Source organism: Duganella hordei (assembly GCF_040369125.1).
GTDB classification, from domain to species: Bacteria; Pseudomonadota; Gammaproteobacteria; order Burkholderiales; family Burkholderiaceae_D; genus Rugamonas; species Rugamonas hordei.
In genome coordinates, this window is record NZ_BPWI01000003.1 from 225,967 (window position 1) to 282,550 (window position 56,584).

At 65.3% G+C, this 56,584-nt stretch carries 53 protein-coding genes (2 of these 53 running past the window's edge); 24 read left to right on the top strand and 29 right to left on the bottom strand.

Annotated features, from left to right (window positions below; translation table 11 throughout):
• The 8 genes from bufB to ABWW33_RS09160 form a co-directional block, all read right to left on the bottom strand.
• A protein-coding gene (gene bufB / locus ABWW33_RS09125; RefSeq protein WP_353400973.1) for an MNIO family bufferin maturase crosses the window boundary here: on the bottom strand, window positions 1–712 show its 5' portion. The gene continues 134 nt to the left of window position 1, outside the view; 712 of the gene's 846 nt are visible here — the first part of the coding sequence; it begins with the start codon at window positions 710–712; the stop codon falls past the left edge of the window.
• Window positions 713–714: 2 nt separating this feature from the next.
• The gene (gene bufA2, locus ABWW33_RS09130) at window positions 715–996 is read right to left on the bottom strand and encodes a BufA2 family periplasmic bufferin-type metallophore (RefSeq protein ID WP_353400974.1); all 282 of its coding nucleotides are present in this window, start codon (window positions 994–996) and stop codon (window positions 715–717) included.
• A 30-nt stretch (window positions 997–1,026) separates the two neighbouring features.
• A complete protein-coding gene (locus ABWW33_RS09135; RefSeq protein ID WP_353400976.1) occupies window positions 1,027–1,788 on the bottom strand; it encodes an alpha/beta hydrolase in 762 nt (253 codons plus the stop codon).
• Window positions 1,785–2,066 (bottom strand): BufA1 family periplasmic bufferin-type metallophore, encoded by a 282-nt coding sequence (locus tag ABWW33_RS09140; protein WP_353400978.1) that lies wholly within the window; start codon window positions 2,064–2,066, stop codon window positions 1,785–1,787. The genes ABWW33_RS09135 and ABWW33_RS09140 overlap by 4 nt, the downstream gene beginning before the upstream one ends.
• Before the next feature lie 67 nt (window positions 2,067–2,133).
• Window positions 2,134–2,562, bottom strand: coding sequence for a DoxX family protein (locus ABWW33_RS09145; RefSeq protein WP_353400980.1), 429 nt, complete (start codon window positions 2,560–2,562; stop codon window positions 2,134–2,136).
• Window positions 2,563–2,723: 161 nt separating this feature from the next.
• The gene (locus ABWW33_RS09150) at window positions 2,724–3,977 is read right to left on the bottom strand and encodes a cyanophycinase (RefSeq protein WP_353401423.1); all 1,254 of its coding nucleotides are present in this window, start codon (window positions 3,975–3,977) and stop codon (window positions 2,724–2,726) included.
• A 75-nt stretch (window positions 3,978–4,052) separates the two neighbouring features.
• Window positions 4,053–5,387 (bottom strand): cyanophycinase, encoded by a 1,335-nt coding sequence (locus ABWW33_RS09155; RefSeq protein ID WP_176652424.1) that lies wholly within the window; start codon window positions 5,385–5,387, stop codon window positions 4,053–4,055.
• Window positions 5,388–5,494: 107 nt separating this feature from the next.
• Window positions 5,495–8,257 carry a TonB-dependent receptor gene (locus tag ABWW33_RS09160; RefSeq protein ID WP_353400982.1) on the bottom strand — a complete coding sequence of 921 codons (2,763 nt, stop codon included), beginning with the start codon at window positions 8,255–8,257 and terminating at the stop codon, window positions 5,495–5,497.
• Between the two features lie 164 nt (window positions 8,258–8,421).
• Between ABWW33_RS09160 and ABWW33_RS09165 the strand changes: the two genes are divergently transcribed.
• Entirely contained in the window at window positions 8,422–9,561 is a 1,140-nt protein-coding gene (locus ABWW33_RS09165; RefSeq protein ID WP_353400984.1) for a succinylglutamate desuccinylase/aspartoacylase family protein, read from the top strand.
• 11 nt (window positions 9,562–9,572) lie between these two features.
• Window positions 9,573–10,967, top strand: coding sequence for a YfcC family protein (locus ABWW33_RS09170; protein WP_176652421.1), 1,395 nt, complete (start codon window positions 9,573–9,575; stop codon window positions 10,965–10,967).
• A gap of 6 nt (window positions 10,968–10,973) precedes the next feature.
• Here the strand turns inward: ABWW33_RS09170 and ABWW33_RS09175 are convergent, their stop codons facing one another.
• Together ABWW33_RS09175 and ABWW33_RS09180 are read right to left on the bottom strand one after the other, a co-directional pair.
• On the bottom strand, window positions 10,974–11,450 hold the full coding sequence (locus tag ABWW33_RS09175; RefSeq protein WP_353400986.1) for a hypothetical protein: 477 nt from the start codon (window positions 11,448–11,450) through the stop codon (window positions 10,974–10,976).
• Window positions 11,451–11,769: 319 nt separating this feature from the next.
• Window positions 11,770–12,195 carry a GNAT family N-acetyltransferase gene (locus ABWW33_RS09180; RefSeq protein WP_176652420.1) on the bottom strand — a complete coding sequence of 142 codons (426 nt, stop codon included), beginning with the start codon at window positions 12,193–12,195 and terminating at the stop codon, window positions 11,770–11,772.
• A 95-nt stretch (window positions 12,196–12,290) separates the two neighbouring features.
• Here ABWW33_RS09180 and argH point away from each other — a divergent pair, with 95 nt between their 5' ends.
• The 4 genes from argH (at window position 12,291) to ABWW33_RS09200 (ending at window position 16,708) form a co-directional block, all read left to right on the top strand.
• Entirely contained in the window at window positions 12,291–13,688 is a 1,398-nt protein-coding gene (gene argH, locus ABWW33_RS09185; protein WP_176652419.1) for an argininosuccinate lyase, read from the top strand.
• Between the two features lie 136 nt (window positions 13,689–13,824).
• Window positions 13,825–14,397, top strand: a complete 573-nt coding sequence (locus tag ABWW33_RS09190) for a TRAP transporter small permease subunit (protein WP_176652859.1) — start codon at window positions 13,825–13,827, stop codon at window positions 14,395–14,397.
• Window positions 14,398–14,408: 11 nt separating this feature from the next.
• The gene (locus ABWW33_RS09195) at window positions 14,409–16,055 is read left to right on the top strand and encodes a TRAP transporter large permease (protein WP_176652418.1); all 1,647 of its coding nucleotides are present in this window, start codon (window positions 14,409–14,411) and stop codon (window positions 16,053–16,055) included.
• Window positions 16,052–16,708, top strand: a complete 657-nt coding sequence (locus ABWW33_RS09200) for a DUF6445 family protein (RefSeq protein ID WP_176652417.1) — start codon at window positions 16,052–16,054, stop codon at window positions 16,706–16,708. The genes ABWW33_RS09195 and ABWW33_RS09200 overlap by 4 nt, the downstream gene beginning before the upstream one ends.
• Window positions 16,709–16,717: 9 nt before the next feature.
• On the opposite strand, the gene ABWW33_RS09205 is transcribed toward ABWW33_RS09200, so the two are convergent.
• Entirely contained in the window at window positions 16,718–17,374 is a 657-nt protein-coding gene (locus ABWW33_RS09205; RefSeq protein ID WP_176652416.1) for a hypothetical protein, read from the bottom strand.
• 767 nt (window positions 17,375–18,141) lie between these two features.
• On the opposite strand from ABWW33_RS09205, the gene ABWW33_RS09210 reads away from it, so the two are divergent.
• The 13 genes from ABWW33_RS09210 to ABWW33_RS09270 all read left to right on the top strand — a co-directional run bounded on the left by ABWW33_RS09210 (window position 18,142) and on the right by ABWW33_RS09270 (window position 31,855).
• The gene (locus ABWW33_RS09210) at window positions 18,142–20,679 is read left to right on the top strand and encodes a M4 family metallopeptidase (protein WP_176652415.1); all 2,538 of its coding nucleotides are present in this window, start codon (window positions 18,142–18,144) and stop codon (window positions 20,677–20,679) included.
• A gap of 111 nt (window positions 20,680–20,790) precedes the next feature.
• A complete protein-coding gene (locus tag ABWW33_RS09215; RefSeq protein ID WP_353400990.1) occupies window positions 20,791–21,660 on the top strand; it encodes a type II secretion system F family protein in 870 nt (289 codons plus the stop codon).
• On the top strand, window positions 21,558–21,992 hold the full coding sequence (locus ABWW33_RS09220; protein WP_353400992.1) for a type II secretion system F family protein: 435 nt from the start codon (window positions 21,558–21,560) through the stop codon (window positions 21,990–21,992). Before ABWW33_RS09215 ends, ABWW33_RS09220 begins: the two co-directional genes overlap by 103 nt.
• Window positions 21,989–23,674 carry a GspE/PulE family protein gene (locus tag ABWW33_RS09225; RefSeq protein WP_353400994.1) on the top strand — a complete coding sequence of 562 codons (1,686 nt, stop codon included), beginning with the start codon at window positions 21,989–21,991 and terminating at the stop codon, window positions 23,672–23,674. The genes ABWW33_RS09220 and ABWW33_RS09225 overlap by 4 nt, the downstream gene beginning before the upstream one ends.
• Window positions 23,661–24,518, top strand: a complete 858-nt coding sequence (locus ABWW33_RS09230; RefSeq protein ID WP_353400996.1) for a hypothetical protein — start codon at window positions 23,661–23,663, stop codon at window positions 24,516–24,518. The genes ABWW33_RS09225 and ABWW33_RS09230 overlap by 14 nt, the downstream gene beginning before the upstream one ends.
• Entirely contained in the window at window positions 24,515–25,075 is a 561-nt protein-coding gene (locus ABWW33_RS09235; RefSeq protein WP_353400998.1) for a PilN family protein, read from the top strand. The genes ABWW33_RS09230 and ABWW33_RS09235 overlap by 4 nt, the downstream gene beginning before the upstream one ends.
• On the top strand, window positions 25,063–25,668 hold the full coding sequence (locus ABWW33_RS09240; RefSeq protein WP_353401000.1) for a hypothetical protein: 606 nt from the start codon (window positions 25,063–25,065) through the stop codon (window positions 25,666–25,668). The genes ABWW33_RS09235 and ABWW33_RS09240 overlap by 13 nt, the downstream gene beginning before the upstream one ends.
• Window positions 25,665–26,180 carry a hypothetical protein gene (locus ABWW33_RS09245; RefSeq protein WP_176652410.1) on the top strand — a complete coding sequence of 172 codons (516 nt, stop codon included), beginning with the start codon at window positions 25,665–25,667 and terminating at the stop codon, window positions 26,178–26,180. The genes ABWW33_RS09240 and ABWW33_RS09245 overlap by 4 nt, the downstream gene beginning before the upstream one ends.
• On the top strand, window positions 26,177–28,132 hold the full coding sequence (locus tag ABWW33_RS09250) for a secretin GspD/PilQ domain-containing protein (RefSeq protein ID WP_176652409.1): 1,956 nt from the start codon (window positions 26,177–26,179) through the stop codon (window positions 28,130–28,132). Before ABWW33_RS09245 ends, ABWW33_RS09250 begins: the two co-directional genes overlap by 4 nt.
• A gap of 2 nt (window positions 28,133–28,134) precedes the next feature.
• On the top strand, window positions 28,135–28,608 hold the full coding sequence (locus ABWW33_RS09255; protein WP_353401002.1) for a type II secretion system protein: 474 nt from the start codon (window positions 28,135–28,137) through the stop codon (window positions 28,606–28,608).
• A gap of 4 nt (window positions 28,609–28,612) precedes the next feature.
• Entirely contained in the window at window positions 28,613–28,987 is a 375-nt protein-coding gene (locus ABWW33_RS09260; RefSeq protein WP_176652407.1) for a type II secretion system protein, read from the top strand.
• Window positions 28,962–29,471, top strand: a complete 510-nt coding sequence (locus ABWW33_RS09265) for a type II secretion system protein (protein ID WP_353401005.1) — start codon at window positions 28,962–28,964, stop codon at window positions 29,469–29,471. The genes ABWW33_RS09260 and ABWW33_RS09265 overlap by 26 nt, the downstream gene beginning before the upstream one ends.
• Before the next feature lie 116 nt (window positions 29,472–29,587).
• Window positions 29,588–31,855, top strand: a complete 2,268-nt coding sequence (locus ABWW33_RS09270; protein WP_353401007.1) for a M4 family metallopeptidase — start codon at window positions 29,588–29,590, stop codon at window positions 31,853–31,855.
• A gap of 15 nt (window positions 31,856–31,870) precedes the next feature.
• Here the strand turns inward: ABWW33_RS09270 and ABWW33_RS09275 are convergent, their stop codons facing one another.
• Complete coding sequence (locus tag ABWW33_RS09275) at window positions 31,871–33,499, bottom strand: CehA/McbA family metallohydrolase domain-containing protein (protein ID WP_353401009.1); 1,629 nt, start codon at window positions 33,497–33,499, stop codon at window positions 31,871–31,873.
• 155 nt (window positions 33,500–33,654) lie between these two features.
• On the opposite strand from ABWW33_RS09275, the gene ABWW33_RS09280 reads away from it, so the two are divergent.
• A complete protein-coding gene (locus tag ABWW33_RS09280; protein ID WP_353401010.1) occupies window positions 33,655–34,884 on the top strand; it encodes a M24 family metallopeptidase in 1,230 nt (409 codons plus the stop codon).
• A gap of 51 nt (window positions 34,885–34,935) precedes the next feature.
• Here the strand turns inward: ABWW33_RS09280 and paaZ are convergent, their stop codons facing one another.
• Genes paaZ through paaA form a run of 12 tightly spaced genes read right to left on the bottom strand, consistent with a single transcriptional unit; the run spans window position 34,936 to window position 46,803 of the window.
• Window positions 34,936–36,981, bottom strand: coding sequence for a phenylacetic acid degradation bifunctional protein PaaZ (paaZ, locus tag ABWW33_RS09285; protein ID WP_353401012.1), 2,046 nt, complete (start codon window positions 36,979–36,981; stop codon window positions 34,936–34,938).
• Between the two features lie 27 nt (window positions 36,982–37,008).
• On the bottom strand, window positions 37,009–37,620 hold the full coding sequence (gene paaY, locus ABWW33_RS09290) for a phenylacetic acid degradation protein PaaY (RefSeq protein WP_176652402.1): 612 nt from the start codon (window positions 37,618–37,620) through the stop codon (window positions 37,009–37,011).
• 16 nt (window positions 37,621–37,636) lie between these two features.
• Window positions 37,637–38,842 carry a 3-oxoadipyl-CoA thiolase gene (gene pcaF, locus ABWW33_RS09295; RefSeq protein WP_353401014.1) on the bottom strand — a complete coding sequence of 402 codons (1,206 nt, stop codon included), beginning with the start codon at window positions 38,840–38,842 and terminating at the stop codon, window positions 37,637–37,639.
• 9 nt (window positions 38,843–38,851) lie between these two features.
• Entirely contained in the window at window positions 38,852–40,162 is a 1,311-nt protein-coding gene (gene paaK / locus ABWW33_RS09300; RefSeq protein WP_353401016.1) for a phenylacetate--CoA ligase PaaK, read from the bottom strand.
• A 13-nt stretch (window positions 40,163–40,175) separates the two neighbouring features.
• The gene (gene paaI, locus ABWW33_RS09305) at window positions 40,176–40,655 is read right to left on the bottom strand and encodes a hydroxyphenylacetyl-CoA thioesterase PaaI (protein WP_353401018.1); all 480 of its coding nucleotides are present in this window, start codon (window positions 40,653–40,655) and stop codon (window positions 40,176–40,178) included.
• Window positions 40,648–42,258, bottom strand: a complete 1,611-nt coding sequence (paaH, locus tag ABWW33_RS09310) for a 3-hydroxyacyl-CoA dehydrogenase PaaH (protein WP_353401020.1) — start codon at window positions 42,256–42,258, stop codon at window positions 40,648–40,650. Before paaH ends, paaI begins: the two co-directional genes overlap by 8 nt.
• A gap of 1 nt (window position 42,259) precedes the next feature.
• Window positions 42,260–43,051 carry a 2-(1,2-epoxy-1,2-dihydrophenyl)acetyl-CoA isomerase PaaG gene (gene paaG / locus ABWW33_RS09315; protein WP_353401022.1) on the bottom strand — a complete coding sequence of 264 codons (792 nt, stop codon included), beginning with the start codon at window positions 43,049–43,051 and terminating at the stop codon, window positions 42,260–42,262.
• 36 nt (window positions 43,052–43,087) lie between these two features.
• Window positions 43,088–44,167 carry a 1,2-phenylacetyl-CoA epoxidase subunit PaaE gene (gene paaE / locus ABWW33_RS09320; protein WP_353401023.1) on the bottom strand — a complete coding sequence of 360 codons (1,080 nt, stop codon included), beginning with the start codon at window positions 44,165–44,167 and terminating at the stop codon, window positions 43,088–43,090.
• Window positions 44,168–44,174: 7 nt separating this feature from the next.
• On the bottom strand, window positions 44,175–44,726 hold the full coding sequence (paaD, locus tag ABWW33_RS09325) for a 1,2-phenylacetyl-CoA epoxidase subunit PaaD (protein WP_353401025.1): 552 nt from the start codon (window positions 44,724–44,726) through the stop codon (window positions 44,175–44,177).
• A gap of 13 nt (window positions 44,727–44,739) precedes the next feature.
• Window positions 44,740–45,492 carry a 1,2-phenylacetyl-CoA epoxidase subunit PaaC gene (paaC, locus tag ABWW33_RS09330; RefSeq protein WP_353401027.1) on the bottom strand — a complete coding sequence of 251 codons (753 nt, stop codon included), beginning with the start codon at window positions 45,490–45,492 and terminating at the stop codon, window positions 44,740–44,742.
• 13 nt (window positions 45,493–45,505) lie between these two features.
• Window positions 45,506–45,790 (bottom strand): 1,2-phenylacetyl-CoA epoxidase subunit PaaB, encoded by a 285-nt coding sequence (gene paaB, locus ABWW33_RS09335; RefSeq protein ID WP_176652393.1) that lies wholly within the window; start codon window positions 45,788–45,790, stop codon window positions 45,506–45,508.
• 23 nt (window positions 45,791–45,813) lie between these two features.
• Window positions 45,814–46,803 carry a 1,2-phenylacetyl-CoA epoxidase subunit PaaA gene (gene paaA, locus ABWW33_RS09340; RefSeq protein ID WP_353401029.1) on the bottom strand — a complete coding sequence of 330 codons (990 nt, stop codon included), beginning with the start codon at window positions 46,801–46,803 and terminating at the stop codon, window positions 45,814–45,816.
• 176 nt (window positions 46,804–46,979) lie between these two features.
• Between paaA and paaX the strand changes: the two genes are divergently transcribed.
• Window positions 46,980–47,900 (top strand): phenylacetic acid degradation operon negative regulatory protein PaaX, encoded by a 921-nt coding sequence (gene paaX, locus ABWW33_RS09345; protein ID WP_353401031.1) that lies wholly within the window; start codon window positions 46,980–46,982, stop codon window positions 47,898–47,900.
• Window positions 47,901–47,907: 7 nt separating this feature from the next.
• Here the strand turns inward: paaX and ABWW33_RS09350 are convergent, their stop codons facing one another.
• The 3 genes from ABWW33_RS09350 to ABWW33_RS09360 all read right to left on the bottom strand — a co-directional run bounded on the left by ABWW33_RS09350 (window position 47,908) and on the right by ABWW33_RS09360 (window position 49,601).
• Window positions 47,908–48,192 (bottom strand): DUF2442 domain-containing protein, encoded by a 285-nt coding sequence (locus tag ABWW33_RS09350; protein ID WP_176652390.1) that lies wholly within the window; start codon window positions 48,190–48,192, stop codon window positions 47,908–47,910.
• A complete protein-coding gene (locus ABWW33_RS09355) occupies window positions 48,167–48,403 on the bottom strand; it encodes a DUF4160 domain-containing protein (RefSeq protein WP_353401032.1) in 237 nt (78 codons plus the stop codon). The genes ABWW33_RS09350 and ABWW33_RS09355 overlap by 26 nt, the downstream gene beginning before the upstream one ends.
• Before the next feature lie 112 nt (window positions 48,404–48,515).
• Complete coding sequence (locus ABWW33_RS09360) at window positions 48,516–49,601, bottom strand: TRAP transporter substrate-binding protein (protein ID WP_353401034.1); 1,086 nt, start codon at window positions 49,599–49,601, stop codon at window positions 48,516–48,518.
• Window positions 49,602–49,758: 157 nt separating this feature from the next.
• Between ABWW33_RS09360 and ABWW33_RS09365 the strand changes: the two genes are divergently transcribed.
• From ABWW33_RS09365 to ABWW33_RS09375, 3 genes are all read left to right on the top strand, one after another.
• On the top strand, window positions 49,759–50,889 hold the full coding sequence (locus ABWW33_RS09365) for a M14 family metallopeptidase (RefSeq protein ID WP_353401036.1): 1,131 nt from the start codon (window positions 49,759–49,761) through the stop codon (window positions 50,887–50,889).
• Between the two features lie 117 nt (window positions 50,890–51,006).
• Window positions 51,007–53,199: a TonB-dependent receptor plug domain-containing protein gene (locus tag ABWW33_RS09370; RefSeq protein WP_353401037.1), complete on the top strand. Its 2,193-nt coding sequence runs from the start codon at window positions 51,007–51,009 to the stop codon at window positions 53,197–53,199.
• Between the two features lie 110 nt (window positions 53,200–53,309).
• Window positions 53,310–54,455, top strand: coding sequence for a hypothetical protein (locus tag ABWW33_RS09375; RefSeq protein WP_353401039.1), 1,146 nt, complete (start codon window positions 53,310–53,312; stop codon window positions 54,453–54,455).
• Between the two features lie 7 nt (window positions 54,456–54,462).
• On the opposite strand, the gene ABWW33_RS09380 is transcribed toward ABWW33_RS09375, so the two are convergent.
• A complete protein-coding gene (locus ABWW33_RS09380) occupies window positions 54,463–55,554 on the bottom strand; it encodes a TRAP transporter substrate-binding protein (protein ID WP_353401041.1) in 1,092 nt (363 codons plus the stop codon).
• 89 nt (window positions 55,555–55,643) lie between these two features.
• On the bottom strand, window positions 55,644–56,584 hold the 3' portion of the coding sequence (gene pmbA, locus ABWW33_RS09385) for a metalloprotease PmbA (RefSeq protein ID WP_176652384.1). Its footprint extends 412 nt past the window's final position; the window shows 941 of its 1,353 coding nt (coding positions 413–1,353); the start codon falls outside the window, past its right edge — the gene reads right to left on this strand; its stop codon occupies window positions 55,644–55,646.

Here is a 56,584-nt window from a genome sequence, read left to right on the forward strand (position 1 = left end):
TCGCCTGCGAATACAGCTGCCACACTTCTTCGCTGACCGGGCCGTCGTGCGTGTCGATCAGCAGGCCGGCGCCCCGGCTATGGCCGGCCAGGTGGATCTGCCGCACATGCTCGAACGGGATGCCGGCGATGAATTCGTTGGCGTCGAAGCCGTGGTTGGCGGCGCTGACGTAGACGTTGTTCACGTCCAGCAACAGCCCGCAGCCGGTGCGCCTGGCCATCGCCGACAGGAATTCCCATTCGGTCATCGCCGCGCCGCCGAAGGCCAGGTAGCTGGACGGATTCTCGAACAGCATGGCCCGGCCCAGCACATCCTGGGCCCGCGAGATATTGGCGCAGACGATGTCCAGCGCTTCCTCGGTGTACGGCACCGGCAGCAGGTCGTGCGAGTTGAAGCCGCCGATGCGCGACCAGCTCAGATGGTCGGAGATGAACAGCGGCTCGATCTCGTCGGCCAATGCCTTCAATCGCTTGAGGTAGTCGGCGCGCAGGCCGTCGGCCGAGCCGATCGACATCGACACCCCATGCAGCGCGACCGGATGCCGTTCGCGGATCTGGCGCAGGATATGGCGCGGCTGGCCGCCGGCGATCATGAAGTTCTCGGAGATGACCTCCACAAAGTCCACCGCGACCCGGGTTTCCAGGAAGTCGCGGTAGTGCTCCTTGCGCAGGCCAAGGCCATATCCCGAGAAATGGGGAGCGGTGGCGCTCATGATTACTTCGTTTCAGTCAGCGTGCCGCCTTCGGCCAGGCAGGCGGTCTTGGTGCGCACCAGCACGCCCTCGCCCTTGCACGAATTCAGGCCCTTGCAATCGTTCTTGGCGGTGGCGCACAGGCTGGTGCCCTTGCAGGTGTTGATGCCGTAGCAGCGGCCCGGCTTTTCGGCGGTGGCGTCTTTTTCAGCGGCGCTGACGTGGGTGCCGATGGTGAGGGAGGCCAGCGCCATCAGGGCGGAAGCGGCGGCGATGCTGACACGGGAAGCGACGGATTGGTTCATGGTGATACTCCTTGGTGATGGTTCAAAAAATTACTGCGCGCGCTGCGCGGCTTCGACAATGACCTGGGCGACTGCTTCCGGCTGCGAGATGTAGACCAGGTGGCTGCCCTTGATCTCGGTCACCTTGGAACCGGCGCGCTTGTACATCCAGCGCTGCAGGTCCGGGCTCAGCGCGCGGTCCTCGGTGGAGACGATGGCGTAGCTCGGCTTGTTCTTCCATGCGGCCGTCGCGATCTTCGTGTTGAAGGCGGCGGCGGTGGCCGGCACCTGCGACGCGGCCAGGAAGTTGGTGCGGTTGGGCGTCAGGTCGCCGGCGAAGTCCGCGTTGAATTTTGCGCGGTCGAAGTACAGGTGGCCGTCCTGCGTGGCGACGATGTCGTTGCTGGGCGACGGCATCGTGCCGATCACCTGTGCCAGCGTCTCGCCCACGTCCGGCAGCACGCCGGCCACGAACACCAGCGCCTTGACCTTGTCGCCGTCGCCGGCGGTGGAGATGACGGCGCCGGCCGAGCTGTGGCCGACCAGGATCGCCGGGCCGTCCTGCTGTTCCAGCGCGCTGCGGGTGGCGGCCACGTCGTCGGCGAAGCTCGTATGCGGCTGCCCCACCACGGTGATGTGGTAGCCCTTGAGCCACAGGATGTCGTGCACCGTGCGCCAGCCGGAGCCGTCGACAAAGGAGCCCGGCACCAGCACGATGTTCTTGGCGCCGGTCGGCACTTCGGCCGCCATCGAGGAGGACATGCCGGCGGCCAGCAGCGCGGCGGCCATGGCGATTGCGTTCAAGGTTTTCATTTCTTGTCCTTCGCGGTCAGCGAGCCGTAGCCCTTGGGTGTCTTGATTTTGGTGCAAGTACCTTTTTCGACCAGGGTCCAGGCGTCGCCCTGGTAGTCGGTGACGGAGGTGCCGGCGCAGCTGGTGCCGGCGCCGGCGGCGCAGTCGTTCTGGCCGGCCAGCGAGACGCCGAAGCATTTTTCGGTCGGCTTGGCGGCGTCGGCGGCGTGGGCGCCGCCGGTCAGTGCGGCCAGCGTCAAGGCCAGCGATGCGGCAAGGGCGGAACGGGAGGTAAGCATGGTGATTCCTTTTCAGTTGAGGTTGAACTACATTTAAACGTGCACGATGTCAGCGGATGCGATGTATTTATTTAAAAAAAAGCCGGTCGAGCGACCACTTGCCGCCGCCCTGCGCGACCAGCGGCAGCAGCACGGCGGTCCACAGCAGGTGGGTGGGCCAGGCGGCGGGATAGACGAAGATCTCGATCACGGCCGTCATGCCCAGCAGCGCCAGCGCGGCGTAGCGGGTGAACAGGCCGGCCACCAGCAGCAACGGGAACAGGTGCTCGGCGTAGGTGGCCAGCGGCGCCGCCAGTTCCGCCGGTATCAGCGGCAGATGGTATTCCGAACGGAACAGCTCGTATGTAAAGGGCTTCAGCGTCAGCCAGCCCTGCACCTTGGTGCGGCCGGACAGGAAGAAGACGGCGGCGATGCCGACCCGCGCCACCAGCAATTGCAGAGACTGCGGCAGCGCCGTTGAGAGGGCGGCGCCCGAGGGCGCGGTTGACTGATTCATGTTCACTCCGGGTTATTAATCGCACCCGCTTTAATCGGATGATTGAATAATACCAGCATTCCGGAGCATGTCAATGGTTGCGATTAAATCGCATGCGTAACATTTTTGTGATACTTCGGCGGCCGCGCGCAGGCGGCAGCGATGGGCGTCTACTTTGGCGCCTACTTCGGCGTCAGCGACTGGCCGATGTCGAGCGGCCGGATGTCGAGCCGCATATTGAGGATGGAGTAGCTTTGCGGCGCCGCCGACGCGTAGCCCACGCTGTCGCGCGTCTTGCTGAAGGTGAACTGGAAGCCCAGCTCCGGCAGCGGCGTATTGCGGCCGCTGGTGGCGATGCCGATCGCCTCGCTGCGGCGGTTGTTCATCAGGTTTTCCATCAGCTCGACCACCGCGTTCTTGCCGAGGATATCGGGCGAGAACACCGGCTCGCGCAGCACCGCCGCATGCGCCTGCAGCTTGCCCGATGCCTTGGCCTCGGACGGCGTGAAGGTATGCGTGGCCAGGTCGTACTTGTCGCCCCGGTCCAGGTAGCTGATGACGGCGTTCGAGACGTTGAAGCCGGCGCTGCCCGGATCGGTGGTGGCGCGCGACAGGTCGATCAGCAGCGCGCCCTTGTGGCCGACGATCTCCACGCGGCGCCGGTTGTCCACCACCATCGCCGTGTTCTCGTCGATGCCGAGGCCGAACTTGTAGCCCTTCTTCAGCATCGCCGGGATCATGCGGGCGAAGCGCCCGCGCACCAGCAGGTGCTGGTCGACGAACACGTCGTCGCCGATGAAGCCCAGCCCCGGCGCGATCTCCCGCCCCTCGGTGACGCCGGCGCGCAGCGTGGCGAACACCGTGTTCGGCGCGTAGAACATGGTGCTGCTCATGATGGCCGCGCCGGCGCTGCTGCCGGCCACCACGCCGCCGTTGCGGTACAGGTCCCACACCGCGTCCAGCACCGCGCTGCGGCTGCCGTCCTCGCGCACCAGCGCCTGCGTGATGCGGGCCTGGTCGCCGCCGACGAAGAACACGCCGCCGGCGCCGCGCACCGCGGCCGCCAGTTCGGGATCGTCGGCCACCTTGCGGAAATCGCTGTCGGCCAGCTTGACCGCCAGCGGCACCAGGAAGGCGCTCGCGCCGTAGGCATTGAGCCGGGCCACGATCGCCTCGCCCACCAGCGTCGGGTCGGACGAGGCCGACGGCAGCACGGCGATGCGCGCGCCCGGGCCGCCGGCCAGCTGCACGATGCGCTGCCAGACCTCGGCATTGTCGGCCCGCAGGTTGCCGCCGATGATGACCAGCGATCCCTTGGGCCCGGCCGGCGCCACCGGCAGCGTCGGATCGACGGTCGGCGCGGCCAGCGCGCCGCCCAGCGGCACCGCCAGCGTCAGCGTCGCCTGCAGCAGGTGCTTCAACAAGGTGGTGGTCATGCCCATGGCGGCTCCGGCAAAAAAAATGGGACGGCGCCTGCCGTCCCATTAAATATAACCGATTTCGCGCGGCCGTCAGCGGTAGCGGTACAGCGGCTGCTGCAGCTGGATCGGCCGGATGTCCATGCGCAGCTTGAGCACCGAGTAGGCCTCCGCCTCGGTCGAGCTGTAGCCGACGCTGTTGATGGTTTTGCTGAAGCGGAATTCGAAGCCGAACTCCGGCGAAACGTCGCGCGGATTGCCGAAGGCGATGCCGATGGCTTCCTGCTGGGCGTTGTCGATCAGGTTGACCATCAGGTCCAGCACCGCGTTGTTGCCGAGGATGTCGTTGGTGTACACCGGTTCGCGGGTATCGGGCTCGTTCGGGTCGAGCTTGTTGTCGGCCTTGTCCGGCGACGGCGTGAACTCGCGCGTCACCAGGTTGAACTTGTCGCCGCGGTCCAGGTAGCTGATGGTGGCGTTGCTGATGTTGAAGCCCTTGACGCCGCGGTCGGTGATCGCCGCCGACAGGTCCAGCAGCAGCGCGCCGCTGTAGCCGATGATCTCGACGTCGCGCTTGGCGTTGACCACCATCGCGCTGTTCTCGTCGATGCCCAGGCCGATCTGATAACCTTTTTTCAACATCACCGGGATCATGCGGGCGAAGCGGCCGCGCACCAGCAGATGCTGGTCGACGAACACGTCGTCGCCGATGAAGCCCAGGCCGGAGGCGATCTCGTGGCCGTCGTTGACGCCCTGCTTGAGCATCTCCAGCGTGCCCTTGGCGTCGTAGAACATGGTGGTGCTCATGATCGCCGCGCCGGCGCTGGAGCCGGCCACCACGCCGCCGTCGCGGTACACGTCCCACACCGCGTCCAGCGCCGCCGTGTGCTTGCCGTCCGGGCGCACCAGCGCCTTGGTGATGCGCGCCTGGTCGCCGCCGGTGAAGTAGATGCCGGTGGCCGAGTGGATCGCCGCCACCACTTCCGGGTCCTCGGCCGCCTTGCGGTAGTCGCTGTTGGGCAGCGTGACGCCCAGCGGAATAAAGAAGGCCTGGGCGCCGTATTGATTGAGTTTGTTGACGGTGTTCTGGGCCGACTTCTCGGGGTTGATCGAGGCCGAGCCGAACACGCCGATGCGCGCGCCCTTGCCGCCGGCCAGCTGCACGATGCGCTGCCAGACTTCCGCGTTGTCGGCCCGCAGGCCGCCGCCGATGATGACCAGGTTGCCCGCAGGCGGCGCCAGCACCGGCTTGGGCGGGGGCACCGCCTTGGCCGGCTTGCTGGCCTTGACCTGCACTTGATGGGTCTTGGCGACCGGCGTCGTGGCGGCCGTCTGCGCAGCGCACACGCCGGCGCCGGAGAACACCAGCATCCCGAGCATGCCAAAGCGCATGACAAGGCGCTGGAGCGCAAAACCTGTAAATTTCATGTTGCCCTTCCGATGAAAACCGGCGCCAGGGCTCTCGCGCGGCGCCGTAATAATGCAGATGATACCAATCTATTCCTCAATCCGACTTAAAGCATCATTACGTTACATTACTTGAAGGCGTAATTGGCGCTGGCATAGAAACGGCGGCCGCGCGGATCGGTGTAGGTCGGATCATAGCCTGAGATGAAGAAATAGGCTTGATTCGAATAGGGCGGCGCGGTGTTGAACAGGTTCTGCACGCCGGCCCGGAACTTGAGCCCCTTGGTCGCCTGCCAGGCGCCCGACAGGTCCCACAGCGAATACGCCTTCACGTGGTTGGACGCCACCACCGAGCCGTCGTCGATGTTGATCGCCGAGTTCTGGTCCTCATAGCCGCTCGAATAGGTGTTCGACAGGCTGGCCGAATACGGACCCCGGTCCCAGTCGAAGGTGACGGTATGGCGCCAGCGCTGCACCACGCCGTCGGTGACGAAGCGGCCCAGATTGCTCAGGTAGACGTCGCCGACCGAGTTCTGGATCTTCGAATTGAGCACATAGGTGCCGGACAGGTGGCCGCCGAAGCGGCCGGCCCAGGTCTGCACGCCGCGGAAGTCCAGCGTCAGGTCCAGGCCCGTGGCCACCTGCGCGCCGCGGTTTTCCTTGCGCAGCTCGATATAGTCGATCAGGCCGTCCTCGTCGCGGTGCACCAGGTTGCCGTACTTGGCCAGGTTGCCGAGGATGACGTCGTCGCCGATCTCGCTGATCAGGTCCGTGCGCTTGATGTTCCAGTAGTCCAGCGTCATCGCCACCTGCTTGCTCGGCTCGAGCACCATGCCGACCGAGTACTGGCGGCTGCGCTCGGGCTTCAGGTCCGGATTCGAATAGCGGCGGGTGTCCCAGTTGTCGGCGCAGTCGGCGAAGTTGTTGTCCACCGTCGCGCAGTACTGCGGATCCGGCAGCGTGGCCGTGGCGCCGTAGATGGTCGGGCGGTACATGTCCGACATCGACGGCGCGCGGAAGCCGCGCCCGGCCGAGGCGCGGAACAGCATGGTCTTGGCCGGCATGTAGGTGACGCCGATCTTCGGACTGGCGGCGCCGCCGACCACCTGGTAATGGTCGTAGCGCGCCGACAGCTGCGCCTCCCACTGTTTGGTCAACGGCAGCAGCAGCTCGCCGTACACCGCCTGCACGGTGCGGCTGTCGCTGGTGGCGCGGCCGCCTTCGGGCGCGGCGTCGTTGTTGATGTTATCGCTCAGCAGCAGCGCCGACGGCGTGAAGTCGGTGCGCTCGTGGCGCACCTCGCCGCCCAGCGCCAGCGCCGCCTCGCCGCCGGCCAGCGTGCCGACCGGATGCGACACCTTGAAGTCGACCGAATCCATCACGCCGCGCGCGTGGCGCACGTCGTCGTTGACCTGGATGCTGTTCAGCAGCGCCACGCCGGCCGCGCCCGACGGGCCGAAGGGATTGATCGTGCCGTCGTAGATCCCCGCCTGCAGCTTGTCGTACAGCAGATAGCCGTGGGTATCCTTGTCCTTGATGGTGTTGACGCTGTGATTGAGGCCGATATCGTAGTCGAAGCCGCGCACGCTGCCAGTCATGCCGACCACGAAGCGCTGGCTTTCGCTGGTCAACTCGCTGGTGCGGCGGCCCGCCTCGGCCAGGCGGATGCGCAGCTCGACATCGCCGACCACGTCGTCGTCCGCGCTGGCTTCCTCCGATTCCAGGTCGTACTTGGCCAGGCCGGGAATCTTCTTGTAGTTGATCGGCGCCCTGACGCGCGCCGACGAGGCCACGTAGCTGGTCTTCGAGCGGCTCAGCGCCACCTCGGCAAACAGCTGGTTGTCGGCGTTCAGCTGCAGCACGCCGCGGCTCAGCAGGTTGACCTTGTCCGACTTCGGATACAGCTCGGTGTCGCCCATGTAGTTGTAGGTGCAGGCATCGACGCCGCCGGTGCCGGTCGGCAGGTACAGGTTGGCCGGCGGCGCGCAGTTCGGCACCGACAGGTTGATGGTGCGGTTGGTGATCGGCTTGCCGTTGATGGTGAAGCCCTGCTCCTGCAGGTAGTCGCGCTGGGCGCCGGTCAGGCGGATGTTGGCCGGACCGGTATAGCCGGACAGCAGGTGCGGCAGGCGCTCGGGGATCTGCAGGTTGTTGATGAACTTGCGCTGCGAGGTGCTCAGCGCGTCGGTGCGCTGCACGTCGAGCACCGCGAACACATTGTAGCCATCCTTGCCCAGGTCGCCCTTGCCGGCGCTGATGGTGGCGGTGCGCTTGCCGGCGCCGCCCTCGTCGGTCTTGCCGCCGTAGGCGTTCAGCTCCAGGCCCTGGAAGTCCTTGCGGGTGATGAAGTTGATCACGCCGCCGATGGCGTCGGTGCCGTACAGCGCCGAGGCGCCGTCCAGCAGCACCTCGACGCGCTGGATCGCGGCGGCCGGGATGTTGTTCAGGTCGACGCCAGTGTCGTCGCCGGGCGAGGCGAAATTGGCCATGCGGCGGCCGTTCAGCAGCACCAGCGTGGACGAGGTGCCGATGCCGCGCAGGTTGGCGCTGTTGAAGCCGCGCTGGTCGTGGCCGTCGGTAATGCTGGCGCCGTCGGTCAGGCCGCCGACGTTGGCCGACACGCGCGCCATCAGTTCCGACGCGGTGGTCACGCCGGCCTTCTCGATGTCCTCGCGGGTGATGACCTGCACCGGCAACGCCGTTTCGGACTCGATGCGGCGGATCGCCGAGCCGGTGATCTCGACCTTGGGCATCGGCGTTGCCGCTACCGCCGCCGGCGCCTCCTGCGCGACGGCCTGCTGGCCCAGCAGCCCGATCACCGCTCCCACGCTCAGGGCGCGCCGTACCGAGTGCGCCATCGTCGAAACCCGCATGCCGTGCAATTCACCCATATATATTCTCTCTGGTAGCAATGTAAATAATTCAATTAAACTAACTGTACGCACATCGCCGTGAAAACTCAAGAAAGCAGGCCGCCTTTCGCCGTGCAGCGATTTACTTTGTGAAAATAGTGCTACATACTCAATCTTTGACCGCAAATAGTGTTAGCTCACCCATGCAAGTACACAAACACCCCCTCTCCGGCCCGCACAGCAACGCCGCATTTGAACTGACCAGTTTCCACTTCGGCAGCGCGGGCACCGGCAAAAAGGTCTATATCCAGGCCTCGCTGCACGCCGACGAGGTACCCGGCATGCTGGTCGCGCAATACCTGCGCAAGGAACTGACCGCGCTCGAACAAGCCGGCAAGATCGCCGGTGAAGTCATCCTGGTGCCCGCCGCCAACCCGATCGGCCTGGCGCAGGCGATCCACGGCGCCGCCTTCGGCCGCTTCGACCTGACCACCGGCATCAACTTCAACCGCTCCTACAAGCACGTCGCCGACGACCTGAAAAAGTCGCTGGAAGGCCTGCTGGGACAAGACGCCGACGCCAACGTGCGTCTGATACGCGAACACGCGCGCGCCTCGATCGCCACCTGGCAGCCGGCCACCGACGCCGAGACGCTGAAGAAAACCCTGATGACGATGGCGGTGGACGCCGACATCGTCATCGATCTGCACTGCGACAACGAGGCCGTGCTGCACGTCTACGCCGGCACGCCGCTGGCCGAAGGCATCGCGCCGCTGTCGGCCATCATGGGCGCGCACGCGCTGCTGCTGGCCTACCAGGCCGGCGGCGAGCCGTTCGACGAGGCCTGCAGCCGCCTGTGGTGGGACCTGGACAAGCACTTCGAAGGCCGCTACCCGATCCCCGCCGCCTGCCTGTCGACCACCGTCGAGCTGCGCGGCGAAATGGAAGTGAGCTACGCGCTGGCCGAGAAGGACGCCGCCGGCCTGCTGCAGTTCCTGACCCTGAGCGGCGTGCTGCTGCCCAAGGACGCCGCAGCCGCGGCGGCGGCCGCGGTGCTGCCCGCGCCGCTGTGCCAGGCCACGCCGCTGGAAGGCGTCGAGCCGCTGTACGCGCCGCACGCCGGCATCCTGGTCTACACCCGCGACCTCGGCGCGCGCCTGGCGCCTGGCGACGCCATCGCCGACCTGATCGACCCGGTCAGCGGCGAGACCACGGTGATCCGCGCCAGCGTGGCCGGCGTGTTCTTCGCCCGCAGCGCGCACCGCCATGTGATACGCGGCATGAACGTCGGCAAAGTCGCCGGCGCCCAGGCCTTCCGCGCAGGCGATTTGCTGAGCCAATAAATCAAAACAACATGACCACCAAAAAATTCAAGCTGCCGCACACCTTCGTCCTGCTGTTCATCATCCTGGCGCTGATCGCGGCGGCCACCTGGCTGGTCCCCGGCGGCAAATACGAGACGCACCTGGTCAATGGCAAGCAGCTGATCGACCCGTCCAGCTTCCACTACATCGCCAGCGCGCCGCAGGGCCTGACGGCGCTGATGAAGGCGCCGATCAAGGGCTTCGTGGACGCGGCGCTGATCATCGGCTTCGTGCTGATCGTCGGCGGCGCCTTCTCCGTGCTGCAGAAGACCGAGGCGGTCGACTCGATGATCAAGTCGCTGGCGCGCGCGCACGACAGCTCGGTGTTCATCCAGAAGGCGCTGATCCCGGTGTTCGTGACCATGTTCTCGATCGGCGGCGCCACCTTCGGCATGAATGAGGAAGCCATACCGTTTATATTGATTTTCGTGCCGCTGGCGCTGGCGCTGGGCTATGACACCGTCACCGGCGTGTCGATCCCCTTCCTCGGCTCGCAGGTCGGTTTTTCGGCGGCGTTCCTGAACCCCTTCAACGTCGGCATCGCGCAGGGCATCGCCGGCGTGCCGGTGTTTTCCGGCTGGGGCTATCGCCTGATCGTCTGGTTCATCGCCACCGCCATCACCATCGTCTTCCTGATGTGGTACGCGGCGCGCGTGAAAAAGACGCCGGAGCTGAGCCCGACCTACGCGCTCGACCTGGAAAAGCGCCGCGAGCAGCCGCACGGCCTGGGCGAATTCCACGGCATGACGGGGCGCCACAAGCTGGTGCTGGCGATCTTCGTCGGCTCGCTGGTGATCATGGTCGGCGGCGTGGTCGGCTACGACTGGTACATCGATGAAATCGCCGCGCTGTTCCTGACCATGGGCATCGTCATCGGCCTGGTGGGCAAGCTCGATTCGACGCAGATCGTCGAAGGCTTCATCCAGGGCGCGCGCGACCTGGTCGGCACGGCGCTGGTGATCGCGCTGGCGCGCGGCACGATGATTTTGGCGCGCGACGCCCACATCATCGACACCATGCTGCACTCCTTGATGCCGCTGGTGCAGTCGTCCAGCCCGATCTTCGCGGCATGGAAGATGTTCGGCATCCAGACGGTGATCAACTTCTTCATCCACTCCGGCAGCGGCCAGGCCGCGCTGACCATGCCGATCATGGCGCCGCTGGCCGACCTGGTGGGCGTGACGCGCCAGACCGCGATCCTGGCGTTCCAGTTCGGCGAATTCACCACACCGATGATACCGACATCCGGCATCACCGTCGGCGTGCTGGCCCTGGCGCGCATCCCCTGGATCACCTGGGCCAAGTGGATGGTGCCGCTACAGCTGATCTACGCCGTGCTGGCGCTGGCGCTGCTGGTGCCGCCGTGCCTGATGGTTTGGCAATGATGGGCTTTAAGTAGCTGCTTCATGAGCGGCGGTCCCTCCCAGCAAACGCGCTATGGCCGCTTTTTGCGCCGACCGGCAGACATCGGCAAGCAGCCATTGATCACTGCCCGGAAGGCGTAGCCAGATGGCTTTCCAGGCGTTGCGGTTGCCGCTGCCTTGCAGATTGGCGAAGCAGGATGGCGAAACTACATGCTCGCCATATTTGATTTCCGCCCCCGCCACCACAGCGAAATAGTACTGGTGATCGAAGCATGCGCGCAGCCTTGTCCCCTCTGGCAGAAAGACTTCCTTCCATTGGTATCCGGCCTCGGATGGCGCCGCCGGCTGCTGTTGGGCTGCCGGGGCCGGTTTCATATAGTTGCGGATCGCCTCGCAAATGAACGGCTCCAGCGCTAGAGAATCGGACCAGAAATGACCTGTGAATTCGCCCAGGGCCTCCAGCACATCGGAGGGCACGCGGATCGGGAATGCGTGAGCATGCATGAGGGGCTCCCAAAAAATCGGTTTTTACTAAGCGCTGCTAACCACCGCTAAAACTTACTACTGCGCGCTATCGATTACTAAAATTGCCAAGACGAACGCTAAACGATACTAATTTTCGGCCTGTATTTGTTAGAGCCGATTAGTACTGTTTAGTTCACGCGATAGTACAAACTCCGACGAAATATCGGAGACTATCGGTGAATAGCAAGGGTTCGCACGTTTTAGTAAAACCCGAAAAAAAGACATACCCGCCGCGTGCGGTCCTGTCGATGGGGAGCCCCAGATCCCCCCTCAACGTCCCCCTGGCTGGCATGAACGGCTAGTTGGCGTAGATGTTCGGGAAGTAGCGCTCCATCAGCGTCGCCGGCCGGGCCGGCGGCGTGAAGCCGAATTGGGCGTACAGGCCGTGGGCGTCGCTGGTGGCCAGCATGAAGCGGCGCAGCCCCTGCAAATCCGGGTGCGCCAGCACCGCCTCCATCAGGCGCTTGCCGTATCCCTGTCCCCGGACCTCCGGCAGCACGAACACGTCGACCAGGTTGGCGAAGGTGGCGCTGTCGGTGATCACGCGCGCGAAACCCACCTGCCGGCCGTCCAGATAAGCGCCGAAACACAGCGAATTGTCGATCGCCCGCTCCACCACGGCGGGGGGAATGCCGATGGCCCAAGTCGACTGCTCGCTGAGGAATTGGTAAATCAAGGGCAGGTCGAGTTCCGCCTTGTCGGTGCTGATGTGCAGAGTAGTCATGTTTTCGGTGATTAAAAAGACAACGTTGACGTATTTTCGAGCATCTACCGGTTTATAATCGATGCCGACAAAACGCGCAAACTACTTTCTTCATTATGACTGCACAACTCTCCAAAAAAGCCGAAGCCTGGTCGGCCCGCTTCAACGAACCCGTTTCGGACCTCGTAAAACGCTATACCGCCTCGGTATTCTTCGACAAACGCCTGGCCAAGGCCGACATCCAGGGCTCGCTGGCCCACGCCGAAATGCTGGCCGCGCAAGGCATCATCAGCGCCGCCGACCGCGCCGAGATCGAACGCGGCATGGCGCAGATCTCGTCCGAGATCGAAGCCGGCCAGTTCGAATGGCTGCTGGACCTGGAAGACGTCCACCTGAATATCGAAAAACGCCTGACCGAACTGGTGGGCGACGCCGGCAAGCGCCTGCACACTGGCCGCTCCCGCAACGACCAGGTGGCCACCGACATCCGCCTGTACGTGCGCTCGGCCATCGACGACGTGGTCGAACTGCTCAACGCCCTGCGCGGCGCGCTGACCGACCTGGCCGAAAAGAACGCCGACACCATCATGCCCGGCTTCACCCACATGCAGGTGGCGCAGCCGATCACCTTCGGCCACCACATGCTGGCCTACGTCGAGATGTTCGGCCGCGACGCCGAGCGCATGGCCGACTGCCGCAAGCGCGTCAACCGCCTGCCGCTGGGCGCCGCCGCGCTGGCCGGCACCACCTTCCCGATCGACCGCCTGCGCGTGGCCAAGACGCTGGGCTTCGACGACGTCTGCCACAACTCGCTGGACGCCGTCTCGGACCGCGACTTCGCCATCGAGTTCACCGCCGCCGCCTCGCTGATCATGACGCACATCTCGCGCATGTCCGAAGAGCTGGTGATCTGGATGAGCCCACGCGTGGGCTTCATCGACATCGCCGACCGCTTCTGCACCGGCTCGTCGATCATGCCGCAAAAGAAAAACCCGGACGTGCCGGAACTGGCGCGCGGCAAGACCGGTCGCGTATACGGCCACCTGATGGGCCTTTTGACCCTGATGAAGGGCCAGCCGCTGGCCTACAACAAGGACAACCAGGAAGACAAGGAACCGCTGTTCGACACCGTCGACACCGTGGTCGACACGCTGCGCATCTTCGCCGACATGGCCGGCGGCATCAGCGTCAAGCCGGAAGCGATGCGCGCCGCCGCGCTGCAGGGCTACGCCACCGCGACCGACCTGGCCGACTACCTGGTCAAGAAGGGCCTGCCGTTCCGCGACGCCCACGAAGCCGTGGCCCGCGCCGTGCGCGCCTGCGACGACCTGAAGATCGACCTGGCAGAAATGTCGCTGGAGCAGCTGCGCGCCTTCTCGGCGCTGATCCAGGACGACGTGTTCGCCGTGCTGACCTTGGAAGGCTCGGTCGCCGCGCGCGACCACGTCGGCGGCACCGCGCCGAACCAGGTGCGCAAGGCGATTGCCCGCGTGCGCGAACAGCTGGCAAAATAAACCCCGCGTCGCTCCCGCGCAAGCGGGAGTCCATGCCGGGCATCCGCAGCCGCTCGGCATGGATTCCCGCCTGCGCGGGAATGACGTCCCGGACATCCCGAACGCCCGCCAGAGGATAGAGGAGACACAAATGTTTATGCCGGTCTCGCGAGCCATCGACAAGCTCAATGAAAAGATCGCCCACGCCGTCGGCTGGTGCCTGCTGGCCGCCGTCACCATCTGCACCGTCAACGCCGTGGTGCGCTACACCCTCAACATGAGCTCCAACGCCTGGCTGGAGATCCAGTGGTACCTGTTCGCGTCGATGTTCATGCTGGCCTCGGCCTACACGCTCAAGCGCGACGAGCACGTGCGCATCGACGTCGTCGCCGGCCGCTTCTCCAAACGCACGCAGGTCTGGATCGACCTGTTCGGCTACCTGCTGTTCCTGATGCCGATCTCGCTGGTGATCCTGTACTACGGCACGCCGTTCGCGCTGCTGTCGCTGCGAAGCGCCGAGATGTCCAGCAACGCCGGTGGCCTGATCGTCTGGCCGGCCAAGATGCTGGTGCCGGTCGGCTTCCTGCTGATGGTGCTGCAGGGCGTCTCCGAGATCATCAAGCGCATCGCCTTCCTGGCCGGGAAAATCGACGGCCACGAATTCGCCAAGCACGCCGCCACGCCGCAGGAAGAGATCGAAGCGATCAAAGCCGCCAATAAGATCAACTAAAGGCCACATACATGGAAGCATTCCTGGTAGCGAACCTGGCGCCCATCATGTTCGGCGCGCTGGTGATTTTCCTCCTCTCCGGTTTTCCCGTCGCGTTCTCGCTGGCCGCCAACGGCCTGTTCTTCGGCATCGTCGGCATCGAGCTGGGCCTGCTGAAACCCGAGCTGCTGCAGGCGCTGCCCAACCGCATCTTCGGCATCATGGCCAACGACACGCTGCTGGCCATCCCCTTCTTCACCTTCATGGGCCTGATCCTCGAGCGCTCCGGCATGGCCGAGGACCTGCTCGACACCATAGGCCAGCTGTTCGGACCGATACGCGGCGGCGTCGCCTACGCGGTGATCTTCGTCGGCGCGCTGCTGGCGGCGACCACCGGCGTGGTGGCCGCCTCGGTGATCTCGATGGGCCTGATCTCGCTGCCGGTCATGCTGCGCTACGGCTACGACAAGAAGCTGGCGGCCGGCGTCATCGCCGCTTCCGGCACGCTGGCGCAGATCATCCCGCCGTCGCTGGTGCTGATCGTCATGGCCGACCAGCTGGGCCGCTCCGTCGGCGACATGTACAAGGCCGCCTTCGTGCCCGGCCTGCTGCTGACGGCGCTGTACGCCGGCTACGTGCTGGCGATATCGATCTTCAAGCCGAAGATGGTGCCGGCGCTGCCGCTGGAAGCGCGCAACCTGCGCCAGCCCAATGGCGACAGCGGCGCCCGTTCGCTGCTGGTGCTGGTGATCGGCGCGGTGGCCGCGTCGTTCGCCTTCGCCCACTACTGGGGCGCCGGCCACCCGGCGCTGGCCGCCGATGAACTGGGCATCTTCTCCGGCGCGGTCGGCATCGTCGGCGCCTTCGCGTTCGCGCTGGCCAACCGCCACCTGAAACTGGGCCTGCTGTCGCGCATGGCCGAGCGCGTGGTGTTCGTCATGATCCCGCCGCTGGCGCTGATCTTCCTGGTGCTCGGCACCATCTTCATCGGCCTGGCCACACCGACCGAGGGCGGCGGCATGGGCGCGATGGGCGCCATCCTGCTGGCGATGTTCAACGGCCGCCTGTCGCTGGACCTGACCAAACAGGCGATGCACTCGACCACCCGCCTGTCCTGCTTCGTGGTGTTCATCCTGATCGGCTCCACCGTGTTCTCGCTGGTGTTCCGCGGCGTGAACGGCGACCTGTGGGTCGAGCACCTGCTGTCCAGCCTTCCCGGCGGCAGCACCGGCTTCCTCATCGTCGTCAACATCCTGTTCTTCGTGCTGGCCTTCTTCCTCGACTTCTTCGAGCTTGCCTTCATCCTGGTGCCGCTGGTGGGCCCGGTGGCGGACAAGCTGGGCATCGACCTGATCTGGTTCGGCGTGCTGCTGGGCGTGAACATGCAGACCTCCTTCATGCACCCGCCGTTCGGCTTCGCGCTGTTCTACCTGCGCTCGGTCGCGCCGAAGGAAGTGAAGACCTCCGACATCTACTGGGGCGCGATCCCGTTCGTGCTGATCCAGATCGTCATGGTGGTGCTGATCATCAGCTTCCCCAACCTGGTGTCGGTGGAGAAGAAGGTCGACATGAACGAGCAGATCGAACTGAAGCTCGACACGCCGCCACCGCCGGCCGAAGAGAAGAAGGACGACGAGGCGCCGCAGCTGAACTTCTCGACCGACACGGAGAAGAAATGACGCGCCCGACGCTGACCTACCGCAAGCCGCAGCTGGGCCGCGACTACTGGGTCAAGGACGACATCCTGCCCAACGCGCGGGAAGTCGCGCAGCGCTGCTTCGCCCGCGAAGACTGGGAGCTCGGCGCGCCGCACCGCCCGGAACCCTGGCCCGGCATGCGCAGCAAGGGCGCGCTGCTGCCGGACGAACTGGCGCTGGTGGAAGCCTGGGTCAAGAAGGTGACGGGAGCGAAGAAGCTGTGGCAGGAGGCCACGCCGCAGGGCAGCACGCTCAATCACAACTACGTGCAGCTGGTGGGCGGGATCGAATCCGGCCCGCGGCCGCATACCGATTCGCTCAAGCTGTGCCGCTACGCGGCGGTGATCTACCTGTCGCCGGACCCGCTGCCGGCGGCCGGCACCTCGTTCTACCGGCTGCGCTATCCGGACGGCACGCTGGGCGGCAACTACTGTAGTCCCCCGCACGCCAACCTGCGCGAGGCGCTGGGCGTGACCAGCCTGCCGCCGCAGGCCTGGCACGAGGACCTGCGCGTCGACAACCAGTTCAACCGCATGCTGCTGTACCGCGCCAACATGGTCCACTCGGCCAGCGGCTACTTCGGCTGCGACCACGACGACAAGCGCATGACCGCTGTGTTCTTCTGGATGGCGTGACGCCCTCGATCAGAGCGTCACCATCTTCGACAGCACCGAAAACGCAGCGCCGGTCTGGTTCTGCTCCAGCAGGATGGTCAGCTCGGTGTAGGTGCAGATCATGTTGACCAGGTTGATCTTGTCCCACGCCAGCTGCTTGAGGATGGCGTGATAGATGCCCGGCGTGCGGCTGGTGTCGGGATTGAGGTGCAGCGTGACCGCGCTCAGGTTGTCCTGCCGCGCCAACAGCCGCTCGCCGACGAACACCTCCTCCACCATGCAAGTGAGCACCCGGCTGCAGATCACCATCACCTCGTTGACGCCGCGCGTCACCGTGACGAAGGAGCCGCGCATCGGCTCCGCGCGCGCCAGCAGCTGGCGGTGGCATTCGTTGACGCTGTCCGTGTAGCGGAAGGTGTATTCGGTCAGCTCGGTGCGGGTGGTCAGCTCGCCGGTCTTCTGCGCCAACGCGATCGGCTCGTTGCTCGCCTCCGGCAGGCGCTCGGCGACGCGGCGCAGCGCCATCACCACCGCCGCCTGGCCGACCGGCTTCCACAAATCGCTCTCCAGCTGCGGCTGCAGCTGGCGCGCCAGCTCCGACAGGTTGATCAGGTTGCGCCGCAGCCCTTCCGTGAGAAAAGACGACTCCATGACGATGCGTTCTACTTTGGTGGCAATCGACAGCATGCAAGTTCCCCTTGTCCGCGCGCCGGCGGACAAAAACTAAGCTGATAGCAGGCGCTGTGCCGCGCGGCCGCCGTGATCGGGGCCGCGCAGCGACGCAATAGCCTCGCCGGCGCCCCGGATAGGGGCGCGGCGGCGGAAGATATGCGGCAAGCGTTGGTCTTTAACTGGGAGCGATGCTAGATCGGCGGCGGGGCCGTCGTATGGGAGGCGCGCAGCGCGCGGGCGGAACTGAAATCGTGCTGTGGGTGTGCGGTCATTTTCTTCTTCCTGTGGTTCCCGATTGCGCTTGTTATCAAGGGTCGTGCCCTGCGCTTTTTATGTGCCGGTCCGGGACCATAATCCCAGCCGGCTGCAACTAGTTTAATTCGCAATATTAAATCTATGCAACTGGGATTTGCTGAATTTTTGGGCATAGTGTTGCGTAGCCACCGAAAATAGAGCGCGGCGTCTAGTTCGTTGTTCATTTAAGACAAAACCCTTCAATCGTGCGCCTTCCAGCGTGCCTACTCTGGTATGCGCCATGGTCGGACAAGGCCGCATGCCCTCCCGGAATTGTCTAAATTCAGACATTTTTTTCTCCCGCGACTAATTTTCCAAGTTTTTTGACTTCGCCATCTCGACAGGAATAGTGTCGCCTCTGCTCGCCGTTTTAGCCGCACAAAAATCGCTGACCAGCCACCCGCCGGGGCAGCGCCGAAGACGCCGAGTTGGCCACGATCCGGCCAGGCAGCATCAAGCGAAATACACCTAGACCCCATGGAGAAGAGATGAATTTACGTAAGACCCTACTTGCTGCATCCGTCGTCGCCGCTTTGCCGATGATGGTATCCAGCGCAGCCCAGGCGGCTGCACAACTGATGTCCGCCCCGGTCAGCCTGGCCTCTCCACAAGAGAGCAAGGGACTGGTCGCCAAGCTGACGGCGCTGGACGCCGAGCACGGCCTGTCGGCCGATCACAGCTTCCGCATCAGCAGCCAGCACCCTGGCGTCGTCGGCCAGAAAATCACCCGCGCGCAGCACACCTTCAAGGGTCTGCGCGTGTACGGTTCCGAATCGGTGGTGGTGACCAATGACGCCGGCGACATCGTCAGCGAATCGGTCTCCGACCGCCGCGCGGCGCTGGGCGCCGACACCAACGGCGTGACCGCCGGTAAAACCGCCGCCATCGCCGACACCACGCCGTCGCTGAGCGCCAGCGACGCCATCGCACTGGTGGTCAAGGCCGTCGCCCCGAGCGGCACGCACCGCTGGGCGCCGAGCGCCGAGCTGCTGATCTACCCAGTGATGAAGTCGGTGCGCATCGCCTCGGCCGTCAACAAGTCCGAAGCCGCGCTGAACGCGATGGACCTGGAAGACGTGGTCGACCACTACGAGCTGGCCTACTTCGTGCAGACCCGCATGGCCAACAAGGGCAAGCCGGTGTACTTCGACACCATCCTCAACGCCAAGACCGGCGCCGTGATCGCCCAATGGCAGGCGCTGCAAACCGTGGTCGGCACCGGCAACAGCCAGTACAACGGCGTGGTGCCTATCCAGACCTCGCTCTCGGGCAGCACCTACAAGATGCTCGATTCGACCCGCGGCACCGGCGGCACCTACGGCGGCATGGCCATCACCGACGCGGCCCACAGCTCGGCCGACAATCCAAATGCCGGCAGCATCTACACCAACACCACCAACACCTGGGGTGACGGCAAGCAGTACATCAATGGCGGCAGCGACACCAACGCCAATGGCCAGACCGCCGCGGTCAACGCGCTGTGGGGCTTGATGAACACCTACGACACGATGAAGAACGTGCTGGGCTGGCAATCGCTGGACGGTAACAACACCGCCACCTACATCGCCGCCCACGTCGACACCGCCTACGACAACGCCTTCTTCGACCCGGGCTGCAAGTGCATGTACATCGGCGACGGCTCCAGCTTCTACAGCCTCGGTTCGATCGACGTGATCGGCCACGAAATGTCGCACGGCGTCACCGACGCCACCTCCAACCTGACCTACTCCGGCGAATCGGGCGGCTTGAACGAGTCGAACTCGGACATCGGCGGCGAGATGGTCGAAGCCTATGCCCGCAACGGCGGCACCGGCGTGGTGATTCCGGCCAGCGGCAACGACTGGATGATGGGCAAGGAGATCAGCAAAACCGGCCAGCCGCTGCGCTGGATGTACAAACCGAGCAAGGACGGCAGCAGCCCGGACGCCTGGAGCAGCACGATCAAGAACCTGAACGTGCACTATTCCAGCGGCCCTAACAACCGCATGTTCTACTTCCTGTCGCAGGGTTCGAACGCCAGCAGCACCAGCGACTACTACTCGAAATACCTGATCAAGAGCCCTGCCGCGATGACCGGTATCGGCAACGACAAGGCATTCCGCATCTGGTTCAAGGCGAACACCACCAAGTTCACCGCCTCGACCAACTACGCCGACGCCCGCAACAAGGTGCTGCTGGCAGCGCAGGAACTGTATGGCGTGGGCTCGAAGGAAGCCATCGCCGTGCAGCGCGCCTACGCCGCGATCAACGTCGGCGCCGACATCGACGAAGCAGCCGGCGGTTCCGCCGTGTCGATCTCGACCCAGCCAGCCAGCGTGACCGTGGCTGCCGGCTCGACCGCATCGTTCAGCGTCGGCGCCACCGGCGGCACCGCGCCATACACCTACAAGTGGTACCGCAACGGCGCGGTGATCAGCGGCGCCACCTCGGCCACCTACTCGCTGACGGCGCAATCGACCGACAACGGCGCGGTGTTCAACGCCGTCGTCAGCGATTCGTCGTCGCCGGTCAAGACCGCGACCTCCGGCAATGCCACGCTGACCGTCGGCAGCACCGGCGGCAGCACCGAGCGCGTGACCAACGGCGGCTTTGAATCGGGCGCCACCGGCTGGAGCGGCACCACCGGCGTGATCGGCACCTTCACCGGCGAAACGGCCTACGAAGGCACCAAGTACGCCTACCTGGGCGGCAACGGCCAGACCGCGTCCGAAACGCTGACCCAGGCCGTGACGATCCCGTCGACCGCCACCTCGGCATCGCTGACCTTCGCACTGCATATCGACACCGCTGAATCGGGCACCACCGCCTACGACAAGCTGGTTGTCACCGTGAAGAACAGCGCCGGCACCGTGCTGGGCACCCTGGCCACGTATTCGAACGCGAACGCGGCCAGCGGCTACCAGATCCGCACCTTCAACATGATCGCGTACAAAGGCCAGACCGTCACGCTGTCGTTCGCCATGACGGAAGACTCGTCGCTGCAAACGTCGTTCGTGGTGGACAAGGTCAGCCTGATCACCCAGTAAGTGAGGTTGTAACACCTGGACAGCCCCGTCCACCCCATCGGGGCTGTTTTTAAAGAGGCGGCAGCGCATCGCCGCCTCGTTTTTTCTGGTTGAGTAAGGCAGTAGCATGCGATGCAGTTCCACCTACAAGTGCAGGGCGGGCCATCCGGCCGGCAAACCATAGCGATCGACGCCGCCAGCGAGGCGGAGGCGATACGGCAGGCGGCGCGCAGCGGCTGGCGCGTGCTGGCCATCATCGGTACCGGACAATCCGGTGCGGGGGAGCGCGCGCACGCCCGCATCAGCAAGCAGCCCTTCCCGCTGCTGCAGTTCAGCCAGGAGCTGCTGGCTTTACTGGAGGCGGGACTCAATCTGAGCGAGGCCACCGCCACGCTGCTCAACAAGGAAACCCGCGGCGGCGCGCGCGCCACCCTGGCCGCCATCCAGCGCTCGCTGCAACAGGGGAAAAGCTTCTCCGACACCCTGGCCGATTTCCCGGCCGTCTTCCCGGAACTCTACGTCGCCACCGTGCATGCCGCCGAACGCTCGGGCAACCTGCCGGAGGCGCTGGCGCGCTTCGTCGGCTATCAGCTGCAGTTCGACGCCATCCGCAAGAAGCTGGTCTCGGCCGCGATCTACCCGACCATGCTGCTGGTGGTCGGCACGCTGGTCACGCTGTTCCTGATGGGCTATGTGGTGCCGAAGTTCAGCGTGGTCTACGAAAGCTCGGGCCGCGAAATTCCATGGGCCTCGCAGATGCTGCTGGGCTTCGGCAAGACGCTGGCGGCCCATCCGTGGCTGTGCGCCGCCACGCTGGCGGCCGTCGTCGGCGGCGTGGTGCTCGGCCTGGGCAACGCCGCCATGCGCCAGCGGCTGGTGCTGGCGCATGGCGGCTGCCGGTGCTGTCGGCCAAGGCGGCCGAGTTCCGCCTGGCGCGCTTCTACCGCGCGCTGTCGCTGCTGCTGCACGCCGGCATACCGCTGTCGAAGGCGCTGGCGATGACCAACGCCATGCTGCTGCCGTCGCAACAGGTGCAGCTGGTGCAGACGCGCCGCGCGGTCGAACAGGGATTGCCGTTTTCCACCGCGCTGGAACAGAACGCGCTGGCCACGCCGGTGGCGCAGTCGCTGCTCAAGGTCGGCGAGAACACCGGCCGCCTGGGCGACATGCTGGAGCGCTCGGCCAAGTTCCACGATGAGGAATTCGCCCGCTGGGTCGATTGGGCCTCGCGCCTGCTCGAACCCGTGTTGATGACGCTGATCGGGGTGGTGATCGGCGGCGTCGTCGTTTTGATGTACATGCCGATTTTCGAATTGGCGGGGAGTCTGTCATGAATGCACGCGAACCGGCTGTGCTCAGCCCTGAGATGCTGCACGGCGCGCGTGCCGCGGCGCTGGCGCAGGGCCGCCCGCAAATGGCGGTGCTGCAGGAGGCCGCCGGCTTGACGCCCGAAGAGCTGACCCGCCAGCTGGCCAACCTGTTCTGCTATCCGGCCTGGCCGATGAGCAAGCTGCAGGCCGCGCTGCCGGCCTTCGACCTGCTGTCGTACACCGACTGCGCCCAGCGCGACTGCGTGCTGCTGCGCGAAGGTGCCGGCGCGGTCCCCGTGCTGGTCATCGGCGATCCCTACGCCGACGATACGCTGCAATGGGCCGACTACGCCATCGGTGCCGCCTACACGGTGGCGCTGGCGCACCCCGACGACCTGACCGCCTATCTGGCGCAGCAGGAAAGCGTGCAGCAGGCCATGCAGGACATGATGGAGGACGGCAGCCACGGCGAGCTGGCGGACCTGGACCAGACCATCGAGGACATCTCGCTGATACGCATCAGCGAAGACAGCAGCCCGGTGGTCAAGCTGGTCAACTCGACGATCTACGACGCGCTGAAGTTCCAGGCCAGCGACATCCACCTGGAATGCGACGCCGCCAGCCTGGTCATCAAGTACCGCGTCGACGGCGTGCTGGTGCAGGCCGGCACGGTGCAGGGCCTGCAGATGGCCGAGCAGATCATCTCCCGCATCAAGGTGCTGGCGGAGCTGGACATCGCCGAGCGCCGCGTGCCGCAGGACGGCCGCTTCAAGGTGCGCGTGAAAGGCAGCGAGATCGACTTCCGCGTCTCGATCATGCCGAACATCTTCGGCGAAGATGCGGTGCTGCGCCTGCTCGACCGTCGCGCGCTGACCGAGGCGGCAGCCGCGTTGCGGCTGGAGAGCCTGGGCCTGAACGCCGACGCCATCGTGCAGATCCGGCGCCTGGCCGCCAAGCCGCACGGCATGCTGCTGGTGACGGGCCCGACCGGCTCCGGCAAGACCACCACGCTGTACGCCGCCATCACCGAAATCAACACGGGGCGCGACAAGATCGTCACCATCGAGGATCCGGTGGAATACCGGCTGCCGCGCGTGCTGCAGATTCCCGTCAACGAGAAAAAAGGCCTGACCTTCGCGCGCGGCCTGCGCTCCATCCTGCGCCACGATCCGGACAAGATCATGATCGGCGAGATCCGCGACGACGAAACCGCGCAGATCGCGGTGCAGGCTTCGCTGACGGGCCACCTGGTGTTCACCACGGTCCATGCCAACAACGTGTTCGACGTGGTCGGCCGCTTCCTGCACATGGGCGTCGATCCGTACAGCTTTGCGGCGGCGCTGAACGGCATCGTCGCCCAGCGCCTGCTGCGGCTCAACTGCGAACACTGCGCGGTGGACGTCGCGCCCGATCCACAAGACCTGCTGGATAGCGGCCTGAGTGCCGATTCCGTGCGCGACTGGCGCTTCAAGGCGGGAAGCGGCTGCCGCCATTGCCGCGGCACCGGCTACAAGGGCCGCAAGGCCGTGGCAGAGGTGCTGATCCTGAACGACGCCATGCGGGAAATGATCTGCACCCGCGCGCCGGTCAGCCGCATGAAGGAGGAAGCCGCCACCATGGGCTTCCGGCTGGCGCGCAGCGCCGGGCTGGATCTGGTACGGCAGGGCGAAACGACTTTACTGGAGCTCAATCGTGTCACTTACTGAACGCCTGTTTTCACGAGCGCCGCTGGCGCGCCTGATGCAGCAAGGCCGCCTGCGCATCCTGTTGACGCCGCAGCAGCTGCGGTGCGTGGTCGTGCAGGGCAAGCGCCTGGTCGAAGACAGCGTCCAGCAGATCGCCGTGGACCATGCCGGCGGCCACTGGCAGGCCAGCGTGGACGCGTTGCGCGCCTTGCTGCAGCAGCCGGCGATAGCGTCGGCCAGGCTGCCGCTGGAAATCAGCCTGTCGGGCCGCTGGAGCCAGATGGTGCTGGCGCCGTGGAGCGACGCGCTTCTGTCCGAGCCCGGCGCCAGCCGCTTCCTGCAGATGCAGCTGGCCGCGCTCTACGGCGACAACGCGCGCGGCTGGAGCATCGCCAGCGACGATGCGCCCTATGGCCAGACGCGCGTGGTCTGCGGCGTCGACAGCACGCTGCTGCAGGCATTGAAGGATGTCGCCACCGAATGCGGTCATCCATGCCGCGCCATCGAACCGTTGCTGGCCACCGCCCTGCGTCCGCTCGACGCGGCGGCCGGCGCGCTGGCGCTGATCGAACCTGGCCGCATCACCATGGCTGCACTGGATGGCAAGCGCATCACGGCGATCCAGTCGCAGCCGGCCGGCGAAGCCTGGCGCCTCGCGCTGCCGCAGGCCTGGCAGCGCTGGACCCTGCGCGCTCCGGAACTGGCGGGGATCGAGCAGGTCGCCGTAGTCGACCTGTCCATGGCGCAGGCGTCGCCGGAACCGTTGCCGGCGCGCTTCCGTTTGATCGACAGTCCGCTTGGCGGCGAGGCGGCAGCCACCGCAACCATCCTGCCGTTCCCCGCACAGTCGGAGGCTGCCGCATGACGCGCCTGAACTTCCTGCCCCGCGCGGTTCCGCTCTCCGGCTGGCGCCTTGTCCTGCTGAGCCTCGGCGTCGTAGCGCTGCTGCCGGCCGCCGTCAACTGGGCATCACATCTGCAGGCCGTGAGCCGTCTGGAGGCTCGTCTGGACTCCCAAGCCGCCGCGCAACCGGTACGGCTGACCCGTCCCGCACTGGCGCCGGCCCAGCAGCACGAACAGGACCTGCAGGTGAAGGCCGTAGCCGAAGCGGTGCGCCAGCTCAACCTGCCCGTCACGCGCCTGATCAAATCCATCGCCGCGCCGGCCGATGTCCGCGTCGCCTTGCTCGCGCTGGATCTGAACGGCCAGCAGCCGCAAGACGGCACCGATGCCGCCGTGCCATCGGGCGCGCTGAAGATCGTGGCCGAAGCGGAAACCGCGCAAGACATGATCAATTACCTGGCCTTCCTCAACCAGCAGCCGATGTTCCGCTCCGTGTATCTGGTCAAGCACGAAATGGCGGCGGGCGGCACCGGCGAACGGCCGTATCACTTTCAGCTGGAGGCCCAATGGCGGCAATAAGATCCGGTGCGCTGCCCAAGCTGAAGCTGGCCGTGCCCCCCAACCTCGCCCCACGGCTGGCATGGCAGGCACGCCGCCTGCTGCGCCAGTGCGGCCCCGGCGTCGTCGGCGGCGTCGCCTGTTTGCTGCTGACGGTCCTGGCGCAATGGCACGCGACGCAGCTGGACCAACGCCAGATCGCGTTGACCCGACAGTTGAACGCTGCGGCCCGCGCAGCTGCCGCGCCGCATGCTCCGGTCGCCACCGCCGCCGGCGGCGTGGCCGCCTTCTACGCTTACCTGCCGGCGCACGACGCCATTCCTGACCAGCTCAAGGAACTGGTGCGCGTGGCGCAGCAAAGCGGCATCGCGCTGAACAAGGCCGAGTACAAGGCCGAACAGGATGGCAAGGCAGGCTTCCTGCGCTACCGCATCACGCTGCCGATCAAGGCGGATTACGCCAGCACGCAAGGCTTCATCATCAATGCATTGCAGGCGCTGCCGACGCTGACGCTGGAATCGGTCGCCTTCAAGCGCGAACAGATCGAAGCGGGCGACGTCGAGACACGCATCCAGTTCGTGCTGCTGGTGCGCCGCCAGGAGGACCGGCGATGAGGAAGATAGTCATCGGCGCCGCCGCCGTCGCCACGCTGCTGGCCGCGTGGTTCGCGCCGGATCAGGATGGCGGCGTCGTCGGCCCGGCGGCGGCAACGACGCGCGAGGCCGCACCGCCCGTCCCCGTCACTGATGTCACCCCGGCCGGCACGCCCGAAGAACTGCAAATCCACCCGCGCGTCGCGGACGACGACATGGGCAACGTCTTCGCCAAGCAAAGCTGGGCGCCGGAAGCGCCGAAGAAGATGATGCAGGAACAGGCGCCACAGCCGCAGGCCGCAGCGACATCCGCATCGGGACCGCCGGCGCTGCCCTTCCAGTTTGTCGGCCGTTTCACCGACGAGGGCAAGACCGCGTGGTTCCTGCAGATCGATGGCCAGAATATCGTCGCCCGTCCCGGCGAGAAGGTCAACGACGACTACATGCTCGACAGCGTCAACGGCGGAACGATGACCTTCATCTACCTGCCGCTCCACCAAAAACAAACCTTAGTCGTAGGGGACACCAATTGAAATCCATCGCCAACCGCCTGCACACGCTGGCCGCCGCCTGCCTGCTGCTAAGCGCCTGCGCCGGCAGCCAGACCTTCAAGGAAGGCAATGCCCTGCTGGACGCCGGCCAGATCGACCAGGGCCTGGCCAAACTGGAACAAGCCGCCCACGAAGATCCGCACAACGCCGAATACCGCATCGTCCTGCTGAACCGCAAACTCAAGCTGGTCAACGCAATGAACAGCCGCGCCGACACGCTGCGCCTGAAAGGCCAGTCCGCCGACGCAACGGCGCTGTATGAACAGGCGCTGGCCATCGATCCGGCCAATCTGATCGCGCGCCAGGGCCTGGCGGCGCTGGCCCAGGACCAGCGCCTGCAGCAGACGATGGCCGACGCGGAAGCGCTGCTGCAGCGCGGCGGCGACGCCAACCTGACGCAGGCGCAGGAGATGCTGCGTCCCCTGCTGGTCGAACGTCCCAACCAGCGCGACCTCCAGCGCCTGAAGACACGCCTCAACGACGCGCAAGCGCGACTGCGGCCGGCCAGCGGCCGCCTGGCGGTCGCCTACCGCAAACCCGTGACGCTGGAATTTCGCGACGTGCCGCTACGGTCGGTGTTCGATTTTCTCAGCAAGATCTCGGGTCTGAACTTCGTCTTCGACCGCGACGTCGATCCTAACCTGCGCGCCACGATCTCGGTGCGCGACACCAGCATCGAGGAAGCCATCGGCATGCTGTTGAGCGCGAACCAGCTGGAGCAAAGCATCACCAGCGATCGCTCGGTCACCATCTACCCGAACAATCCGCAAAAGCAGAAGGACTACCAGCAGCTGCTGGTACGCAGCTTCTTCCTGGCCAATTCCGATGTCAAGACCGTGGCGTTCTCGCTGAAGACACTGTTGAAGGCGAAGGACATCGTCACCGATGAACGCATCGGCACCATCATCATGCGCGACACGCCGGAGATGATACGCATGGCCGAGCGTATCATCGCGGTGCAGGACGTCGCCGATCCGGAAGTGATGCTGGAAGTGGAAGTGCTGGAAGTGAAGCGCACGCGCGGCCAGGAGCTGGGCATCCGCTGGCCCGATTCGGCCGGCCTGACCTTGCTGGGCAGCGGCCAGTATGGCGCGCTCAACGTCGGCGACCTTCGCCGCATCAACGGCAGCAATATCGGCCTGGCGCTGGGTTCCGTCACGCTCAACGCCAACAAGACGGACACGGACAGCAATATCCTCGCCAATCCGCGCATCCGCGTGCGCAACAAGGACAAGGCCAAGGTGCTGATCGGCGACCGCGTGCCCGTGATCACGGTCACCACCAACAACGGCGTCAGCGCCGACAGCGTGAACTATGTGGACGTCGGCCTGAAGCTCGACGTTGAACCCAACATCTACCTGGACGATGAAGTGGCGATCAAGATCAACCTGGAAGTCAGCAGCGTGGTCAAGGAGATCGTCAGCAAATCCGGCACGCAGGCTTACCAGATCGGCACCCGCAGCGCCGCCACCGTGCTGCGCCTGAAGGACGGCGAGACGCAGGTGCTGGCCGGCTTGATCAGCGACGAAGACCGCACCACCGCCAACAAGGTGCCGGGCGTGGGCGACCTGCCGATGCTGAGCCGTTTGTTCGGCTCCCAGAAGGACGACTCGACCCGCAGCGAGATCGTGTTGTCGATCACGCCGCGCATACTGCGCTCGATACGCCGGCCGGAGTTGACGGCGGCGGAGTTCAACTCCGGCACCGAATCCGACATCGGCGGCCGCAGCCAGGTCACCACGCTGGCTTCGGTGGGCGATGCAGCGGAAGCGCCGGAAGCCACGCAACCGCAGCGCGACGCATCCCCGGTTTCCGGCGGATCTTCCATGACCGGCAGTTCCGGCATGACTGGAGGCGACGCACCGCCGGCGCCAACTCCGGCCAAGCCCGAACCGGCTGGCCCGGTTTCCAACTCATCGAAAAAGGTCCAGTAGGCATGTGGCGCAAGGCCGAACGCGGCTTCACCTTCATCGAGTTGATGATCACGCTGTCCATCCTCGCCACGCTGGCGATGGTGGCGGCGCCGATGGCGCAGGTAGCGCTGCAGCGCGAGAAGGAGCACCAGCTGCGCGCCGCGCTGATCGAAGTCCGCGAGGCGATCGATGCCTACAAGCGCGCAGCCGACAACGGCCACATCAAGCTGTCGATAGGCGATTCCGGCTATCCGAAAAGACTCGAAGACCTGGTCACTGGCGTGCCGGACCAGCGCAGCCCGCGCAAGCAGAACATGTACTTCCTGCGCCGCATCCCGCGCGACCCGTTCGCGCCGTCCGAGGCGAGCGGCGGCGGCTGGGCCGTCCGCGCCTACGCCTCGCCGCCGGACAATCCCAGTGAAGGTGAAGACGTTTTCGACATCAGTTCGCGCTCCGGAAAAATGGGCCTGAACGGCATCCCCCTCAAACAATGGTGACGCCATGAACCGCAACAAGGCATTCACGCTGGTCGAATTGCTGGTGGTGTTGGCGATTATCTCGCTGCTGCTGACGATCGCCCTGCCCCGGTATTTCAGCTCCGTCGACAAATCGAAGGAAGTCGCGCTGAAGGAAAATCTGCAAGTACTCCGCAGCGGCATCGATAAATACTATGCGGACAAGGGCGAATATCCGGCCGCGCTGTCCGACCTGGTAAGCCAGCACTACTTCCGCAAGGTGCCCATGGATCCGGTGACGGAATCCGCCGTCACCTGGCAGCTGCTGCCCTCCGCCGACGCCGACAAACCCGGCGTGGCAGACATCCGCAGCGGCGCCAAAGGAAAAACCCGCGATGGCATCCCGTTCGGCCAACTCTAAACCGCCGCGCCAGCGCGGCTTCGCCTATCTGTGGACGCTGATGCTGGTGGCGTTCATGGGCGTCGGCCTGACCATCGCGGCGGACCTGTACGCAACCGCGATGCGGCGCGACAAAGAGCGCGAGCTGCTGTTCATCGGCCATGAATTCCGCCACGCGCTGGAGAGCTACGTCAAGGCCAATGGCCTGAGCCAGTATCCGCTGACGCTCGACGACCTGCTGAAGGACCCGCGCTTCGCCAACCCCAGGCGCCACCTGCGCCGGCTCTACGCCGATCCGGTCACGGGCAAGCCGGAATGGAGTCTGATACTACAGCAGGGCCGCATCGTCGGCATCCACTCGACATCGCCCCTGCGTCCGATCAAACAGGACAACTTCGACGACGACGATGCGGGCCTGGCAAAAAAGTCGCGCTATGCCGATTGGATCTTCACCTATCCCTTCGATCTGTTCACCATACCGCAGGGTGGCGACGTCAAACGCTGACTTTATTGATATAGGACAGTACCTGTCCACCCTCTCCGTTCTAGCGTGACTCATCCGCATTGGCGGAATCGGCGACATCATTCGATACCGCTGGAATGTCGACATGGGAGGATGAGATGATCCTACGTATGCACTTGCTAACGGCCAGCATCGCCGCAGCTGTCTCGATGCTGTCCACCACCGCGTCGCGTGCGGCCGAACAACTGATGGCAGCACCGGTCAACATCGCCTCGCCGCCGGAGGCCGCCGGACTTGTGGCCCGGCTGGCCGCGCTGGACGCCGCGCGCGGGCCCGCCACCGACTACAGCTTCCACATCAGCAGCCAGCACCCCGGCGTGACCGGCCAGAAGATCACGCGCGCCCAGCATACGTACAAGGGCTTGCGCGTGTTCGGCTCGGAATCGGTGGTGGTCACCGATGCATCGGGCGGCATCATCAGTGTCTCCACATCCGACCGGCGGCCCGCACTGAGCCCCAACGCCGCGGCGGCGACGCCGTTGACCGACACGACGCCGGTGCTGAGCACCGATGACGCCATCGCGGTGGCTGCCAAGTCGACCGCGCCGCGCGGTACGCATCGCTGGCCGCCAAGCGCCGAACTGCTGGTCTACCCGTTGATGAACTCCGTGCGCAAGCCCACCGCCGCCGGCAAGCCGGAATCGGAACTGAACGCCACGGACGTCGAGGACGTAGTCGATCACTACGAACTGGCCTACTATGTGAAGACGCGCATGGCGCAGGATGGCAAGCCGGTTTACTACGATACCGTCGTCAACGCGAAAACCGGCGCGATCATCGCGCAGTGGGTGGCGCTGAAGACGGTGGTCGGCACCGGCAACAGCCAGTACAACGGTGTGGTGCCGATCAATACCACGCAATCCGGCTCCACCTTCCAGATGCTGGATGCGTCGCGCGGCACCGGCGGAAAATTCGGCGGCATGGCGATCACCAACGCCAACCACAGCTCGGCCAGTAATCCGAATCCCGGCGCCATCTACACCAACAGCACCAATACCTGGGGCGACGGCAAGCAGTACATCAACGGCGGCAGCACCACCAACGCCAACGGCCAGACCGCCGCCGTCAATGCGCTGTGGGGCTTGATGAACACCTATGACGCCAACAAGAACGTGCTGGGATGGCAGTCGCTGGATGGGAACAACACGTCGACCTACATCGCCGCGCACGTGGACACGGCCTACGACAACGCCTTCTACGATGACAGCTGCAAGTGCATGTACATCGGCGACGGCAACACCTTCTACAGCCTGGGCTCGATCGACGTCATCGGTCACGAAATGTCGCACGGCGTCGCCGCATCCACGGCCGACCTGGTGTACGCCGGCGAGTCGGGCGGCTTGAACGAATCGAACTCGGACATCGGCGGCGAAATGGTGGAAGCCTACGCGCGCGCGGGCGGCACCGGAACATCGATCCCGCTTACCGGCAACGATTGGATGATGGGCAAGGAGATCAGCAAATCCGGCCAGCCGCTGCGCTGGATGTACAAACCCAGCAAGGATCGCAGCAGCCCCGATGCGTGGAGCACCTCGCTGAAGAACCTGGACGTGCACTATTCCAGCGGGCCGAATAACCGCATGTTCTACTTCCTGTCGCAGGGTTCGAACGCCGACTCCACGACCGAGTACTACAGCAAATACCTGGTGAAGAGTCCCGCCGCGATGACCGGCATCGGCAACGACAAGGCTTACCGCATCTGGTTCAAGGCACTGACCACCAAGTTCACCTCGTCGACCAACTACGCCGACGCCCGCGGCAAGGTGCTTGCGTCGGCGCAGGAGCTGTATGGCGCCGATTCGAAGGAAGCCATCGCCGTACAGCGCGCCTACGCGGCGATCAACGTCGGCGCCGACATCGACGAAGCCGGCGCGGGTGGTGGAGGTGGCGGCGGAGGTGACGGCACGGAACTGGTTATCAATGGCGGTTTCGAATCCGGCACCACCGGCTGGAGCGGCAGCACCCGCGTGATCGGTTCCCACACCGGCCAGACCGCCTACGAAGGCACCCGTTTCGCCTGGCTGGGGGGGAATGGCCGCACTTCTACCGAAACGCTGACCCAGAGCATATCGATTCCAGCCGCAGCCACCAGTGCGACGCTGACCTACGCGCTGCACATCGACACCTCGGAAACCCGCGCCGTGGTCTACGACCGGCTGGTGGTCACGGTAAAAAACAGCAGCGGCGCAGTGCTGTCGACACTGGCCACCTACACCAACCTCGACGCGGCAGCGGGCTACCAGATCCGCAATTTCGATCTGCTGCCCTACAAAGGCCAGACCGTCACGTTGTCCTTTGCAATGCGCGAGGACCGGTCGAAGCAGACCTCGTTCGTGCTCGACAAGGTCAGCCTGATCGCCAAGTAAGGCAGGGAGGCGCGCTTACTTCAACGCCACGAATACCGGGTTCGAATAGAACCACAGGCTGCGGTAGTTGCGATCGTTGATATCGTTGAAGCGCGCCGTGTTGTCAGTGGTGCCGGTGCGCTGGTCCGCCAGCGGCTCGCCATCCTGGGTCAGGCCGGCGACATCGGTGCCGAGGTTGGTGCCGCGCAGGCGGTAGTACTGGTTCTTGCCGGCGGTGGTTTCGTAGCTGATGCTGAAGTAGCCGTCCGCATCGACCTTCCAGTCCGCGCTGGTGAAACGCTTCACCACACGGGTGCTGGCATTGGTGGCCACGCTGTAGGCGGCGCTGCCCGGTGTGGCCTTGGCGCCCACGTCGCCCACGATCAGGTCGACGTGGTCGACCACTGGCTTGACGTTGGCGGCCGTACCGCTGTCGACCGGCTTCTCGTAGTTGTTTTTTGCGGGCGACTTGAAGCGGATGGTGATCGTCACCTTGTCGCCGCTGGCGACCTTCAGTTCCCCGCCCATCTCCTTGCGATCGTCCTTGCTGGCCAGGTTGAAGTCCAGCGCGTTGATCAAGTCCCCGTAGACCGAGAACATTTTGCCCGAGCGCAGACCTTGCAGCAGGTCCTTCGCGGCTGGTGCGCCCTGGGCGCTGTTGAAAACGTAGTTCTTCGCGTACTCACCGGGGAAGTAGCCGCTGCTGTTGCCGCCGACGATCTTGAAGTGCGTGTCCGAATCGGTCAAGTTCCAGATGCGGCGGCCCTCGCCGAGCAGCGCATCCCACACGCCGCCGACTTTGGCGACGACGTAGTCGACGCCGCCGTAGGCGCGCAACGGCGCGTTTTCCGGCGTATAGGCCGCCGTGTAGCCGCCACGGTCCGGCTCCATCTGGTTGCCGATCATGCCTTCGATGGCGAATACGATGTTCGGCGCGATATCGTTGAAGCGGCGGAAGTCGTCGACGGTGTAGCTGCCCTTGTTACGCGACGGGTGGTTGACCACGGCGTAGCTGGTGTCCGGGTAGTTGTCCTTCAGCCAGCTGATCGCTTTCAGCGCATCGTCGGCGGAGGCGTTGTAGCGGGTGGCGCCGTACTTGGCCTTCCAGGCGGCGACATCGGCCGCATCGAACAGCGTCGCGTCGCGGGTGGTGAACAGGTATTCGAATTCCTTCATGCCCTTGGTACTGGCGGCCAGCTTGTCACTGCCCTCGAACAGGCCGATCCCGATATGGTCGTGGGTCGGCATGTCCCATTCGAAGCCGGAGAAAATCAGCTTGTCGGCAAAGGTGCCGGCAGCTTGCAGCGCCTTCACGTGTGGAATCTCGTAGCGTTCGACGCCGGTCGACAGTGGAATCGCCGCAGGCAGCGTGGCGCCCTTCTCGTCTCGCGAGGACAGTCGCAGGTGATTGCTGACAGCCATCCAATCCAGGCCATAGTTGGTGAAGGCCTTGCCCAGCACCTTGTCCAGTGTCTGGCTGACATCGGTATCGGGCGACTGGGTGGTGTGGGTATGCAGATCGCCCGCGATCCAGCGACCGCTCGGCAGCGGAGGCGCGGCGACGGTCGGGGACTGGTCGCCGCCGCAGGCGGCAGCGGTCAGCAGGATGGCGATGGCGGTCGGGATCAGCAATTGGCGTGGGCGAAAACGGGAGGAAAACGGCATGATATATGAGTCCTGAAGTGAATGCGGAATTCGGCACATTAACATCGGCGTATTACCTCCTTATGACGAGGTAAGGCGTGTGAAGCTGCTATGATCGCCGGCTGGCGCAGACAAAGATCCGCGCAGCCTCGCAAATCAATTCAGGGATTATAAAAATGACCATAGGCGGAAAAACCATAGAAGAGGCTTTGGCCTCGTTGTCCGACATGACCGCGGGCGCGGTCCCCATCGGCAAGGACGAACACTTGCAGCGCATCGCGCGCGCACAGTCCTACATGCGCGAGCAGGGCATCGCAGCGATCTACGTCAACGCCGGCTCCAACATGACCTACTTCACCGGCACCAAGTGGCACGCCAGCGAACGCATGGTCGGCGCCATCGTACCGGCCAGCGGCCCGGTGGAATACATCGCTCCTGCGTTTGAAGAGAGCACGCTGAAGGATTTCATGCTTGTCGAAGGGAACGTCAACACCTGGCATGAGCATGAAAGCCCATATCAGCTGTTCGTCGAGACGCTCAAGCGCATAGGCATCGCGCCGGCTGCGGCGGGCGGCACGGCACCGCGCGTCGGCATTTGCGAGAGCGCGGCCTTCTTCATCTATGACGGCATCCGTCCACTGGCCGCCGGCTACGCGCTGGAGAACGCGCGCCAGGTGACGGCGCACTGCCGCACCCGCAAGTCGGCCAGCGAGATCGCGCTGATGCAGCGCGCCAAGGACATGACGCTGGCTGTGCACGTCGCTACCGCCAGCATGCTGCGCGAGGGGATCACGACGGTCGAGGTGGAGGAGTTCATCAACCGCGCGCACCGCAAGGTAGGTGCCTCGGGTTCCTACTTCGTGATCGTGCTGTTCGGCGAGGCGACCGCGTATCCGCACGGTGTCAGCTACGTGCAGACGTTGCAGAGAGGCGACACTGTGCTGATCGATACAGGCTGCAAACTGCACAACTACATTTCCGACATCACGCGCACCTACGTGTTCGGTGAAATCAGCGCGCGTCAGCGTTCGGTGTGGAACAGCGAAAAGGCGGCGCAACTGGCCGCGTTCAATGCGGCGCAGCTGGGCGTGCCGTGCGAGGAAGTGGATATGGCGGCGCGGCGTTCGCTGGAAGCGGATGGCTACGGACCGGGCTACAAGCTGCCAGGCCTGCCGCACCGTACCGGCCATGGCATCGGCCTCGATATCCACGAATGGCCGTACCTGGTCGGCGGCGACAAGACCCCGCTCGATGTCGGCATGTGCTTCTCGAACGAGCCGATGATCTGCATCCCCGGCGAATTCGGCGTGCGCCACGAAGACCATTTCTACATGACGGAAAATGGTCCGAAGTGGTTCACCGAACCGGCGCACAGCATCGACGATCCGTTCGGCCTGCGCAAATAAGCCTTATGCCCTATGCGCCGGAGAAAGCAGTCCTCCGGCGCCGGTTCTGTCTCAGGTCCGCTTCATCACCAGCGTCAGGATGTCGTAGCTGGCCACCAGCTCGTCGTTCTGGTTGGTCACCTGCACGTCCCATGCGACCACGCCCTGGCCGACGCCCTTGTCGTCGGTGCGGTTGCGGTCCACCTTGCGCTTGCAGGTCAGGCGCGCGCGGATGGTGTCGCCGATGGCGACCGGCGTGATGAAGCGCAGGTTGTCCAGGCCGTAGTTGGCCAGCACCGGACCGGGTGCCGGGGAGACGAACAAGCCGGCGGCGGCCGACAGCACGAAGTAGCCGTGCGCGATGCGCTTGCCGAACTGCGTATCCCTGGCGGCGATCTCGTCGAAGTGCATATAGAAGTAGTCGCCCGAGACGCCGCCGAAGTTGACGATGTCCGCTTCGCTCACGGTACGGCGGTGCGTCAGCAGCGAGTCGCCCATCTTCAGGTCTTCGAAATATTTACGGAACGGATGGACTTCGCTTTCCTGCACCTTGGCGCCACGGACGTATTCACCGGTGACGGCGGCCAGCATCGTCGGCGAGCCCTGGATTGCGGCGCGCTGCAGGAAGTGGCGCACCGCGCGGATGCCGCCCAGCTCTTCGCCGCCGCCTGCGCGGCCAGGACCGCCATGCTTCAGCTGCGGCAACGGCGAACCATGACCGGTGGAGTCCACCGACGCTTCACGTTCGAGTATCAGCACGCGCCCGTGCGAGGCGGCCGCCATCGGTACCGCGTAGGCAGCAATGGCCGGCTCCTTGGTCACCAGCGTCGAGACCAGCGAGCCCTTGCCGCGCGCGGCAAGGGCCATCGCTTCGTCGATGCCGTTGTAGCTGATGATGGTGCTGACCGGACCGAAGGCTTCGATGTCGTGCACGGCGTCGTTGCTCATGCCGTCGCGGCACAGCAGCAGCGTCGGCGAGAAGAACGAACCGCCGGCCACGCCTTCGCCGACCGGCTTGAAGCCGTCGCGTTCACTGAACAGCACCTCGTTGCCGCGCGCGAGCAGCTCGACGCGCTCGGCGACGTCGCGTTGCTGGTCCTTGGAGGCCAGCGCCCCCATGCGCACGCCCTCTACCGACGGATCGCCAACGCTGACTTTCGCCAGCCGTTCACGCAGGCGGGTGCCGACGGCGTCCACCATATTTTCCGGCACGATGATGCGACGGATCGCGGTACATTTCTGGCCCGCTTTGCCGGTCATCTCGCGCGCCACCTCTTTGACGAACAGGTCAAACTCGACGTCGTCCGGCGAGACGTCCGGCGCCAGGATGGCGCAGTTGAGCGAATCGGCTTCGGCGGTGAACGGCACCGAGTTAGCGATCAGGTTGCGGTTGGTGCGCAGCCTGGCGGCGGTGTCGGCCGAACCGGTGAAGGTGACGACGTCGGCGCCGCCCAGGCGATCGAGCAGGTCGCCGGTGCTGCCGATGACCAGCTGCAGCGCGCCTTCCGGCAGCAGGCCGGATTCGTGCATCATGCGCACCAAGGCTTCGGTCAGGTAGCTGGTGGCGGTGGCCGGCTTGCCGATGCACGGCATCGCGGCCAGGAAGCTTGGCGCGAACTTCTCCAGCAAGCCCCAGATCGGGAAATTGAAGGCGTTGATATGCACCGCCAGGCCGCCGCGCGGCACCAGGATGTGGGTGCCCGAGAAGCCGCCGTTTTTACCCAGCGCCATGGCCGGACCTTCATGCAGCACGTTCGACGACGGCAACTCGCGGCTGCCCATGCTGGCGTAGGCGAACAGCGTGCCGGTGCCGCCTTCGATGTCGACCCAGCTGTCGGCGCGGGTGGCGCCGGTCAGGTGCGAGATCGCGTACAGTTCTTCCTTGCGGCTGACCAGGTACAGCGCCAGCAGCTTCAGGCGCGCGGCGCGCTGCTGGAAATCGAGTTTCATCAGTTCCGGCACGCCCACTTTGCGGGCATAGGTGACGGCTTCGTCGAAGTCGATCTTCTCGGCGTGGGTGTGATAGATCAGCGAGTTGTTCAGGGCGCTATGCAGCGGCGCCGACGCTTCGGCGCCGATCCAGCGGCCTCCGATCCAGCTTTGCAGGGTTGATGCCATGTTGATCTCCGTTTCTTATTTCATTCGTTATGCTTGCGCGTTTTTATGCAGGTGCAGCGGCAGCGAGCTTTCCCATTCGATGCGCTTGCGGTCCGCTTCCACTTCGGTCAGCGCTTCGACTTCGCGCATCGTATTCATCGAGCGCACGGCCAGCTCCTGATACTGGCCTGTGCCTTCCGTCTTCCATTTGATTTCGTCGTCGCTCAGTGCGCGCGCCACCTTGGCCGGCGTGCCGACCACGAGGCTGCGCGGCGGCACTTCCATGCCGGCGCGGACGAAGCTCATCGCGGCGACGATGCTGTCGGCACCGATGACGGCGTTGTCCATGATGACGCTGTTCATACCGACCAGCGCATTGCGGCCGATGCGGCAGCCATGCAGCACGGCGCCATGGCCGATATGGCCATCGCGCTCGACCACCGTATCGCATCCGGGGAAACCGTGCATGACGCAAGTGTCCTGCAGGTTGGCGCCCTCCTCCAGGACCAGCCGGCCGAAGTCGCCGCGCAGCGCCGCCAGCGGACCGACGTAGCAGCGCGGGCCGACGATGACGTCGCCGATCAGCACCGCGCTGGGATGCACGTAGGCGGTCGGGTGGACCACCGGCGTGACACCGTTGATTTCGTAGACTTTGACCATGACGGTTCCCCGGCGCTTACACGCGTTCGATGACGAGGGCGATACCCTGGCCGACGCCGATGCACATGGTGCACAGCGCGTAGCGGCCACCGGTGCGTTCCAGTTGGTTCAACGCTGTCAGCACCAGCCGCGCACCGGACGCGCCCAGCGGGTGGCCGATGGCGATGGCGCCGCCGTTCGGGTTGACGTGCGGGGCGTCGTCAGCCAGGCCAAGGTCGCGCGTAACGGCCAGGCCTTGCGCGGCGAAGGCTTCGTTCAGTTCGATGACGTCCATCTGGGCGATGCTCAGGCCGACCTGCGCCAGCACCTTCTTCGATGCCGGCGAAGGGCCGAAGCCCATGATGCGCGGCGCCAGGCCTGCGGTGGCCATGCCCAGCACCCGGGCGCGCTTCTTCAAGCCGTATTGTTCGGCGGCGGCGGCCGACGCCAGCAGGATGGCGCAGGCGCCGTCGTTGACGCCGGATGCGTTGCCGGCGGTGACGCTACCGTCGGGCCTGACCACGCCTTTGAGCTTGGCCAGCATCTCGACCGTAGTGTCGGGACGCGGATGCTCATCGGTGTCGACAATCTTCGGATCGCCTTTTTTTTGTTGCAGCGTGACCGGCACGATTTCGCTCTTGAATACGCCCGCCGCGTGGGCGGCAGCCCAGCGTTGCTGGCTGCGCACGGCAAATTCGTCCTGGTCGATACGGCTGATGCCGAATTCCTGGGCCACGTTTTCGGCCGTCTCCGGCATCGAGTCGATGCCGTGCTGCGCCTTCATCAGCGGATTGACGAAACGCCAGCCGATGGTAGTGTCTTCGATCTTGGCTGCGCGCGAGAAGGCGCTGTCGGCCTTTCCCATGACAAAAGGCGCGCGCGTCATGCTTTCGACGCCGCCGGCGATCACCAGCTGTGCTTCGCCGGACTTGATGGCGCGCGCGGCGATACCGACCGCGTCGAGGCTGGAGCCGCACAGGCGGTTGATGGTGTTGGCGGGAACGTCGACCGGCAGCCCGGCCAGCAGCGCGGCCATGCGGCCGACGTTGCGATTGTCCTCTCCGGCGCCGTTGGCGCAGCCGTAGTAGACGTCGTCCACTTTCGACCAGTCGACGCCGGGATTGCGGGCAATCAGCGCGGCGATGGGCAGCGCGGCCAGGTCGTCGGCACGTACGCCGGCCAAGGCGCCGCCGTAGCGGCCAAATGGGGTGCGGATGGCGTCACAGATAAAAGCGTCGTTCACGGAATCTCCTTAATTTCTCGGGCGCTGGTCCACCACGCGGCGGGCCTTGCCGGTCAGCGTGCGTTCGATGCCGTTGGCGGCTAGCAGGCGCACTTTGGTGGTGACGCCAACGTAGGTTTTGATGTGATGCTCAAGCTCGCGCGCCAGCGCTTCGGTCTCGGCAACCGGCGTTTCCGGACGCAGCTCGGCCAGCACATCGAGTTTGTCGAGATGACCGTCACGGCTGACGACCAGCTGGTATTGCGGCGCCAGCTTGGGCATCTTGCAGATCAGTTCTTCGATCTGCGTAGGGAACACGTTGACGCCGCGGATGATCAGCATGTCGTCCGAGCGGCCAGTGATCTTGCCGATGCGCCGCATCGAGCGCGAGGTGGCCGGCAGCAGCCGCGTGAGGTCGCGCGTGCGGTAGCGGATGATGGGCAGCGCTTCCTTGCTCAGCGAAGTGAATACCAGTTCGCCCTCTTCGCCGTCCGGCAGCACTTCACCGGTTTCGGGATCGATGATCTCCGGGTAGAAATGGTCCTCCCAGATGACCGGACCATCCTTGCTCTCGATGCATTCGCTGGCGACGCCGGGGCCCATCACTTCGGACAGGCCGTAGATGTCGACCGCGTCGATGCCGGCGCGTTGTTCGATTTCCTTGCGCATGGCGTCGGTCCACGGTTCTGCGCCGAAGATGCCGACCTTGAGCGAACTGGCGGCCGGGTCCAGCCCCTGGCGCTGGAATTCCTCGATGATGTTCAGCATGTACGATGGCGTGACCATGATGATGGACGGCTTGAAGTCCTGGATCAGCTGCACCTGTTTTTCGGTCTGGCCGCCGGACATCGGAATCACCGTGCAGCCGAGCCGCTCGGCGCCGTAGTGCGCACCCAGGCCGCCTGTGAACAGGCCGTAGCCATAGGAGATATGGACCATGTCGCCACGTCGTCCGCCGGCGGCGCGGATCGAGCGCGCAACCACGTTGGCCCAGGTGTCGATGTCGTTTTGCGTGTAGCCGACCACGGTCGGCTTGCCGGTCGTACCGCTCGATGCGTGCACGCGCACCACGCGGTCCTGCGGCACGGCGAACATGCCGAACGGGTAGTTGTCGCGCAGTTCCTTCTTGCCGGTGAAGGGAAACCTGGCCAGGTCGGCCAGCGTGCGCAGGTCGTCGGGATGGACGCCGGCGGCGTCGAACGCGGCGCGGTAGTGGGCCACGTTTTCGTAGGCGTGCTTGAGCGACCACTGCATGCGCTGCAGTTGCAGGGCTTGCAGTTCGTCCTTGCTGGCGCGTTCGATCGGCTCCAGATCGGACGGTTCAGGAATGCGTTGGACCATCGTTGTCTCCTCTTTATGCTGGGTGCTGCGGTATGACTTCTCCGCTGACCCGGTGCGACTTACCGCGAAACAGCGCGATCGTACGGCCATCCTGGTTGCTGACCTTGATGTCGTAGACGCCGCTCTTGCCGGACAACGCCTGTTCGACCGCCGTCGCGGTCAGCACGTCGTGCAGGCGTCCCGGTGCAAGATAGTCGATGGTGCAGCCTGCGCCGACGGTCACCATATTGCGGCTGTTGCAGGCAAAGGCGAAGGCGCTGTCGGCCAGCGCGAAAATGAAACCGCCGTGGCAGCTGCCATGGCCGTTCAGCATGTCCGCGCGCACCGGCATCGACATGCGGGCGTAGCCGGGTGCGATGGCATCGATCGTCATGCCCAGTCCTTGCGAGGCCGGGTCGCGCTCGAACATGGAGGTGGCGACGGCTTCGGCCAGCGCCTGCGCTTCGTCAATGCTGCGTTCCTGCGCTGCGGCCAGGATGCCGAGCTTAGTCATGGAAGCGTCCTCCGTTGGCCAGCTTGCGGCGCAGCAGCGGCGACACCCGATAGCGGTCCTCGCCATAGCCTGCGGCCAGGTTGGACAGCACGGTCACGATCTGTGCGATGCCGACAGCATCGGCCCAGGCCAGCGGGCCGCGCGGATAGTTGACGCCCTTCTGCATGGCGATGTCCGCCGCCGACGCGCTACAGACGCCCTGGTTGACCGCGTCCGCCGCCTCGTTGGCCAGCATGGCGACCGTACGCATGACGGCCATGCCAGGCACGTCGTCCAGCCGCGTGACTACGAAGCCTGCCGCCTGGAACAGGCCGACCACGGATTGATAGGCGGCCGGCGCGCACTGGTCCGAGCATGACAATGCGATGCGTTTGGCGCTGCCGAAGTCCAGCGCCAGGTCGAACAGCACCGTATCGGGATGGTTGTTGTCGCGGGCCCGCTGGGTGGCGCTGCGGCCGTCCGTCAGGAAGACGGCGGCGCCGTTGCAGTGGAAGGCCGGCGCTTCGTCGGCGCCCGCCGCGTGGCCCCGCGTCTCCGGCGACTTGCGATGCGAGACGGCGATGCCGGATGCGCGCAGACGCGCGGCCAGCGCGTCGGCCACTACGCCGCCGGCGGCATGCGAAGCGCCGCCGATGGCGCCGGGTTCCACCGTGTAGCTGACATATTCAGGCTTGGGCTGCGGCGCCTCGGCCTGCGGCTGCAGTGCGGAATGCAGCGGCGCACCCGCAACGGCGGCGTCGCCGTATGAATAAAATCCCCGCCCCGATTTACGGCCCAGGAAGCCCGCATTGACCATCTCCTGCTGCAGCACCGACGGAGTGAAGCGCGGATCGTTGAAGTAGGCGCTGAAGACCGACTGCGTAACCGAGAAATTGACGTCATGGCCGATCAGGTCCATCAACTCGAATGGTCCCATGCGGAAGCCACCGCAGTCGCGCATCACCGCGTCGACGGTGGCGGCGTCGGCTGCCTGTTCGTTCAGCAGGCGCCAGCCTTCGGCGTAGAACGGCCGCGCCACGCGATTGACGATGAAGCCCGGCGTCGACTTGGCGTGCACCGGGTTCTTGCCCCAGGCGGCGGCGGTGTCGTACACGGTTTGCGCAACCGCCGCATCGGTGGCCAGGCCGCTGATCACTTCGACCAGCGCCATCAGCGGCACGGGATTGAAGAAGTGCATGCCGGCCAGGCGCGCGGGCACGCGCAGCTGCGCGGCAATCGCGGTGACGGAGATCGACGAGGTGTTGGTGGCCAGGATGCAGTCGTCCGCGACCAGCGTTTCAAGCTCGGCGAACAGCTTGCGCTTGACGTCCAGGTTCTCGACGATGGCCTCGACCACCAGCGCGGCGCCGGCGACATCGGCCAGCGTGACGGCCGCATGCAGGCGCGCGATGGCGGCGGCGCAGTCGACAGCGCTGATGCGCTCCTTCGTCACCAGCTTGTTGAGGGCGGCGGCAATGTCGGATATGGCCTTGGCGACGGCCTCGGGGCGCGTGTCATACAACTTGACGGTATAGCCGGCGACGGCGGCCACCTGCGCGATGCCCGCGCCCATCGCGCCGCTGCCGATGACGGCGACGACGCGATCTTTGTCGAGGGCGGCCATGTTATTGCCCCTTGAATTGCGGTGCGCGTTTTTCCATGAAGGCGGCGACGCCTTCGCGGTAGTCGTCGCTGCGACCCAGTTCGCTCATCATGCCGCATTCGAGCGTCAGTTGCTGCTGCAGCGTGTTGTGCGGGCTGGCGTACAGGGCTTGCTTGGTGAAGGCCAGTCCCTTGGTCGGCGCGCTGGCGAAGTGGCGCGCCATGGCTGCGGTTTCAGCGGCCAGTTCGTCGTCCGGCACGGCCTTCCAGATCAGGCCCCAGGCTTCAGCCTTCTCGGCGCTGAGCTTATCGCCCAGCATGGCCAGGCCCATGGCGCGGGCGCTGCCGATCAGGCGCGGCAGGAAGTAGGTGCCGCCGGTGTCGGGGATCAAGCCCAGTTTGCAGAACACTTCTACGAACGAGGCCGATTTGGCGGCCAGCACGATGTCGCAGGCCAGCGCGATGTTGGCGCCGGCGCCGGCGGCCACGCCGTTGACGGCGCAGATCACCGGCATCGGCAAGGCGCGCAGCGCCAGCACCAGCGGCGCGTAGTTTTTCTCGACCGAGTCGCCCAGGTCGACCGGACTGGCGCCCGGCTCCACCGAGCGGTCCGACAAGTCCTGGCCGGCGCAGAAGCCGCGACCGGCGCCGGTCAGCACGAATACGCGCACGCTCTTGTCGGTGTTGACCTTGTGGATGGCGTGACGCACTTCCTCGTGCATGGCCTGCGTGAAGCTGTTCAACTTGTCGGGACGGTTCAGCGTCAGCGTGGCAACGCCGTCGGTGATGTCGAAGAGGATGTTCTCGTAGTTCATGGCGTCTCCGTGCTGGTTATTGGCTTGTTTATTGCGTTATTCGGCCTGGTCGAAGTCGATGACGACCTTGTCGGTGATGGGGAAACTCTGGCAGCTGAGGACATAGCCGCGCGCGATTTCATAATCTTCCAGCGCGTAGTTGACGTCCATGTCGACCTTCCCTTCGAGCAGCTTGCAGCGGCAGGTCGAGCACACCCCGCCCTTGCATGAGTAGCGCATGTCGATGCCGGCCTTGAGGCCCGCGTCGAGCAGCGACTCCTTGTCCTGGTCCATGGTGAAGCTGGTGGCGCTGCCATCCATGATGACGGTGACTTCGGTTTCGTGACGCGCCGCGGCAGGGTCGATGGCGCGCGGCTTGTGCTGGTGCTTGGGAATGCTGGCGGCGAACAGCTCGATCTTGATATTCGATTTCGGCATGCCGGCTTCCTGCAACGCTTCGGACACGCCCAGCATCATGTCTTCCGGGCCACAGATGAAGGCGACGTCGATGTCGTCGGCGCGCACCCAGTACTTCAGGAACTGCGCGGCCTTCTCTTTGGTGATGCGGCCGTTGAACAGCTCGATGTCCTGCTGCTCGCGGCTCATCACATAGGCCAGCTTCAGGCGCTCCATGTAGACGTCCTTCAGGTCCGACAGCTCGTCCTTGAAGATCACCGACGACGAGGCCCGGTTGCCGTAGAACAGAGTGAAGCGGCTGTGCGGCTCGGCCGCCAGCGTGGTCTTGATGATCGACAGGATGGGCGTGATGCCGCTGCCGGCGGCGAAGGCCAGGTAGTGCTTGCGGTTGGCGGCGTCCAGCGGCACGTTGAAGTGGCCCATCGGCGGCATCACTTCCAGCGTGATACCTGGCTTGATGGTGTCGTTGGCCCAGCTGGAGAACAGGCCGCCCTGCGTGCGCTTGATGGCCACGCGCAGCGCGCCGTCCTGCACGGCGGAGCAGATCGAATACGAGCGGCGCACGTCTTCGTCGCCGATCTGCGCGCGCAGGGTCAGGTGCTGGCCTTGCTGGTAGGCGAAGCTGTCGCGCAACTCGGGCGGCACGGCGAAAGTGACGGCGATGGTGTCGCGCGTTTCGTTGCGCACTTGCGAGACGGTCAGCGGGTGGAATTTGCTCATGATCTTTTTAGTGGCACTTGAAGTAGTCGAAGGGCTCGCGGCAGTCCAGGCATTTGTACAGCGCCTTGCAGGGCGTGGAGCCGAACTGGCTGGTGATTTCGGTGTGGCTGGAACCGCAGTTGGGGCACACGACGCTCAGGCGCGGCTGCGCGCGGCGCGAGATGGCGGCGTGGGCTCCCGCTCCGCCTCGCAGGCCACTGATGTCGATGACCTGCTGCGCGGGCGGCGCGATGCCGTAGTTTTTCAGTTTGACCTTGCCTTCTTCGCTCATCCAGTCGGTGGTCCAGGCGGGCGAGAGCTGGTTTTGCAGGCGTACGTCTTGCAGGCCATGCGCGTGCAGCGCGTCGGTGACAGCGTCGGCGATCACTTGCATGGCGGGACAGCCGGAATAGGTTGGCGTGATGGTGACGGTGCAGGCGCCGTCGGCGGCCATCTGCACGTCGCGCACGATGCCCAGGTCGACGATGGAGATGACCGGGATCTCCGGGTCGGAGACCTCGGCCAGCCAGGACCAGACCTGTGCGGCGGTGTGCCCGGCGTTGATGGCGGCGGCTGTCATGGCAGGCTCGCTGTTACCAGGTGGCGCCGGGATAGGCGCGCTGCAGGAACTGCATCTCGGCCAGAATATAGCCCAGGTGCTCGGTATGGCGGCCTTGCTTGCCGCCCTTCTGCATCCAGGCGTCGGCCGGCGGCATCACCAGCGTGGCTTCGGCGAAGATCTCGGCCACGTGCGCCAGCCATTGCGCGCGCAGTTCGTCGGCGGCCGGCGCGATGCCCGCAGCCACCATGGCGTCGTCGATGGCGTCGTAGGCGAACACTTCGCCGCTGTACATCCACAGCTCGTCGGCGGCCGCCTGCGTCTTGGCGTGGCTGACTTCCGTGCCGTCGCCGAGGCGCACGATCAAGTCGCCGCTGCGGCGCAGGTGGTAGGTGACTTCCTTCAGCGATTTCTCGGCGATGGCGGCGATGCGGGCGTCGCTCGAACGCGTCAGGCCGACGATCAGGAAGTAGTGCCAGGTGTCGAAGTAGAACTGCCGCATCATGGTGTCGGCGTAGTTGCCGTTCGGCTGTTCCAGCAGCAGGCAGTTCTTGAAGTCGTGAGCGTCGCGGTGGTAGGCCAGCTTGTCTTCGTCGCGGCCGGCGCCTTCCAGCTCGGCGGCGTATTCGTACCACAGGCGGGTCTGGCCCAGCAGGTCGAGCGCGACGTTGGTCAGCGCCATGTCCTCTTCCAGCGCAGGGCCTTTGCCGCACAACTGCGACAGCTGCTGGCTCAGGATCAGCGCGTTGTCGCCCAGGCGCAGAAGGTAGTTGACTTTGTTATCCACGGTGCGGCTCCGCTTACAGGTTCTTGACTTCTTCCGGCATCGGGAAGAAGGTCGGATGGCGATACACCTTGCTGTTGGACGGCTCGAACAGGGCGCCCTTGTCGGACGGGCTGCTGGCGACGATGTCGGCGGCGCGCACCACCCAGATGCTGACGCCTTCATTGCGGCGTGTGTAGACGTCGCGCGCGTTGTTGACGGCCATTTCGGCGTCCGGCGCGTGCAGGCTGCCGACGTGCTTGTGCGCCAGCCCGTGCTGGCTGCGGATGAATACTTCCCACAACGGCCATTCTTTGCTCATGCTCTTCTCCTCGTGTTCTCGTCTCAGGCCGCGGCCTTGGCGGCGGCGTGTTTGTCGGCGTGCGCGACCAGCGCTTCGCGGAACCAGGCGCCGTCTTCCCACGCCTTGACGCGGGTGCGCAGCCGTTCGCGGTTGCACGGGCCGTTGCCCTTCAGGACGTTGTGGAACTCGCTCCAGTCGATGGCGCCGAATTCGTAGTGGCCGGTCTCGGCGTTGAATTTCAGATCGGGATCGGGCACGGTCAGGCCCAGGTACTCGGCCTGCGGCACGGTCTGGTCGACCATGCGCTGGCGCAGCTCGTCGTTGGAGAACAGCTTGATCCGCCATTGCGCCGACTGCGCGCTGTTGACCGATTCGGCATCCGACGGACCGAACATCATCAGCGACGGCCACCACCAGCGGTTCAGCGCATCCTGCGCCATGGCCTTCTGCTCGGGCGTGCCCTTGGCCAGCGCCATCATGATGTCGTAGCCCTGGCGGGCGTGGAACGATTCTTCCTTGCAGACGCGGATCATGGCGCGCGCATACGGACCGTACGAGCAGCGGCACAGCGGGATCTGGTTGATGATGGCCGAGCCGTCGACCAGCCAGCCGATCGCGCCCATGTCGGCCCACGACAGCGTCGGGTAGTTGAAGATGCTGGAATACTTGGCCTTGCCGCTGTGCAGCGCAGCCAGCAGCTCGTCGCGCGACACGCCCAGCGTCTCGGCGGCGCTGTACAGGTACAGGCCGTGGCCGGCCTCGTCCTGGATCTTGGCCAGCAGGATGGACTTGCGCTTCAGGGTCGGCGCGCGCGTGACCCAGTTGCCCTCGGGCAGCTGGCCGACGATTTCCGAGTGCGCGTGCTGCGAAATCTGCCGGATCAAGGTCTTGCGGTAGGCGTCCGGCATCCAGTCCTTGGCCTCGATCTTGACGCCGTCGTCGATGCGCGCCTGGAACGCGCGCTCGTCGGCCGCCATGTCGTCGGCCGTGCGGACGGTGCTCAGGCCGGTCTCCACCATTTGTGCATACATCGCTATCTCCTCATCGAGTAGACATCATAATACGATACATATTTTGGTTTGACTACGTTTTTTTTGAGTCATATTAATAAACGGTATCCCGTCGGTAAGGCGTATGAAATAAATGCTGCGCCTGCGGTCAGGCAAAGTAAACTCTTGTTTGTGTGTATAGATAAAGATTGCAGCCCATGAATTGCAATGACTGGATAGCGAATTTCCTGGCCAGCGACCCGCCGCGGTCGAAATCGCTGGTGGTGACCATCTTCGGCGACGCCATCGTGCCGCATGGCGGCATGGTGTGGCTGGGCAGCCTGATCGAGCTGCTGGCGCCGTTCGGCGTCAACGACCGGCTGCTGCGCACCGCCGTGTTCCGGCTGGCGCAGGAGGGCTGGCTGGGCGCGCAGCGCGACGGCCGCCGCAGCTCGTACGCGATCACGCCGGACGCGATGACACGTTTCGTGCACGCCTACCGCCGCATCTACGCGCCGCTCAACGTGCACTGGGACGGCAGCTGGACGCTGATCCTCAACGGCGACGGCGCGCTCAACGCGGCAGAGCGCGGCGCGGTGCGCAAGGAGCTGCTATGGGAGGGCTACAGCGTGATCGCGCCCGGCATCATGGGCCATCCGGCGGCCGATGGACCGGCGCTAGACGAGCTGCTCAAGCGGCTGGGCGTGGCGGGCAAGTTATTCGTGGTACAGGGCAAGTCGATGCGCCAGGTCAGCGCGCGCCCGCTCAGCGACCTGGTGGCCGACGGCTGGGACCTGAGCGGCGTGGCCTACGGCTACCAGCGCTTCATCACCCAGTTCGAGCCGCTGCGGGCGGCGGTGCAGGCGGAAGCGGACGCGTTGTCGCCGCAGCAGGCGTTCGTAATCCGCACCCTGCTGATCCACGCCTACCGCCGCGTGCAGCTGCACGATCCGCAGTTGCCGGTCGAGCTGCTGCCGACGCCGTGGCCGGGGGCCATGGCCTACGAACTGGCGCGCGACATCTACCAGGCCGTCTACGCGGCGGCCGAGCAGCACGTCGACGCCACGCTGCGGCGCGAGGACGCCGCCGCCCCGGCCGCCGAGCCAGCCTTCTTCGACCGCTTCGGCGGTTTGGCCTAGCCCGGTTTTATCGGCCAGCAGGCGGCACGGTGGCAATCAGAGGGAACGCTGCCGGGTCGCGTAGCGAGGCAACCGACAGATCGATATCGAGCGACGGCCAATAAAGATGATCGGCGCTGGGGCGCTGCACATCTCCCAGCTGCTCCAGCGTCGCATCGACGAACCAGGGAAAATCCGCGTAGGCAGCGTATAGTTTCTCATTGCCAAGGTCGACCCAGAAGCCGTGCGCGCTGATATCGAGAATGCGAACCGCTGTGGGCCGCTCACTATGAAAAATAGGTGCGCCAGACATTCTGCATCTCCTGATGATGAGCAGCGACAAAGCGTTCGGCCGTACGCAACTGCGATGCCGACAAGCCGGTATGCCACGCCAGCGCTACATCCGGCTCCAGCCAGAACTTCGCCGTGCCATCCGGGTGAGACACGTGAACGTGCATCCGGGTTTCCTCGCGAGAGAAGAAAAAATAGCGGAAGCCAGCTTCACGGAACAGCGTGGGGGTCATGCCGATTGTACTCCTGCGTCGCGTCGTCAGGCGCTGCCGCAGGGCGCGGCAGTCGTCCCAATTTAGCAAAACCGGCGCGGCCGGCCTTGCGCTGACGCAGGGCAGCGCGGCCTTATTTGCGGCCGATGCTGATCAGGTAGTTCTGCATCGTCGCCTCGGCCACCGAGGCCCACTGGTTCTGGTCGTGGCGGAACTTCTTCCACGGCTCGTAGACCTTCTTGAACTTGGCGTTCTTGGCCGCTTCCTCTTCCATCACGGCGGTGGCGTGCTGGTAGGAGGCGTCCATGATCTCCTTGGAGAAGTTGTGCAGTTTGGCGCCATTCTTCATCAGCCGCGCCAGCGCCGCCGGGTTCTTGGCGTCGTACTCGGCCTGCATGGCGACGTGGCACTCGAAGCTGGCAGCCTCGATCGCCGCCTGGTATTCCTTGGGCAGCTTGTCCCATTCCTTGATATTGATGTAGAACGACAGCTGCGGCCCGGCCTCCCACCAGCCCGGCGCGTAGTAGTGCGGCGCCACTTTCACCAGCCCGAGCTTCTCGTCGTCGTACGGGCCGACCCACTCGGCCGCGTCGATGGTGCCCTTCTCCAGCGCGGCGTAGACGTCGCCGGCCGGGATCTGCTGCGGCACCACGCCCATGCGCTCCATCACGCGGCCGGCGAAACCGGCGATGCGGAACTTCAGCCCCTTCATGTCGGCCAAGGTCTTGATCTCCTTGCGGAACCAGCCGCCCATCTGCGTGCCGGTGTTGCCGGCCATGAAGTTGATGATGCCGTAGCCCTTGAAGAATTCTCGCATCAGCTCGCGCCCGCCGCCCTGGTCTATCCACGCCGTCTGCTGGCGCGAGGTCAGGCCGAACGGCACCGCGCAGTCGAAGGCGAACGTCGGGTCCTTGCCGAAGTAGTAGTACGACGGCGTGTGCCCCATCTCCACCGTGCCGGCCTGCACCGCGTCCATCACCTGCAAGCCGGGCACGATCTCGCCGCCGGCGAACTGACGGATGACGAACTTGCCGCCGGTCAGCTCGGCCACCCGCTTGGTGAAGCGCTCGGCCGAGCCGAAGATGGTGTCCAGCGTCTTGGGGAAGCTCGACGCCAGGCGCCAGCTGATGGCCGGGCCGCCCTGCGCCAGCGCCGGGGCCGCGAGGGTGGCGGCGCCGGCGGCGGCCGTGCCGTGCTTGAGGAAGGAACGACGTTGCATGCGTATCTCCGGTGATTGGTCTGCGGCCAGTGTAGAGCCACTTTGACAAGCTTGCAATCGTTGAAATCGGGCCGCGCCGGGCGCGAGGCTGTATCATGTCGGCACCGCGCCACAAGCGCGAACAAACTCATTACATAGAAATTACCGGGATTCAGCCATGTCTATCAAAATCAGCCAGCAATTCGACGCCGGCGCCATCGAGGTGATCCGCGCCGACGATCCGGCCGCCATCGACCTCCACATCCGCAAGGACTCGCACGCCGACATCACGCAATGGTTTTATTTCCGCGTGCAGGGCGCGCAGGCGACGCCGCTGACGCTGCGCTTCCTCAACGCCGGCGCGGCCGCCTATCCGGACGGCTGGAAGGATTACCAGGCCGTCGCCAGCTACGACCGCGACAACTGGTTCCGCGTGCCGACCACCTTTGACGGCTCGGTGATGACAATCAGCCACACGCCGGAATACGACAGCGTCTACTACGCCTACTTCGAGCCGTATTCGTGGGAGCGCCATCTGTCGCTGCTGGACAACGCCCAGCTGTCGCCGCTGGTCAAGCTGGTCGACCTGGGCGGCACCATCGACGGCCGCGACCTGAACATGCTGGTCATCGGCGATCCGGAAGCCGAGCAGAAGGTGTGGGTCATCGCCCGCCAGCACCCGGGCGAGACGATGGCCGAGTGGTTCGTCGAAGGCATGGTGGAAGCCCTGCTGGACCCGGCCAACCCGTTCGGCCGCCAGTGCCTGAAGGAAGCCGTGTTCTACGTGGTGCCGAACATGAACCCGGACGGCTCGGTGCGCGGCAACCTGCGCACCAACGCGGCCGGCGCCAACCTGAACCGCGAATGGCTGAACCCAACCATGGAACGCAGCCCGGAAGTGTTCCTGGTGAAAAACAAGATGCTGGAAACCGGCTGCGACCTGTGCCTGGACATCCACGGCGACGAGGGCCTGCCCTATGTGTTCGTGGCCGGCAGCGAGTCGCTGCCGACGTTCACGCCGGACCAGGCCGAGGCGCAACAGTATTTCATCGACAACTTCCTGATCGCCAGCCCGGACTTCCAGGACGAGTACGGCTACGGCGAAACGCCGTACACCGACGAAACGCTGACCATGGGCTCGCCGCACATCACCCACGCCTTCGGCTGCCTGTCGCTGACCCTGGAGATGCCGTTCAAGGACAACGCCAACGATCCGGATCCGGACACCGGCTGGAACGGCGCCCGCAGCGCCGAGCTGGGCAAGTCGGTGCTGCAGCCGGTGTTGCAACAATTGCTGGCCCAGGCCTGATACTGCGACCAGGTGATTGAAAGTAAGCAACTTTCCGATTACCATGCCAGCGAAGTGGAAAAAGCCCGTCCGACGCGGGCTTTTTTCTGTGCGACCACCCAACCGGCATCGATCATCATGAATCCACGGCAACGCCCGTCCCTTACCCTGCTGCGCCTGCTGGCCGCGGCCCCCATGCTGCTGTCCCCGCTGTCCGCCCGCGCCGATGACGACAAGAAAACACCGGCCGAAGCGCCCGTGCAGCAAGTCGAGATCAAGGGCGCGGCGGCCACCTACGACGCCCGCCGCAACGACACCGCCACCAAGATCGTCGTCACGCAGGAAGAGATCCTGAAGAACGGCGACACCACCATCGCCGAGGTGCTCAAGCGCCTGCCGGGCATCACCGTCGGCGGCGTGCAGGGACGCGGCGGCGACATCCGCATGCGCGGCCTGGGCAGTGGCTACACGCAGATCATGCTCAACGGCGAACCGGCGCCGCCGGGCTTCTCGCTCGACTCGCTGTCGCCGGACATGATCGAGCGCATCGAGGTGATGCGCGCGGCCACCGCCGAGTACAGCACCCAGGCCATCGCCGGCGGCATCAACATCGTGCTCAAGAAAGCCATCGTGACGGCCCAGCGCGAACTCAAGCTCGGCCTGCAGGACGACAACGGCCACGTCGGCACCAACACCAACTTCCAGCTGTCGGACCGCCGCGGCGCGCTGTCGTACGCGGTCGGCGGCGGCATCACCTACGGCAAGTTCGACCGGCCGTCTGAAGTGGTGACCACCGGCTTCGCGCCGGACGGCAGCCAGAACCTGCTGCGCCGGACCGCCATACAGAGCCGCGGCCTGTTCGAGGCGCTCAACCTGTCGCCGCGCGTCAACGTCAATCTGGGGCCGAACGACATCGTCACCTCGCAGAGCTTCGTCAACGTCAACCGCTTCCACGCCGACAACAGCGAGCAGGTGGCCACCGTACAGGGCGCGGCGCCGCGCTACACCGGCACCCGGATCCACATCGACAGCGACTTCGAAATGCTGCGCAGCGACCTGACCTGGACCCGCAAGCTGGCCGGCGGCGCCAAGCTCGAGCTCAAGGGCGGCGTCAACTACAACCACCGCCAGACCGAGGCGCCGTCCAGCCAGTACTATCCGGGCGACGTGCTGGCGCTGTCGCGGCTGATCACGTCGGCGTCGACCGACCAGGGCTGGTCGAGCACCGGCAAGTATTCGACGCCGCTGTTCGAGGGCCATGCGCTGGCCACCGGCTGGGACGCCGGCTACAGCGCGCGCGACGAGGACCGCATCCAGCGCGAGAGCTCCACCGTGGGCGCGCCGGCCGCCAACCTGGACCAGCGCTACAACGCCGACGTCAAGCGGCTGGCGCTGTACGCGCAGGACGAGTGGACGCTGACGCAGCAATGGTCGATGTACTTCGGCCTGCGCTGGGAAGGCATAGACACCACCAGCGAGGGTAACGACTATGCGCCGGTAAGCAACAAGTCCAGCGTGTTCAGCCCGCTGTTCCAGACGCTGTGGAAACTGCCCGGCAGCAAGGCCGACCAGTTGCGCCTGGGCCTGACGCGCACCTACAAGGCGCCCGGCGTCAACAGCCTGATCCCGCGCCGCTTCGCCTCCAACAACAACAGCGCCACCAGCCCGGACCAGACCGGCAATCCGCTGCTCAAGCCGGAACTGGCCTGGGGCCTGGACCTGGCGTTCGAGCACTACCTGGCGGGCGGCGGCCTGCTGACGGCCAGCACCTTCGTCCGCCGCATCGAGGACATCACGCACCAGCAGGTGGCGCTGATCAATGGCCTCTACGTGTCGCGCCCGGTCAACGACGGCATAGCCAACACGCGCGGCATCGAGCTGGAGGCCAAGCTGCCGCTGCGCGCGATGATGAAGGGCATGCCGGCGGTGGACCTGCGCGCCAACGTCTCGCGCAACTGGTCGGACCTGACCTCGGTGCCGGGCCCGAACAACCGGCTGGACCAGCAGACCCCGGTCAGCGGCACCGTCGGCGCCGACTGGAAGCTCGACACCCTGCCGCTGACCGTGGGCGGCAGCTTCAGCTTCCAGAGCGGCGGGCCGGTGCGCATCTCGCTGCAGCAGTCGGCCTACACCATTCCGAAACGGTCGCTGGACCTGTATGGACTGTGGAAGTTCAATCCCAAGAACCAGCTGCGGGTGGCGCTGGCCAACGCGCTGCACCAGGACAACTATAGCGAGTCGAGCTACGCCGATGCCAGCGGCACGCTGCGCGACGGCACCATCACGCCGACCACCGCCGTGGTGCGGGCGCTGGTGGAGATGAAGTTCTGATGTAGCAACCGCTTGAGCCCGTTCCCTGCGGCGCGACAATGTCGCCGCCGCGGGGAAAAATACACTGGACCTCATACGGCGCATCCGCGCGCCGCTTCCGGAGGTTCAGCATGGATACCCTGACTTTTTCCCGGCCTTTCAGCCGCGCCTCGGCGCGCCGCGTGTTGCTGTTCTTCGCCCTGCTGCTGAGCGCCTGCTCCACACCCTACCGTCCGCCGCAAGTGGCCGACGCCGGCGCCGCCTTTCCCGGACTGGCCGACCTGGCCGCGCAGTCCGGCGGCAAGCGCGCCGACGTGCTGTTGGTGCACGGCATCTGCACCCACGACGCCAGCTGGGCCGGCGAGGTGGTCGGGCAATTGATGCAGGCCGTCACCGCGGCCACCACATCGGCGCCGGCCGTGGCGCGCGCCGGCGGCGGCCCGCAGATCCAGATCGTGCCGGCAACGGTCGAGACGCCAACAGGCCGGCTGCGCTTCGACGCGCTGATCTGGTCGCCGCTGACCACGCCGCTCAAGCGCCAGCTGTGCTACGACCAGAGCGGCAAGTCCGCCATCTGCGAAGGCGCGCCACCCTACACGCCGCAGCGCGCGCGGCTCAATGCCCGGTTCAAGGATGGCTTGATCGACGATTGCCTGCCCGACGCGCTGATCTACCAGGGCGTGGCCCGCGACGAGATCCAGCGCCGCATGCGCGATGCCATCCTGCAGGTGCTGGCGGACGGCGACGGCGTGCCGGAGGTGCCGCTGGTGGTGATCTCGCACAGCATGGGCAGCAAGATCCTGTTCGATACCCTGCTGCGCATGACCGAGGAGGCGCCCGGCTCGCGGCCGGCGCTGGTGGCGCAGCGAGCGGTCGACCGCCTGCGTTTTCTGGTGATGGCGGCCAATCAGATTCCGCTGCTGTCGCTGGCCGACCAGTCGATAGCCGCGCCGGGATTGTCGCTGTCTGCTCCGCCCGACAGCCTGCAGCGGCTGTTGCAAAAGCGGCTGGCGGCGCGACCCCGCGCCGGCGCCGACCAGCATCTGACGCTGGTGGCGTTCAGCGATCCCGACGACCTGCTGTCGTACACGCTGCAGACCGACAAGTATGCGCGCGAGGGAGTTACCGTCTACAACATCCTGGTCTCCAACGCGCCCACCTATCTCGGCCTGCTGGAGCGGCCCGACTACGCCCACCTGGACTACCTGAACAATCCCGGCGTCGGCCGCCTGATCGCCTGCGGACTGCCGTCCAGCGCGCTCTGCAAGCGGGAGTAGGTGGGCTTTACTTCGCGTTCCGCCCGGCGCTGATCAGATAGTTCTGCATGGTCGCCTCGGCCACCGACGCCCACTGATTCTGATCCTGGCGGAACCTCTTCCAAGGTTCATAAATCTTCTTGAACTTCGGATTGCGCGCCGCCTCCTCGTCCATGACGGCGGTGGCCGCCGCGTAGCAGGCGTCCATCGTATCCTTGGGGAAGTTACGCAGCTTCACGCCGTTCTTCAGCAGGCGCGCCAGCGCGGCCGGATTCTTCGCGTCATACTCGGCCTGCATCACCACATGCGCCTCGTACGTGGCCACCTCGATCGCAGCCTGGTACTCCTTGGGCAGCTTCTCCCACTCCTTGATGCCGACGTAGAACGAGAACGACGCCGACGCCTCCCACCAGCCCGGCGCGTAGTAGTACGGCGCCACCTTGTTGAAGCCCAGCTTCTCGTCGTCGTAAGGCCCGACCCATTCGGCCGCGTCGATGGTGCCCTTTTCCAGCGCCGGATAGATGTCGCCGCCGGCCAGCTGCTGCGGCACCACGCCGAGGCGCTCCATCACCCGCCCGGCGAAACCGGCGATGCGCATCTTCAGGCCTTTCATGTCGGCCACCGACTTGATCTCCTTGCGGAACCAGCCGCCCATCTGCGTGCCGGAATTCCCGCCGAGGAAGTTGACCACGCCATAGCCCTTGAAGAACTCGCGCATCAGCTCGCGTCCGCCGCCCTGGTCGAACCACGCCGTGTGCTGGCGCGACGTCAGCCCGAACGGCACCGCGCAATCGAAGGCGAAGGCCGGGTCCTTGCCGAAGTAATAGTAGGAGGCGCTATGGCCCATCTCGACGGTGCCGGCCTGCACCGCGTCGAGCACCTGCAGGCCGGGCACGATTTCGCCGGCCGCGAACACGCGGATGTTGAACTTGCCGCCGGTCAGCTGGGCGACGCGCTTGGTCAGCGTATCGGACGCCGAGAAGATCGTGTCCAGCGATTTGGGGAAGCTTGAGGCCAGCCGCCAGTTGATGGTCGGCAGATCGGCCGCCAGCGCGGGCGCGGCCACCGCGGCCACACCGGCGCCGGTGGCGGCCTTTTTCAGAAAGGAACGACGCTGCATGGTAAGTCTCCGCTGTTGTTATAGTCGCCACAGTGTAAGACAAAAACGGCCGCACAGGGCGGCCGTCGGCAAAGTGCAACAGACAGCGCTCAGCCGCCCGCCACCACCATGTTCTCGATCAGGATCGAGCCGGTCTGCTTGGTGCCGCGCACCAGCACGTCCGCGCCCACCGCGACGATTTGCGCCAGCATGTCCTTCATGTTGCCGGCGATGGTGATCTCCTCCACCGGATACTGGATCACGCCGTTCTCGACCCAGTAGCCCGAGGCGCCGCGCGAGTAGTCGCCGGTCACGTAGTTGGTGCCCTGGCCCATCAGTTCCGTCACCAGCAGGCCGGTGCCCATCTTGCGCAGCATGGCCGCGAAGTCGTCGCCCTTCTTCGTCAGCGACGACGTCAGCGACAGGTTGTGCGAGCCGCCGGCGTTGCCGGTGGTCTGCATGCCCAGCTTGCGCGCCGAATACGTCGACAGGAAATAGCCCTGCACCACGCCGTCCTTGACCACGTCGCGCTTGACGGTGCGCACGCCTTCCTCGTCGAACGGCGCCGAACCGACGCCGCCGACCACGTGCGGGTCTTCCTTGATCTGGATATGTTTCGGCAGCACCTGCTTGCCCAGCGAATCGAGCAGGAAGCTGGACTTGCGGTACAGCGCACCGCCCGACGTCGCCTGCACGAAGGCACCCAGCAGGCCGGCCGCCAGCGGCGCCTCGAACAGCACCGGGCAGGTGCGGGTGTCGATGGTGCGCGCGTTCAGGCGGGCCAGCGCGCGCTCGGCCGCGTAGCGCCCGATCGCTTCCGGCGACGACATCTTCTTGGCGTCGCGCACCGAGGTGTACCAGTCGTCGCGCTGCATCTTGGCGCCCTTGCCGGCGATCATCGCAACCGACAGGGTGTGGCGCGAATACGGATAGCCGCCGATGAAGCCGCGCGAGTTGGCCGCGACGAAATGCGACTGCTGCACGTGCACGCCGGCGCCCTCGGAATTGGTCACGCGCGGATCGACGTCGAAGCCGGCCGCCTCGGCGCGCT

Bases quoted from the DNA above. Each gene is read 5' to 3' on its own strand.
- bufA2 (WP_353400974.1), bottom strand. From the start codon at position 996: ATGAACCAATCCGTCGCTTCCCGTGTCAGCATCGCCGCCGCTTCCGCC.
- ABWW33_RS09135 (WP_353400976.1), bottom strand. From the start codon at position 1,788: ATGAAAACCTTGAACGCAATCGCCATGGCCGCCGCGCTGCTGGCCGCC.
- ABWW33_RS09140 (WP_353400978.1), bottom strand. From the start codon at position 2,066: ATGCTTACCTCCCGTTCCGCCCTTGCCGCATCGCTGGCCTTGACGCTG.
- ABWW33_RS09145 (WP_353400980.1), bottom strand. From the start codon at position 2,562: ATGAATCAGTCAACCGCGCCCTCGGGCGCCGCCCTCTCAACGGCGCTG.
- ABWW33_RS09150 (WP_353401423.1), bottom strand. From the start codon at position 3,977: ATGACCACCACCTTGTTGAAGCACCTGCTGCAGGCGACGCTGACGCTG.
- ABWW33_RS09155 (WP_176652424.1), bottom strand. From the start codon at position 5,387: ATGAAATTTACAGGTTTTGCGCTCCAGCGCCTTGTCATGCGCTTTGGC.
- ABWW33_RS09160 (WP_353400982.1), bottom strand. From the start codon at position 8,257: ATGGGTGAATTGCACGGCATGCGGGTTTCGACGATGGCGCACTCGGTA.
- ABWW33_RS09165 (WP_353400984.1), top strand. From the start codon at position 8,422: ATGCAAGTACACAAACACCCCCTCTCCGGCCCGCACAGCAACGCCGCA.
- ABWW33_RS09170 (WP_176652421.1), top strand. From the start codon at position 9,573: ATGACCACCAAAAAATTCAAGCTGCCGCACACCTTCGTCCTGCTGTTC.
- ABWW33_RS09175 (WP_353400986.1), bottom strand. From the start codon at position 11,450: ATGCATGCTCACGCATTCCCGATCCGCGTGCCCTCCGATGTGCTGGAG.
- ABWW33_RS09180 (WP_176652420.1), bottom strand. From the start codon at position 12,195: ATGACTACTCTGCACATCAGCACCGACAAGGCGGAACTCGACCTGCCC.
- argH (WP_176652419.1), top strand. From the start codon at position 12,291: ATGACTGCACAACTCTCCAAAAAAGCCGAAGCCTGGTCGGCCCGCTTC.
- ABWW33_RS09190 (WP_176652859.1), top strand. From the start codon at position 13,825: ATGCCGGTCTCGCGAGCCATCGACAAGCTCAATGAAAAGATCGCCCAC.
- ABWW33_RS09195 (WP_176652418.1), top strand. From the start codon at position 14,409: ATGGAAGCATTCCTGGTAGCGAACCTGGCGCCCATCATGTTCGGCGCG.
- ABWW33_RS09200 (WP_176652417.1), top strand. From the start codon at position 16,052: ATGACGCGCCCGACGCTGACCTACCGCAAGCCGCAGCTGGGCCGCGAC.
- ABWW33_RS09205 (WP_176652416.1), bottom strand. From the start codon at position 17,374: ATGCTGTCGATTGCCACCAAAGTAGAACGCATCGTCATGGAGTCGTCT.
- ABWW33_RS09210 (WP_176652415.1), top strand. From the start codon at position 18,142: ATGAATTTACGTAAGACCCTACTTGCTGCATCCGTCGTCGCCGCTTTG.
- ABWW33_RS09215 (WP_353400990.1), top strand. From the start codon at position 20,791: ATGCAGTTCCACCTACAAGTGCAGGGCGGGCCATCCGGCCGGCAAACC.
- ABWW33_RS09225 (WP_353400994.1), top strand. From the start codon at position 21,989: ATGAATGCACGCGAACCGGCTGTGCTCAGCCCTGAGATGCTGCACGGC.
- ABWW33_RS09235 (WP_353400998.1), top strand. From the start codon at position 24,515: ATGACGCGCCTGAACTTCCTGCCCCGCGCGGTTCCGCTCTCCGGCTGG.
- ABWW33_RS09240 (WP_353401000.1), top strand. From the start codon at position 25,063: ATGGCGGCAATAAGATCCGGTGCGCTGCCCAAGCTGAAGCTGGCCGTG.
- ABWW33_RS09245 (WP_176652410.1), top strand. From the start codon at position 25,665: ATGAGGAAGATAGTCATCGGCGCCGCCGCCGTCGCCACGCTGCTGGCC.
- ABWW33_RS09255 (WP_353401002.1), top strand. From the start codon at position 28,135: ATGTGGCGCAAGGCCGAACGCGGCTTCACCTTCATCGAGTTGATGATC.
- ABWW33_RS09260 (WP_176652407.1), top strand. From the start codon at position 28,613: ATGAACCGCAACAAGGCATTCACGCTGGTCGAATTGCTGGTGGTGTTG.
- ABWW33_RS09265 (WP_353401005.1), top strand. From the start codon at position 28,962: ATGGCATCCCGTTCGGCCAACTCTAAACCGCCGCGCCAGCGCGGCTTC.
- ABWW33_RS09270 (WP_353401007.1), top strand. From the start codon at position 29,588: ATGATCCTACGTATGCACTTGCTAACGGCCAGCATCGCCGCAGCTGTC.
- ABWW33_RS09275 (WP_353401009.1), bottom strand. From the start codon at position 33,499: ATGCCGTTTTCCTCCCGTTTTCGCCCACGCCAATTGCTGATCCCGACC.
- ABWW33_RS09280 (WP_353401010.1), top strand. From the start codon at position 33,655: ATGACCATAGGCGGAAAAACCATAGAAGAGGCTTTGGCCTCGTTGTCC.
- paaZ (WP_353401012.1), bottom strand. From the start codon at position 36,981: ATGGCATCAACCCTGCAAAGCTGGATCGGAGGCCGCTGGATCGGCGCC.
- paaY (WP_176652402.1), bottom strand. From the start codon at position 37,620: ATGGTCAAAGTCTACGAAATCAACGGTGTCACGCCGGTGGTCCACCCG.
- paaK (WP_353401016.1), bottom strand. From the start codon at position 40,162: ATGGTCCAACGCATTCCTGAACCGTCCGATCTGGAGCCGATCGAACGC.
- paaI (WP_353401018.1), bottom strand. From the start codon at position 40,655: ATGACTAAGCTCGGCATCCTGGCCGCAGCGCAGGAACGCAGCATTGAC.
- paaH (WP_353401020.1), bottom strand. From the start codon at position 42,258: ATGGCCGCCCTCGACAAAGATCGCGTCGTCGCCGTCATCGGCAGCGGC.
- paaG (WP_353401022.1), bottom strand. From the start codon at position 43,051: ATGAACTACGAGAACATCCTCTTCGACATCACCGACGGCGTTGCCACG.
- paaE (WP_353401023.1), bottom strand. From the start codon at position 44,167: ATGAGCAAATTCCACCCGCTGACCGTCTCGCAAGTGCGCAACGAAACG.
- paaD (WP_353401025.1), bottom strand. From the start codon at position 44,726: ATGACAGCCGCCGCCATCAACGCCGGGCACACCGCCGCACAGGTCTGG.
- paaB (WP_176652393.1), bottom strand. From the start codon at position 45,790: ATGAGCAAAGAATGGCCGTTGTGGGAAGTATTCATCCGCAGCCAGCAC.
- paaA (WP_353401029.1), bottom strand. From the start codon at position 46,803: ATGTATGCACAAATGGTGGAGACCGGCCTGAGCACCGTCCGCACGGCC.
- paaX (WP_353401031.1), top strand. From the start codon at position 46,980: ATGAATTGCAATGACTGGATAGCGAATTTCCTGGCCAGCGACCCGCCG.
- ABWW33_RS09350 (WP_176652390.1), bottom strand. From the start codon at position 48,192: ATGTCTGGCGCACCTATTTTTCATAGTGAGCGGCCCACAGCGGTTCGC.
- ABWW33_RS09355 (WP_353401032.1), bottom strand. From the start codon at position 48,403: ATGACCCCCACGCTGTTCCGTGAAGCTGGCTTCCGCTATTTTTTCTTC.
- ABWW33_RS09360 (WP_353401034.1), bottom strand. From the start codon at position 49,601: ATGCAACGTCGTTCCTTCCTCAAGCACGGCACGGCCGCCGCCGGCGCC.
- ABWW33_RS09365 (WP_353401036.1), top strand. From the start codon at position 49,759: ATGTCTATCAAAATCAGCCAGCAATTCGACGCCGGCGCCATCGAGGTG.
- ABWW33_RS09370 (WP_353401037.1), top strand. From the start codon at position 51,007: ATGAATCCACGGCAACGCCCGTCCCTTACCCTGCTGCGCCTGCTGGCC.
- ABWW33_RS09375 (WP_353401039.1), top strand. From the start codon at position 53,310: ATGGATACCCTGACTTTTTCCCGGCCTTTCAGCCGCGCCTCGGCGCGC.
- ABWW33_RS09380 (WP_353401041.1), bottom strand. From the start codon at position 55,554: ATGCAGCGTCGTTCCTTTCTGAAAAAGGCCGCCACCGGCGCCGGTGTG.